Annotated in this window: 30 protein-coding genes, 1 tRNA gene, 2 rRNA genes, 22 pseudogenes and 1 other annotated feature (1 of these 56 running past the window's edge); of the genes and pseudogenes, 13 read left to right on the top strand and 42 right to left on the bottom strand. The window is 55.1% G+C overall.

Annotated features, from left to right (window positions below; translation table 11 throughout):
- A protein-coding gene (gene typA / locus ACTBDU_RS03935; RefSeq protein ID WP_438805626.1) for a translational GTPase TypA crosses the window boundary here: on the bottom strand, positions 1–1358 show its 5' portion. Its footprint begins 454 nt before the window's first position; the window shows 1358 of its 1812 coding nt (coding positions 1–1358); it begins with the start codon at positions 1356–1358; its stop codon lies beyond the left edge, outside the window.
- A 368-nt stretch (positions 1359–1726) separates the two neighbouring features.
- Here typA and glnA point away from each other — a divergent pair, with 368 nt between their 5' ends.
- From glnA to ACTBDU_RS03915, 4 genes and pseudogenes are all read left to right on the top strand, one after another.
- A complete protein-coding gene (gene glnA / locus ACTBDU_RS03930) occupies positions 1727–3145 on the top strand; it encodes a glutamate--ammonia ligase (protein WP_438805625.1) in 1419 nt (472 codons plus the stop codon).
- A 140-nt stretch (positions 3146–3285) separates the two neighbouring features.
- Positions 3286–4327, top strand: a pseudogene (glnL, locus tag ACTBDU_RS03925) (nitrogen regulation protein NR(II)).
- A gap of 134 nt (positions 4328–4461) precedes the next feature.
- A pseudogene (locus ACTBDU_RS03920) lies at positions 4462–5313 on the top strand (sigma 54-interacting transcriptional regulator); the annotation flags it as partial.
- Between the two features lie 110 nt (positions 5314–5423).
- Complete coding sequence (locus tag ACTBDU_RS03915; protein WP_438805624.1) at positions 5424–5546, top strand: YshB family small membrane protein; 123 nt, start codon at positions 5424–5426, stop codon at positions 5544–5546.
- 188 nt (positions 5547–5734) lie between these two features.
- Here the strand turns inward: ACTBDU_RS03915 and ACTBDU_RS03910 are convergent.
- Positions 5735–6097: pseudogene (locus ACTBDU_RS03910) on the bottom strand (oxygen-independent coproporphyrinogen III oxidase); the annotation flags it as partial.
- A gap of 183 nt (positions 6098–6280) precedes the next feature.
- A pseudogene (gene yihI / locus ACTBDU_RS03905) lies at positions 6281–6841 on the bottom strand (Der GTPase-activating protein YihI).
- 169 nt (positions 6842–7010) lie between these two features.
- Between yihI and yihA the strand changes: the two are divergent.
- A complete protein-coding gene (yihA, locus tag ACTBDU_RS03900) occupies positions 7011–7649 on the top strand; it encodes a ribosome biogenesis GTP-binding protein YihA/YsxC (protein WP_438805623.1) in 639 nt (212 codons plus the stop codon).
- Between the two features lie 592 nt (positions 7650–8241).
- Here yihA and polA read toward each other — a convergent pair.
- From polA to ubiD, 12 genes and pseudogenes are all read right to left on the bottom strand, one after another.
- On the bottom strand, positions 8242–11034 hold the full coding sequence (gene polA, locus ACTBDU_RS03895) for a DNA polymerase I (protein ID WP_438805622.1): 2793 nt from the start codon (positions 11032–11034) through the stop codon (positions 8242–8244).
- A gap of 417 nt (positions 11035–11451) precedes the next feature.
- A complete protein-coding gene (gene dsbA / locus ACTBDU_RS03890) occupies positions 11452–12075 on the bottom strand; it encodes a thiol:disulfide interchange protein DsbA (protein WP_438805621.1) in 624 nt (207 codons plus the stop codon).
- Positions 12076–12223: 148 nt separating this feature from the next.
- Positions 12224–13392, bottom strand: a pseudogene (locus ACTBDU_RS03885) (IS3 family transposase).
- A gap of 189 nt (positions 13393–13581) precedes the next feature.
- Positions 13582–13698 (bottom strand): 5S ribosomal RNA (gene rrf, locus ACTBDU_RS03880).
- A 254-nt stretch (positions 13699–13952) separates the two neighbouring features.
- Positions 13953–16861 (bottom strand): 23S ribosomal RNA (locus ACTBDU_RS03875).
- Positions 16862–17239: 378 nt separating this feature from the next.
- Positions 17240–17312 (bottom strand) — tRNA-Glu (locus ACTBDU_RS03870).
- A gap of 97 nt (positions 17313–17409) precedes the next feature.
- Positions 17410–18016 (bottom strand) — a sequence feature (16S ribosomal RNA rRNA prediction is too short).
- Positions 18017–18364: 348 nt separating this feature from the next.
- On the bottom strand, positions 18365–18931 hold the full coding sequence (gene hemG / locus ACTBDU_RS03865) for a menaquinone-dependent protoporphyrinogen IX dehydrogenase (RefSeq protein WP_438805620.1): 567 nt from the start codon (positions 18929–18931) through the stop codon (positions 18365–18367).
- A 12-nt stretch (positions 18932–18943) separates the two neighbouring features.
- Positions 18944–20397, bottom strand: a pseudogene (gene trkH, locus ACTBDU_RS03860) (Trk system potassium transporter TrkH).
- A gap of 43 nt (positions 20398–20440) precedes the next feature.
- Positions 20441–21057 (bottom strand): annotated as a pseudogene (locus ACTBDU_RS03855) (YigZ family protein).
- A 12-nt stretch (positions 21058–21069) separates the two neighbouring features.
- Positions 21070–22384 (bottom strand): annotated as a pseudogene (gene pepQ / locus ACTBDU_RS03850) (Xaa-Pro dipeptidase); the annotation flags it as partial.
- A 109-nt stretch (positions 22385–22493) separates the two neighbouring features.
- A complete protein-coding gene (gene fre / locus ACTBDU_RS03845; protein ID WP_438805619.1) occupies positions 22494–23195 on the bottom strand; it encodes an NAD(P)H-flavin reductase in 702 nt (233 codons plus the stop codon).
- A 50-nt stretch (positions 23196–23245) separates the two neighbouring features.
- On the bottom strand, positions 23246–24730 hold the full coding sequence (ubiD, locus tag ACTBDU_RS03840) for a 4-hydroxy-3-polyprenylbenzoate decarboxylase (protein ID WP_438805618.1): 1485 nt from the start codon (positions 24728–24730) through the stop codon (positions 23246–23248).
- A 181-nt stretch (positions 24731–24911) separates the two neighbouring features.
- Here ubiD and rfaH point away from each other — a divergent pair, with 181 nt between their 5' ends.
- Positions 24912–25403 carry a transcription/translation regulatory transformer protein RfaH gene (rfaH, locus tag ACTBDU_RS03835; protein WP_438805617.1) on the top strand — a complete coding sequence of 164 codons (492 nt, stop codon included), beginning with the start codon at positions 24912–24914 and terminating at the stop codon, positions 25401–25403.
- A 135-nt stretch (positions 25404–25538) separates the two neighbouring features.
- Here rfaH and tatC read toward each other — a convergent pair whose 3' ends face one another.
- From tatC to udp, 9 genes and pseudogenes are all read right to left on the bottom strand, one after another.
- On the bottom strand, positions 25539–26309 hold the full coding sequence (gene tatC, locus ACTBDU_RS03830) for a Sec-independent protein translocase subunit TatC (protein ID WP_438805616.1): 771 nt from the start codon (positions 26307–26309) through the stop codon (positions 25539–25541).
- A gap of 3 nt (positions 26310–26312) precedes the next feature.
- Complete coding sequence (gene tatB, locus ACTBDU_RS03825; RefSeq protein ID WP_438805615.1) at positions 26313–26903, bottom strand: Sec-independent protein translocase protein TatB; 591 nt, start codon at positions 26901–26903, stop codon at positions 26313–26315.
- A gap of 3 nt (positions 26904–26906) precedes the next feature.
- Positions 26907–27173 carry a twin-arginine translocase subunit TatE gene (gene tatE, locus ACTBDU_RS03820; protein ID WP_438805614.1) on the bottom strand — a complete coding sequence of 89 codons (267 nt, stop codon included), beginning with the start codon at positions 27171–27173 and terminating at the stop codon, positions 26907–26909.
- Between the two features lie 50 nt (positions 27174–27223).
- Positions 27224–28858: a ubiquinone biosynthesis regulatory protein kinase UbiB gene (ubiB, locus tag ACTBDU_RS03815; protein ID WP_438805613.1), complete on the bottom strand. Its 1635-nt coding sequence runs from the start codon at positions 28856–28858 to the stop codon at positions 27224–27226.
- Positions 28855–29469, bottom strand: coding sequence for a ubiquinone biosynthesis protein UbiJ (gene ubiJ / locus ACTBDU_RS03810; protein WP_438805612.1), 615 nt, complete (start codon positions 29467–29469; stop codon positions 28855–28857). Before ubiJ ends, ubiB begins: the two co-directional genes overlap by 4 nt.
- 7 nt (positions 29470–29476) lie before the next feature.
- Positions 29477–30235 carry a bifunctional demethylmenaquinone methyltransferase/2-methoxy-6-polyprenyl-1,4-benzoquinol methylase UbiE gene (gene ubiE, locus ACTBDU_RS03805; RefSeq protein ID WP_438805611.1) on the bottom strand — a complete coding sequence of 253 codons (759 nt, stop codon included), beginning with the start codon at positions 30233–30235 and terminating at the stop codon, positions 29477–29479.
- Positions 30236–30305: 70 nt separating this feature from the next.
- The gene (gene rmuC, locus ACTBDU_RS03800) at positions 30306–31901 is read right to left on the bottom strand and encodes a DNA recombination protein RmuC (RefSeq protein ID WP_438805610.1); all 1596 of its coding nucleotides are present in this window, start codon (positions 31899–31901) and stop codon (positions 30306–30308) included.
- Between the two features lie 67 nt (positions 31902–31968).
- A pseudogene (locus tag ACTBDU_RS03795) lies at positions 31969–32484 on the bottom strand (DedA family protein).
- Positions 32485–32629: 145 nt separating this feature from the next.
- Positions 32630–33387 (bottom strand): annotated as a pseudogene (gene udp / locus ACTBDU_RS03790) (uridine phosphorylase).
- A gap of 244 nt (positions 33388–33631) precedes the next feature.
- Here udp and ACTBDU_RS03785 point away from each other — a divergent pair.
- On the top strand, positions 33632–34459 hold the full coding sequence (locus ACTBDU_RS03785) for a dienelactone hydrolase family protein (RefSeq protein ID WP_438805609.1): 828 nt from the start codon (positions 33632–33634) through the stop codon (positions 34457–34459).
- A 408-nt stretch (positions 34460–34867) separates the two neighbouring features.
- On the opposite strand, the pseudogene metE reads toward ACTBDU_RS03785, so the two are convergent.
- Positions 34868–37128, bottom strand: a pseudogene (gene metE / locus ACTBDU_RS03780) (5-methyltetrahydropteroyltriglutamate--homocysteine S-methyltransferase).
- A 102-nt stretch (positions 37129–37230) separates the two neighbouring features.
- On the opposite strand from metE, the pseudogene ACTBDU_RS03775 reads away from it, so the two are divergent.
- Positions 37231–37705, top strand: a pseudogene (locus ACTBDU_RS03775) (LysR family transcriptional regulator); the annotation flags it as partial.
- A gap of 283 nt (positions 37706–37988) precedes the next feature.
- On the opposite strand, the gene ACTBDU_RS03770 reads toward ACTBDU_RS03775, so the two are convergent.
- The 10 genes and pseudogenes from ACTBDU_RS03770 to ACTBDU_RS03725 all read right to left on the bottom strand — a co-directional run.
- Entirely contained in the window at positions 37989–38816 is an 828-nt protein-coding gene (locus ACTBDU_RS03770; RefSeq protein WP_438805608.1) for a pentapeptide repeat-containing protein, read from the bottom strand.
- Between the two features lie 935 nt (positions 38817–39751).
- On the bottom strand, positions 39752–40633 hold the full coding sequence (locus ACTBDU_RS03765) for a carboxylate/amino acid/amine transporter (protein ID WP_438805607.1): 882 nt from the start codon (positions 40631–40633) through the stop codon (positions 39752–39754).
- Positions 40634–40814: 181 nt separating this feature from the next.
- A pseudogene (gene ggt, locus ACTBDU_RS03760) lies at positions 40815–42519 on the bottom strand (gamma-glutamyltransferase).
- A gap of 148 nt (positions 42520–42667) precedes the next feature.
- Positions 42668–42997, bottom strand: coding sequence for a hypothetical protein (locus ACTBDU_RS03755; protein ID WP_438805606.1), 330 nt, complete (start codon positions 42995–42997; stop codon positions 42668–42670).
- 37 nt (positions 42998–43034) lie between these two features.
- A pseudogene (gene ugpQ / locus ACTBDU_RS03750) lies at positions 43035–43660 on the bottom strand (glycerophosphodiester phosphodiesterase); the annotation flags it as partial.
- Between the two features lie 417 nt (positions 43661–44077).
- A pseudogene (ugpC, locus tag ACTBDU_RS03745) lies at positions 44078–44829 on the bottom strand (sn-glycerol-3-phosphate ABC transporter ATP-binding protein UgpC); the annotation flags it as partial.
- A gap of 6 nt (positions 44830–44835) precedes the next feature.
- Positions 44836–45524: pseudogene (gene ugpE, locus ACTBDU_RS03740) on the bottom strand (sn-glycerol-3-phosphate ABC transporter permease UgpE).
- Between the two features lie 2 nt (positions 45525–45526).
- Positions 45527–46680 (bottom strand): annotated as a pseudogene (locus ACTBDU_RS03735) (IS3 family transposase); the annotation flags it as partial.
- 45 nt (positions 46681–46725) lie between these two features.
- A pseudogene (gene ugpA, locus ACTBDU_RS03730) lies at positions 46726–47454 on the bottom strand (sn-glycerol-3-phosphate ABC transporter permease UgpA); the annotation flags it as partial.
- Between the two features lie 3 nt (positions 47455–47457).
- Positions 47458–47928 (bottom strand): annotated as a pseudogene (locus ACTBDU_RS03725) (extracellular solute-binding protein); the annotation flags it as partial.
- A gap of 357 nt (positions 47929–48285) precedes the next feature.
- Between ACTBDU_RS03725 and ACTBDU_RS03720 the strand changes: the two are divergent.
- Positions 48286–48510 (top strand): acetyl-CoA sensor PanZ family protein, encoded by a 225-nt coding sequence (locus ACTBDU_RS03720; protein WP_438805605.1) that lies wholly within the window; start codon positions 48286–48288, stop codon positions 48508–48510.
- Between the two features lie 177 nt (positions 48511–48687).
- On the opposite strand, the gene rpoH is transcribed toward ACTBDU_RS03720, so the two are convergent.
- From rpoH to ftsY, 4 genes and pseudogenes are all read right to left on the bottom strand, one after another.
- On the bottom strand, positions 48688–49545 hold the full coding sequence (gene rpoH / locus ACTBDU_RS03715) for an RNA polymerase sigma factor RpoH (protein WP_438805604.1): 858 nt from the start codon (positions 49543–49545) through the stop codon (positions 48688–48690).
- A 158-nt stretch (positions 49546–49703) separates the two neighbouring features.
- A pseudogene (ftsX, locus tag ACTBDU_RS03710) lies at positions 49704–50727 on the bottom strand (permease-like cell division protein FtsX).
- Positions 50717–51280 (bottom strand): ATP-binding cassette domain-containing protein, encoded by a 564-nt coding sequence (locus ACTBDU_RS03705; RefSeq protein ID WP_438805632.1) that lies wholly within the window; start codon positions 51278–51280, stop codon positions 50717–50719. Before ACTBDU_RS03705 ends, ftsX begins: the two are co-directional and overlap by 11 nt.
- A gap of 92 nt (positions 51281–51372) precedes the next feature.
- Complete coding sequence (gene ftsY, locus ACTBDU_RS03700) at positions 51373–53028, bottom strand: signal recognition particle-docking protein FtsY (protein ID WP_438805603.1); 1656 nt, start codon at positions 53026–53028, stop codon at positions 51373–51375.
- Between the two features lie 228 nt (positions 53029–53256).
- Here ftsY and rsmD point away from each other — a divergent pair, with 228 nt between their 5' ends.
- A complete protein-coding gene (gene rsmD / locus ACTBDU_RS03695; RefSeq protein ID WP_438805602.1) occupies positions 53257–53865 on the top strand; it encodes a 16S rRNA (guanine(966)-N(2))-methyltransferase in 609 nt (202 codons plus the stop codon).
- A pseudogene (locus ACTBDU_RS03690) lies at positions 53852–54186 on the top strand (DUF1145 family protein). The gene rsmD and the pseudogene ACTBDU_RS03690 overlap by 14 nt, the downstream one beginning before the upstream one ends.
- A 26-nt stretch (positions 54187–54212) precedes the next feature.
- On the opposite strand, the gene ACTBDU_RS03685 reads toward ACTBDU_RS03690, so the two are convergent.
- Positions 54213–54515, bottom strand: coding sequence for a DUF1820 family protein (locus tag ACTBDU_RS03685; RefSeq protein WP_438805631.1), 303 nt, complete (start codon positions 54513–54515; stop codon positions 54213–54215).
- A gap of 234 nt (positions 54516–54749) precedes the next feature.
- Here ACTBDU_RS03685 and ACTBDU_RS03680 point away from each other — a divergent pair, with 234 nt between their 5' ends.
- Positions 54750–55376, top strand: coding sequence for a lysoplasmalogenase (locus tag ACTBDU_RS03680; RefSeq protein WP_438805601.1), 627 nt, complete (start codon positions 54750–54752; stop codon positions 55374–55376).
- Positions 55377–55403: 27 nt separating this feature from the next.
- On the opposite strand, the gene tusA is transcribed toward ACTBDU_RS03680, so the two are convergent.
- A complete protein-coding gene (gene tusA / locus ACTBDU_RS03675) occupies positions 55404–55658 on the bottom strand; it encodes a sulfurtransferase TusA (RefSeq protein ID WP_438805600.1) in 255 nt (84 codons plus the stop codon).
- 195 nt (positions 55659–55853) lie between these two features.
- Here tusA and ACTBDU_RS03670 point away from each other — a divergent pair, with 195 nt between their 5' ends.
- Positions 55854–56519: a 7-cyano-7-deazaguanine/7-aminomethyl-7-deazaguanine transporter gene (locus ACTBDU_RS03670; protein ID WP_438805599.1), complete on the top strand. Its 666-nt coding sequence runs from the start codon at positions 55854–55856 to the stop codon at positions 56517–56519.
- Positions 56520–57251: 732 nt separating this feature from the next.
- Here the strand turns inward: ACTBDU_RS03670 and ACTBDU_RS03665 are convergent.
- Positions 57252–57671: pseudogene (locus tag ACTBDU_RS03665) on the bottom strand (DDE-type integrase/transposase/recombinase); the annotation flags it as partial.

Here is a 57671-nt window from a genome sequence, read left to right as displayed (position 1 = left end):
GTGCGGAAACCGATCAAGCCCCGGCGCGGGATCACGTAATCCAGACGGATGCGGCCTTTGCCGTCCGGCAGCATGTCGCGCATCTCGCCTTTACGGATGCCCATCGCTTCCATAACCGGTCCCTGATGCTGCTCTTCAATATCCAGCGTAACGGATTCAAAAGGTTCCTGTTTAGCGCCATCGACGGTACGGAAAATGACTTTCGGGCGGGAAACGGCGATCTCGAACCCTTCACGACGCATGTTCTCGATAAGCACCGAGAGGTGCAGCTCGCCGCGGCCGGAAACGCGGAAGGTATCCGGATCTTCGGTTTCCTCCACCCGCAACGCCACGTTATGTACCAGCTCTTTGTTCAGACGTTCCAGGATCTGGCGCGAGGTGACATATTTCCCTTCTTTACCGCAGAACGGCGAGGTGTTGACGCCGAACGACATGGAGACGGTCGGTTCATCGACCGTCAACGGCGGCAGCGCTTCTACCTGAGCCGGATCGCAAAAGGTATCGGAAATATTCAGCTCGCCCAAGCCGGTAATCGCGATGATATCGCCGGCTTCGGCCAATTTAAATTCAATACGCTGCAGGCCCATATGGCCCAAAACCTGCCCCACTTTACCGTTGCGGCGTTTGCCTTCGCTGTCCACCACGGTCACGTTCTGGTTCGGTTTCACCGAGCCGCGCTTGATACGCCCGACGCCGATAACACCGACATAGCTGTTATAGTCCAGCTGGGAAATCTGCATCTGGAACGGGCCGTCGACGTCAACGTTTGGCGCTTCGACATTTTTCACGATGGATTTAAACAGCGGCGTCATATCGTCGGCCATGTCTTCATGTTCCAGACCGGCAATGCCCATCAGCGCTGATGCGTAGACGATCGGAAAATCAAGCTGCTCGTCGGTGGCGCCGAGATTGACGAACAGATCGAAGACCTGATCCACCACCCAGTCGGGGCGCGCACCGGGGCGGTCAACTTTGTTGATAACCACGATAGGTTTCAGACCATAAGCGAACGCTTTCTGCGTCACAAAACGGGTCTGGGGCATCGGACCATCCATGGCATCGACCAGCAGCAATACCGAGTCAATCATTGACATTACGCGCTCAACTTCGCCGCCGAAGTCGGCGTGTCCGGGGGTGTCGACGATGTTGATGCGGTAATCGTTCCAGTTGATGGCGGTATTTTTAGCGAGAATGGTAATCCCACGCTCTTTCTCCAAATCGTTGGAGTCCATCACGCGTTCGGTTGCATCATTACGGTCACCTAGCGTGCCGGATTGTTGCAACAATTTGTCAACCAAGGTAGTTTTACCATGGTCTACGTGCGCGATGATGGCGATGTTACGCAGATTTTCGATCACAACTTTGCCTCAGGCATTAGAAATAGCGCGTTATCGTACACGGATTAGGCGAGGGACTAAACAAGATCCGTCGTTCTTGGCGATTGTGTCTTTTTGCACGCCGCCGCATCCCCTTCCCGGTGCAAAATTCCCCTCCGCCCGGCCACATGCACCAAAATAGTGCCCACGCCGGTGCCAAATACACTACTATGGTTCAATCCGGCCAATCTGGTGCAGTCCGGCGCACCGCAAAAGTCCGTAGCGATGCGTTTCGTGGCGGTTTGGCAATGTTGGCACCGTTTTAGCTATAGACCTTGTAAGGCAGAAAATTTAATCCATAGGCGTTCGTTCCACGACGACAACAAGCAACATCCGGGAGAATATGAGTTATGTCCGTTGAACAAGTCATGCCGATGCTTAAAGAACATGAAGTAAAATTCATCGACTTACGTTTCACTGATACCAAAGGTAAAGAGCAGCACGTTACGATCCCTGCGCCGATCAGCGAAGAAGACGTAAAAGACTTCTTTGAAGAAGGCAAAATGTTCGACGGCTCCTCCATTGGCGGCTGGAAAGGCATTAACCAGTCCGACATGGTGCTGATGCCCGACGCATCCTCCGCCGTCATGGATCCGTTTTATGAAGAGTCAACGCTTATCATCCGCTGCGACATTCTTGAGCCGGCAACCATGCAGAGCTATGATCGCGATCCGCGCTCCATCGCCAAACGTGCCGAAGACTTCCTAAAGTCCTCCGGCATCGCCGATCAGGTCCTGTTTGGACCCGAGCCCGAATTCTTTTTGTTCGACGACATTCGTTTCGGCACCTCTATCTCCGGTTCGCATGTCGCGATCGAAGATATCGAAGCGGCCTGGAATACCGGTAAAGCTTACGAAGGCGGCAACAAAGGCCACCGTCCGGGCGTGAAGGGCGGCTATTTCCCGGTTCCGCCGGTCGATTCCTCGCAGGATCTGCGTTCTACCATGTGTTTGACTATGGCGGAAATGGGCCTGGTCGTGGAAGCGCATCACCACGAAGTGGCAACCGCCGGCCAGAACGAAGTGGCCACCCGCTTCAATACCCTGACTAAAAAAGCAGACGAAATCCAGATTTACAAATACATCGTCCATAACGTTGCCCATGCGTTCGGCAAAACCGCGACCTTCATGCCGAAACCGATTTTTGGCGATAACGGCTCCGGTATGCACTGCCATATGTCCTTGACCAAAGACGGCAACAACCTGTTCTCCGGCGACAAGTACGGCGGCCTGTCTGAAGCGGCGTTGTTCTACATCGGCGGCGTTATCAAGCATGCAAAAGCCATCAATGCGCTGACCAACCCGACCACCAACTCCTACAAGCGTCTGGTCCCGGGTTATGAAGCACCGGTCATGCTGGCTTACTCCGCCCGTAACCGCTCCGCTTCCATCCGTATTCCGGTGGTCGCCAGCCCGAAAGCACGCCGTATCGAAGTACGCTTCCCGGATCCGGCCGCCAACCCATACCTGGCGTTCTCCGCACTGTTGATGGCCGGCCTGGACGGCATTATCAACAAAATCCATCCCGGCGACGCCATGGATAAAAACCTCTACGATCTGCCGGCGGAAGAAGCCAGCGAAATCCCAACCGTGGCCGGTTCCCTTGAGGAAGCATTGAACGCCCTGGATGCGGATCGCGAGTTCCTGACCCGCGGCGGCGTGTTTACAGACGACACCATCGATGCCTATATCGCGCTGCGCACGGAAGAAAACGACCGCGTACGCATGACGCCGCACCCGGTAGAGTTCGAGCTGTATTACAGTATTTAATCACCCGAGTTTTTTGTTGCCGTGGAAACTTTCAGCCCATCTTCGGATGGGCTTTTTTCTCCACCAAACCTGGCGCGATTGCCATGCGCCATCACCGACCATCAAGCGCTTTGCATTAACAGAGTGCGGGAGACTGCTAAATGGCAACCGGCACACTGCCCGAAGCTGGGCAGATCCTTAATTCGTTAATTACCAGTATTTTGCTGCTGGATAACGATCTAGCGGTGCATTACGCCAACCCGGCGGCGCAACAGCTGCTGGCACAAAGCTCGCGTAAGCTGTTTGGCACCCCGTTGCCGGAATTGCTGGGCTATTTTTTTCCCTCAATGTCGAGCTAATGCGCGAAAGTCTGAACGCAGGACAGGGATTCACCGATAACGAAGTGACGCTGGTGGTGGACGGCAGGGCGCATGTCCTGTCGCTGACCGCGCAGCGGCTATTATTCTGATGGAGCTGGCGCCGATGAATAATCAGCGCTGCCTCAGCCAGGAACAGCTGCAGCATGTACAGCAGGTTGCCGCGCGGGATCTGGTGCGCGGCCTCGCCCATGAGATTAAAAATCCCCTTGGCGGCCTTCGCGGCGCCGCGCAGCTGCTGGTCAAAGCACTGCCGGACCCGGCGTTGACGGAATACACCAAGATAATCATTGAACAGGCCGATCGGTTGCGCAATCTGGTCGACCGGTTATTGGGCCCACAGCAGCCCGGTATGCATGTGACACAAAGTATCCATCAGGTCTGCGAAAGGGTGTTTAAGCTGGTGTCGCTTGAGATGTCAGACAATGTCACGCTGGTGCGGGATTATGATCCCGGCCTGCCGGAGTTGATCCATGATCCGGATCAGATGGAACAAGTCTTGCTGAATATCACCCGCAATTCGCTGCAGGCGCTGGGCGAGGAGGGCGGCACCATTACCCTCAGAACGCGTACCGCCTTCCAGCTGACGCTGCACGAGGTGCGCTACCGGCTGGTGGCGCGCATTGACATCAAGGACGACGGTCCGGGAATTCCGGCGCAATTGCAGGATACGCTGTTTTATCCCATGGTCAGCGGCCGCGAAGGGGAAACCGGCCTGGGACTTTCCATCGCCCGCAGTCTGATCGATCAGAATTCAGGAAAGATTGAATTTAACAGTTGGCCGGGACATACCGAGTTTTTGGTCTACCTGTCTATTCGCCAGTGAGGTTCTGTATGCAACGAGGGATAGTCTAGATCGTCGACGACGATAGCTTTATCCGCTGGTTGCTTGAACGCGCACTCACTGAAGCCGGGTTGACCTGCACCACCTTTGAAGGTGGCAGCCAGGTGCTGGAAGCGCGCGCCAAGGCGCCGTTTATCGCGCTGAATATGGCGGCGATTCCGAAGGATTTGATTGAGTCGGAATTGTTTGGCCATGAAAAAGGGGCGTTTACCGGCGCCAATCAAATCCGTCAGGGCCGTTTCGAGCAGGCCGACGGCGGCACGCTGTTTTTGGACGAAATCGGCGATATGCCGCTGGATGTGCAAACCCGTCTATTGCGCGTGCTGGCGGACGGCCAGTTTTACCGCGTCGGCGGTTATGCCCCGGTGAAGGTGGATGTACGCATTATCGCCGCCACCCACCAGAACCTGGAACTGCGCGTGCAGGAAGGCCGTTTTCGCGAGGATTCATTCCATCGTCTGAACGTTATCCGCGTACATCTGCCGCCGCTGCGCGAGCGCCGGGAAGATATTCCACGGCTGGCGCGGTATTTCCTGCAGGTGGCGGCCAGGGAGCTGGGCGTGGAGCCGAAAAATCTGCACCCGGAGACCGAGACCGCGCTGACCCGCCTGCCCTAGCAGGGAAACGTGCGCCAGTTGGAAAATACCTGCCGCTGGCTGACGGTGATGGCCGCCGGACGAGAGGTATTGATTCAAGATCTGCCGCCGGAGCTGTTTGAAACCACCGCGCCGGACAACGTGGCGAAATCGCTGCCGGACAGCTGGGCCACACTGCTGGCGCAGTGGGCCGATCGCGCGTTGCGTTCTGGTCATCAAAATTTGCCGTCGGAAGCACAGCCAGAAATGGAGCGCACCCTGCTGACCACCGCGCTGCGCCATACCCAGGGCCATAAGCAGGAGGCCGCCCATTTGCTCGGTTGGGGCCGCAACACGCTTACGCACAAATTGAAAGAGCTGGGAATGGAGTAATCCCGATCGCGACGCACAGCGTGCGCCGGTAATGCCACATTGGCGTATAAACTATTTACATTGTGGGCCGGCTCAGTATTATTTCTGTGCAGCACAACGGGAGACAAGCCATGGTGCAGACACTTATCACTTACGTGACGCATGGGTTAGACGCAGTCATCGTTGTGGGGCATGCCCCACAAACAGCGCTGGCGGCGGTGATGTGTGCCGCGCTCATTAATTCATTGAAGTGAGCGGCCGTCCTCATACCCTCATTACAGCCCCTTTCTATCTGATGGCAGAAAGGGGCAGATCATATCACCCGGGAAATCTGCCGTTGGCACCTGCTGGCGCGCAGATAGGCATCGAAACACATACAGATGTTGCGCGCCAGCAGGCGGCCCCGGGCGGTGATTTCCAAGGCGTCCGCGCTTATCGTCACCAGCTGCGCTACCGATAAAAAGGTCGGCGTACCGCCCCCCAGTGCATTGCCTGCGGGCGAACAGCGGCGATCGCGCGCGGATTTTTCGCGCCACCGTGTCGAGATACTCATCGACTTTTTCACTATGCCGCATGACTATCTTATTGCAGCCGCAAAAATAGCACAGCTTGTGACAGAAAGGGCTGTGAACATACAGCGACAGCGGCCCCGTCCGGAATAACGGCTCGCCGCGGCGGCAAACGCGGCATCATCATAGCTTTCCCTGAATTCCAGCGCGGTGGGATAGGAGGTATGGCGCGGTTTGGAGTGGTTATATTTCTGAATGATGGCCGAATCCCATTTGATTGCTGGCAGTGATTTCACGGCTTACTTCTTACTCGGGGGACGTCGACGGCGCCGTCTGACGGGAAGAGCGGGTCGGCGTACCGCGCCGCGCGCCGCCTGCAGCCGCGCCTTGCGTCGCGAGAGGCGACATAGTCTACCCGATAACCACAGAAGATAACAGGTTAACAATAGCGTTAATAGTAGCATCAATGCCTGCAAGGATTAGAACCTGTTTTTGTCGTAGCCGCGTTTGAGGAGCAGCAGCATATCTTCCTGCTGCGTCTGTTTTTCTTCCTTATCGTCAACAAGTTCGATGCCCAGTTCGGTCATCAGCTCATCGATACGATCAAGCACCTGATCCACATAGCGTCTTTCGGCGGTAGAAAGGGTTTCATCCTGCTCAAGGCGCTGTAGTAAGGCATCCCAGATGCTCTTCATTTTCCAGGCGAGCCAGCTCCTGCTCGACCGTTTCCTTCAGCTCTTGCGGCGGCGGTGCGCCAGAGGGCGCTTTGCGTGGCGTGACCGTCCCCCCCTCCGTCAGCGGCACGGGTTTCTTACTGCCGATGCGGCCTACCGATGCGGCTATCCTGCGGCGCACGATTTATTCTGGCGCACAGTGTCGCCGACGCCGCACTGGCTGTGCGAGCCGGCAACCAGCCCGCGGCGTTTTTTCTGCCGCTTACGCTCGCGCCCTTCGAGATTCAATTCTTCGCGACTTTTACGCTGCTTCTTCTTGCGCGCGTCGCCGGGCTTGCCACGGCCGCCCCGTGCTGATGGATTCATAATGTTTGCTCTTGGGTAAGGGTAATCACGTCTACCGTCGCGGCGGAGTCCATCAAAAAGCCGCGCAAGAAAAAAGGTGACTGCGCCCGCGGACGAAGATAAAAAACGCATCCCGGGCCATAATCGGTATAATTGCCGTTAATATGCCATCTCCAGAGAGAGGATACCGTTGACCAAATCCTATAACTATCAGCTGACCCATTTCGTGACCAGCGCGCCGGATATCCGCCATTTGCCGGTCGACAGCGGGATTGAAATCGCTTTCGCAGGGCGCTCCAACGCCGGAAAATCCAGCGCGCTTAATACCCTGACCAATCAAAAAAGCCTGGCCAGGACCAGTAAAACCCCCGGCCGCACCCAGCTTATCAACTTGTTTGAGGTGGAATCCGGCGTTCGACTGGCCGATCTGCCAGGCTATGGCTACGCCAAAGTGCCTGAAGAACTGAAACGCAAATGGCAACGCGCCCTGGGCGAATATCTGCAAATGCGCGACAGCCTCAAGGGGCTGGTGGTATTAATGGATATCCGCCATCCGATGAAAGATCTCGACCAGCAAATGGTGCAATGGGCGGTCGATGTCAATATTCCGGTGCTGGTCCTGCTCACCAAGGCCGATAAGCTGGCTTCGGGCGCCCGCAAGGCGCAGCTGAATCAAGTGCGCGAAACGGCGCTGGCCTTTATGGCCGATGTTCAGGTTGAAACCTTCTCATCGCTAAAAAAACAGGGGGTAGATAAGCTGCGGCAAAAGTTGGACGATTGGTTTGCCGCCTTCCCGCCAGCTCCAGAAGGGTCCCCGGAGACAGAATAACGCGCTAAAATTTCTGCAGCGTCACGGCCTAATAGCGATAACAGCGCTATTTAACGCCCGTACCACAGCGCTGCGGCCTGACGTCCGCGGTTTAAGCGCTGTCTGGGTCGCCGCGGCTCTAATGCCGCGATAGCACTGTTAGCCTCCGTGCCCGCGATATCACAGCCTAACAGGGCGACGGTGCGTTTAGGCACCCGGCACGCTAGTCTAATCAGTACACGGTTCCGCTCGCGCCCTCGCCTCGATAGGATCGAGGCCACCGTTTTGGGAGTGCAACCCACCGCAAGCCCCCAACGGTCGAGACGGCGGCGCTCCTGGCCGAGTTTATCAGCGCCCAATAAAAAACGCCCTAGTTACTAGATAGATTGGGCGGCTAATACTTAGCCAAATTTGACTACGTGAGGTAAAAAGTCTGAAAAATAGAACATTTTATCTCTGTACCCTACGCCGATAACTTTACCTTATTTTTTGATGGGGCAAAAGCACTTTTTGTAGTTTACTTTTACCTTTTTACGTATAAGGAATGCTTCTTGTAGAAATACATCACACTTTAATGTAGCTTAATTACAAAAAGTACTTAGTCATTTGTCACTTAGTGAGCTTGATCCCAGTTTTCTCCAACGCGCACGTCCACCTGCAGCGGCACATCCAGTTTAAAACAGCCTTCCATTAGCGCCTTAATCCGTGCTTTGGCACTTTCAACCGCATCGCGCTGCACTTCAAATACCAGTTCATCGTGCACCTGCATAATCATGCGAACCGGCGGCGCTTCCTGCTGCAGCCAGCCATCGATTGCAATCATCGCCCGCTTAATAATATCAGCGGCGGTGCCTTGCATCGGGGCGTTAATAGCGGCGCGCTCCGCGCTTTTTTTGCGCATACCGTTGCGCGAATGGATATCCGGTAAATACAGCCGGCGGCCGTCCAGGGTTTCAACATAACCCCGATCGCTGGCCTGCCTGCGGGTGCGTTCCATATATTCCAAAACGCCGGGGTACCGCTCGAAATAGAGATTTATATATTTCTGCGCTTCCGATCGCGGCACCGACAACTGACGCGCCAGACCGAAAGCGCTCATGCCATAAATCAAGCCAAAGTTAATTGCCTTGGCGCTGCGGCGCTGATCCTGGGTGACTTTCTCGAGCGACATACAGAGTACTTCGGCGGCGGTGGCGCGGTGAATATCCTTGCCGGCAGCGAAGGCGTTCAGTAAACCGGAGTCGCGCGAGAGATGCGCCATAATGCGCAGCTCAATCTGTGAATAGTCCGCCGCCACGATAAGCGCGTCCGGCGGCGCGATGAACGCCTGCCGGATGCGCCGGCCTTCATCATAGCGCACGGGAATATTTTGCAGGTTCGGGTCGCTCGAGGACAGCCGCCCGGTAGCGGTGACGGCCTGATGATAGGAGGTATGCACCCGCTTCGACAGCGGGTTGATCATCTGTGGCAGCTTATCGGTGTAAGTGGCTTTTAGCTTGGCCAGGCCACGATATTCTAAAATCAGTTTCGGCAGCGGATAGTCCAGCGCCAGCTTGGCCAGCACTTCTTCATTGGTAGAAGGGGCACCGCCGGGGGTTTTCTTTAGCACCGGCAATTTCTGCTTATCGTACAAAATCGCCTGCAACTGTTTGGTGGAAGAGAGGTTAAACGGTTCCTCCGCCAGTTGATGCGCTTCCCCTTCCAGCTCTTCCAGGCGTTTGGCCAGCTCCACCGAATGTGCAGCAAGAATAGATTCGTCGATAAGCACGCCGGTGCGCTCGATACGCGACAGGACCGGCACCAGCGGCATTTCGATTTCCTCAAACACCTTCTTCAGCTCCGGCGCCTGCTCAATACGTGGCCACAGCTTTTGGTGCAGACGCAGCGTCACGTCGGCGTCTTCGGCGGCGTAAGGCGCGGCCTGCTCCATTGCTATCTGATTAAACGTCAGCTGATTGTGGCTTTTACCCGCTATCTCCTCAAAGCTCACGGTGGTGTGCTGTAAAAAACGCTCTGCCAGGCTATCCATATCGTGGCGGCCGGCGACGCTGTCCAACACGTAAGATTCCAGCATGGTATCGAACGCAATGCCGGCCAGCTCGATATCGTACCTTTTCAGAACTCCGCGATCGAATTTGAGATTCTGGCCAATCTTGCCGATGGCGGGATCTTCTAAAACCGGTTTCAGCGCCGCCAATACCGCCGCGCGGTCAAGCTGGTCCGGCGCATCCAGATAGTCGTGCCCCACCGGCAGATAAGCCGCCTCACCGGGTTTCACGGCAAAACACAGCCCTATCAGATTGGCGGTAAGCGTATCCAGCCCGTCGGTTTCGGTATCAAAGGTGAACACGCCGGCGTGCCGAATCGCTCCGATCCACGTCTCCAGGGTCGCCACAGTGTCGATAATCACATAGCCCTCTTTCGACAACGCCTCGGTCGGCTCCTCGGCCGCCGCTGGACGGAGCGCAGTAAACGGCGATGGCGGCGCAACGGCGCTTTTGCGTCCCTGCGACCATTTACCCGCTTCCAAAGCGCTTAACCAGCGTTTGAATTCATAACGCTGGAACAACAGCATCAATGCTTCGGCCTCGGGCTCTTCCACCGTTAACCGGTCATAAGGCAAGTCCAACGGCACATCGGTTTTAATGGTCGCCAGCTGGTAGGAGAGAAAAGCCACCTTACGGTGCTGCTCAAGCTTGGCGGCCATGGTTTTAGCGCCGCGGAAGCTCAGGCCACTAACGCTATCAAGCTGCTGATACAGGCTTTCCAGCCCGCCCAGCCCCTGCAATAGCGCCTGCGCGGTTTTCTCACCCACCCCCGGCACGCCCGGAATATTATCGGAGCTGTCGCCCATCAGCGCCAGATAATCAATGATAAGCTCCGGCGGCACGCCGAACTTCAGCTGCACCTCCTCCGGGCCGAGAATGGTGTTGGACATGGTATTGATCAGGGTAATTTTGGGCGACACCAGCTGCGCCATGTCCTTATCGCCGGTGCTTATCAGGACATCCCGGCTGTCGCGCGCCGCCGCCAGCGCCAGCGCCAGCGTCCCGATAACGTCATCGGCCTCGACGCCGCTGACGGCCAGCAACGGCAGACCCATCGCTTTGACCATATCATGCAGCGGCGCTATCTGACTGCGCAGATCATCCGGCATGGGCGGCCGGTGGGATTTGTAATGCTCGAACAACTCATCGCGGAACGTCTTGCCCTTGGCGTCAAACACCACCGCAACATGGCTTGGTCGGTATTGCACCAGCAGGCTCTTAAGCATATTCAATACGCCGTACATCGCCCCGGTCGGTTCCCCCGCGCTATTGGTCAGCGGCGGAAAGGCGTGATAGGCGCGGTAAAGATAAGAAGAACCATCCACCAGAATAATCGGGTTTTCTGCGATTTGCACCATAGCGTATTTCGTTCTTTTTAGTCAGCAAACATTAGGGGTAGCATGCCACAGCCGGCAGCCGGAGACGATGGTTAGCGTAGCATAAGGGCGATAAAAATACCGCGAATGCAGCCAGATCCGCAGGATCATACTGTGGATAACTTTGTGAGTAAAAAATATAGTTTTTATTGACAGCCGCGATATTTGTGATATCGCTAGACAAAAAACCTTTATTATCAAGTGATTAATATATTAACCCGGCAATAGCAAATATCATCACAAGGGTATTGCTATTGTGGATATAAACCTGCTATGGCCCGTTGCGGGCAATAGCATTATCCTTCGGCAGATTAAAGAGATACTGGCTGTTTGCGGCTTCACCACAAACGACAACGCCGGCATCTGCCGGCGTTGTGCTTCATTCACCCGCAAGCGAGTTTACTTTTGGCTCAGCAAAAATTTCACGACATCGGCGAATTGTTCGGTGTAAGCGTCCATTGACGACATATCCAGCCCATCGTTTTTCATTATATATTTGCCGTTGACAAACATTGCCGGCACGCCGCGCAGCTGCAGATCGGTGGCCGCTTTCTCCTGCTGTACGACCAGAGATTTCACGACAAAGCTGTTCCAGGCGGAATCATACTCTTCCGTGCTGACGCCCGCTTTGACAAACACCGCGCGGATGTCGTCCGGCGTTTGTATGGTTTGCGTTTTTTGCAGACCATCAAACAGCAGCGGACTCACTTTGTCTTCTACCCTCAGCGCCATGGCTACAGCCCAGGCCTGGGTCAGCTGTTTGCCCATCGGCCCCAGGAAATCCACATGATATTTGGTCATTTTGGTGCCGGCAGGCAGCGCTTTTTTCACCGTGCTGGAGATGTGATAGACCTGCTCGAATTGATAACAATGCGGGCAGTAAAACGAGAAAAATTCCAGCACTTGGGGTTCACTGGTCAACGACTTGTCGAGCTGGACATATTGCTGACCTTCAGTAAATTGCGCGGCCGAGGCGCTGAATGCCAACGCGATACTTACTAACGCAAACCATATTTTTTTCATAAATAGTGTCTCTCCAAAATGAATAACGTAGGCGATAAAACAATTAATATACCGGCATCAGCTGTAACGGCGGCTGTTGTAGCAGCGCTGCCTGTTCAATAAATAGCGCCGTTTGTTGCGACCAGAATTCCCCCTCAATCTGTAGTAGTCAACTAAAACTGGCCACCGCGTTAGCGTTTTTCCAGTATCTATTTTCTGATTTGTTTGGTGGCAACCCACCGTTATATTCATGCGGCCTGAGTGCGCTGTAATATCCCACGATATAGTCGATAATTTTATGAGCTGCTTCGCCGAAGCTTATGTAGCCCATTACCGGTATCCACTCGTTTTTCAGACTTCTGAAGAAGCGCCCTATCGGACTGTTATCCCAACAGTTACCACGCGGACTCATGCTTTGTTTGATCCGGTCACGCCACAGCAACTGTCAGAACTGCCTGCTCGTATAGTGGCTACCCTGATCGCTGTGGAACATCACTCCGGCTGGTTTACCACGCGTTTCCCATGCCATTTCCAGTGCTTTGATGGGCAGTCTGCTGTCCGGGGAGAACGACATACCCCAGCCCATCGGTTTCCTCGCGAACAGATCAAAAACAACCACAAGGTGTGCCCAGCGTTTCCCGCTCCAGATATACGTCACATCGCCGCACCATACCTGATTTGGCTCCGTTACAGCGAACTAGCGCTCAAGATAATCCGGGATCGCAACATGCTCTTGACCGCCACGCTTATACCTGTGCGTCAGCTGCTGACAACTGACCAGCCCCAGCTCTTTCATGAGCCTGCCTGCGAGCCAGCGCCCCATCCGGAAGCCTCTCTGGGTTGCCATGGTGGCGATACTTCTCGCGCCAGCTGCACCATGGCTGATATTGTGCAGTTCATGAACCTGATTGCGCAATACCGTTCGCCTGCCGTCTGGCCTGTCAGGACGGCTTTTCCAGTATTTGTAACTGCTGTGATGAACCCTGAACGCGTGGCAGAGTGTGGCCACAGGATAATGCGCTCTGAGTTTCCCGATTAACGAGAACTGTTCAGGGAGTTTGACATCAAGAGCGTTGTAGCCTTTTTTAATATTTCATTTTCTATTTCAATGCGTTATACCTTCTTCTTGAGCTCACGTATTTCGATTTGTTCCGGGGTTATGGGAGAGACTTTTGGCGTTTTCCCCTGTCGCTCATCACGCAGTTGTTTTACCCATTTTGTCACCGTAGGAAGGCCGACGTCCATGGCTTTTGCTGCTTACGCGGCGGTGTAATTTTGGTCGACAACCAGTTGAGCGGATTCGCGTTTGAATGCAGGACTAAAATTTCTTCTTTTCATTGGTGCACCCGTGTTGTTCTGAGGTGAGCATATCACTTCTGTTCAGGTGGCCAAATTCAGTGTGTCATTACAGTTGCCTCGCCGGCAGCGGGTCGCCGTGGTCCGCAAAAACAAAAAGCCCTCTGCGAAGGCAGAGGGCTCGTTGAACCTGCTCGTCACCCCGGGCTTACCCGTTGGGACGTAATGGATGCCTGACAGTTCCCTACTCTCGCATGGGGAGACCCCACACTACCATCGGCGCTGCGGCGTTTCACTTCTGAGTTCGGCATGGGGTTCAGGTGGAACCACCGCGCTCGTGCCGCCAGGCAAATTCTCTTTCCGTGCCGCTTCCGCCGCACAGACTGCTTTTGCCGCCCGACCCTCACTCTCGTGACCGTCAGGCGTTATGCCGGAACATCGCTGATATTGTCTTGTCTTTGGCGCACGCGTTCACGCCCTGCCTCCGCATTACAGAGCTGTATGCTTTCGGCATTGGCTTTCCGCAGCCACGTCGCTGGCGCTTTGCCGTTAACGTTCGTTACGGCTTCGGCTTTTTCCCTCTCAAACAGCTCAGGTGTTGTAAGGTTAAGTCTCACGGGTCATTAGTATCGGTTAGCTCAACGCCTCGCAGCGCTTACACACCCGACCTATCAACGTCATCGTCTTTAACGTCCCTTCAGGAGGCTCAAGGCCTCAGGGAAGACTCATCTCGAGGCAAATTTCCCGCTTAGATGCTTTCAGCGGTTATCTCTTCCGCACGTAGCTACCGGGCAATGCCATTGGCATGACAACCCGGACACCAGTGGTGCGTCCACTCCGGTCCTCTCGTACTAGGAGCAGCCCCTCTCAATCTTCCAGCGCCCACGGCAGATAGGGACCGAACTGTCTCACGACGTTCTAAACCCAGCTCGCGTACCACTTTAAATGGCGAACAGCCATACCCTTGGGACCTACTTCAGCCCCAGGATGTGATGAGCCGACATCGAGGTGCCAAACACCGCCGTCGATATGAACTCTTGGGCGGTATCAGCCTGTTATCCCCGGAGTACCTTTTATCCGTTGAGCGATGGCCCTTCCATGCAGAACCACCGGATCACTAAGACCTGCTTTCGCACCTGCTCGAGCCGTCACTCTCGCAGTTAAGCTAGCTTATGCCTTTGCACTAACCTCACGATGTCCGACCGTGATTAGCTAACCTTTGTGCTCCTCCGTTACACTTTGGGAGGAGACCGCCCCAGTCAAACTACCCACCAGACACTGTCCTCTGCCCGGATGACGGGCCTGAGTGAGAACATCAAACATTAAAGGGTGGTATTTCAAGGTTGGCTCCATGCAGACTGGCGTCCACACTTCAAAGCCTCCCACCTATCCTACACATCTAGGCCCAATGTTCAGTGTCAAGCTATAGTAAAGGTTCACGGGGTCTTTCCGTCTTGCCGCGGGTACACCGCATCTTCACGGCGAGTTCAATTTCACTGAGTCTCGGGTGGAGACAGCCTGGCCATCATTACGCCATTCGTGCAGGTCGGAACTTATCCGACAAGGAATTTCGCTACCTTAGGACCGTTATAGTTACGGCCGCCGTTTACCGGGGCTTCGATCAAGAGCTTTTCCTTATGGATAACCCCATCAATTAACCTTCCGGCACCGGGCAGGCGTCACACCGTATACGTCCACTTTCGTGTTTGCACAGTGCTGTGTTTTTAATAAACAGTTGCAGCCAGCTGGTATCTGCGACTGGCTTCAGCTCGGGGCGCAAGGCCCTCCACCTACATGCCAGCGTGCCTTCTCCCGAAGTTACGGCACCATTTTGCCTAGTTCCTTCACCCGAGTTCCCTCAAGCGCCTGGGTATTCTCTACCTGACCACCTGTGTCGGTTTGGGGTACGATTTGATGTGACCTGGAGCTTAGAGGCTTTTCCTGGAAGCGTAGCATCAATTCCTTCACCACCGTGGTGGCTCGCCATTACGCCTCAGTGTTATGAAAGAGCGGATTTGCCTGCTCTTTCCACCTGCACGCTTGAACCGGGACAACCGTCGCCCGGCGAACCTAGCTTTCTCCGTCCCCCCTTTGCAGTCACATTTAGTACAGGAATATTAACCTGTTTCCCATCAACTACGCCTCTCGGCCTCGCCTTAGGGATCGACTCACCCTGCTCCGATTAACGTTGAACAGGAACCTTCAGTCTTCCGGCGAGCGGGCTTTTCACCCGCTTTATCGTTACTTATGTCAGCATTCGCACTTCTGATACCTCCAGCAGCCCTCACAGGCCACCTTCGCAGGCTTACAGAACGCTCCCCTACCCAACAACACTTACGTGTCGCTGCCGCAGCTTCGGTGCATGGTTTAGCCCCGTTACATCTTCCGCGCAGGCCGACTCGACCAGTGAGCTATTACGCTTTCTTTAAATGATGGCTGCTTCTAAGCCAACATCCTAGCTGTCTGGGCCTTCCCACATCGTTTCCCACTTAACCATGACTTTGGGACCTTAGCTGGCGGTCTGGGTTGTTTCCCTTTTCACGACGAACGTTAGCACCCGCCGTGTGTCTCCCGTGATAACATTCTACGATATTCGCAGTTTGCATCGGGTTGGTAATCCGGGATGGACCCCTAGCCGAAACAGTGCTCTACCCCCGTAGATGACTTCACGAGGCGCTACCTAAATAGCTTTCGGGGAGAACCAGCTATCTCCCGGTTTGATTGGCCTTTCACCCCCAGCCACAAGTCATCCGCTAATTTTTCAACATTAGTCGGTTCGGTCCTCCAGTTAGTGTTACCCAACCTTCAACCTGCCCATGGCTAGATCACCGGGTTTCGGGTCTATACCCTGCAACTAGACGCCCAGTTAAGACTCGGTTTCCCTACGGCTCCCCTATGCGGTTAACCTTGCTACAGAATATAAGTCGCTGACCCATTATACAAAAGGTACGCAGTCACACCCCGAAGGATGCTCCCACTGCTTGTACGTACACGGTTTTAGGTTCTATTTCACTCCCCTTGCCGGGGTTCTTTTCGCCTTTCCCTCACGGTACTGGTTCACTATCGGTCAGTCAGGAGTATTTAGCCTTGGAGGATGGTCCCCCCATCTTCAGACAGGATATCACGTGTCCCGCCCTACTCATCGAGCTCACAACAAGCACACCTTCGGATACGGGGCTATCACCCTCTGTCGCCGGACTTTCCAGACCGTTTTCCTGATACGCAAGCTGATGATGGCTCTGGGCTGTTCCCCGTTCGCTCGCCGCTACTGGGGGAATCTCGGTTGATTTCTTTTCCTCAGGGTACTGAGATGTTTCAGTTCCCCTGGTTCGCCTCGTTAAGCTATGGATTTACTTAACGATGGTGCAACGAATTGCACCGGGTTTCCCCATTCGGATATCGCCGGCTGATAACGCCTCATATCAGCTCACCGGCGCTTTTCGCAGATTAGCACGTCCTTCATCGCCTCTGACTGCCTAGGCATCCACCGTGTACGCTTAGTCACTTAACCTCACAACCCTGAGCTGTTTGTCTGCTTTTCGGCTGGCTACATGTTACCAGGACTGCGTTGCCCGGTACTCGTCATCCTCACGGACGCTAAGTCCACTGCAGTGCCTGCGTGCCGTGCACCTTGCCCTGTCACCGCTTGCTCACTTTTACCTTGGCGTAGTCTATGAAGACCGCGCGGAGACGACAGTGCCTTTCGCAGTACAGTGATAACGCTTGCACGTTATCTCAGGTTTGCTTACTTTGTTTGAGAGACTCTCATACTGAGTTTGCACTTCAACATGTGTTTCAAATTTTCAGCTTTGTTCCGGATTGTTAAAGAGCGGTATTTCGCAGCGCGCCTTGAAAATGCAAACACGCTCTGAAATAACAAGCAAGGTGACGTCCCCTAGGGGGTTCGAACCCCTGTTACCGCCGTGAAAGGGCAGTGTCCTGGGCCACTAGACGAAGGGGACACGAAAAATCGGCATAATAAAGCCGCCGTCGGCCTGCTTTGCTCGTGACAGTTATCAGACAATCTGCGTGGACACGTCACTCGACGTATTGTTTTGGTAAGGAGGCGATCTAACCGCAGGTTCCCCTACGCTTACCTTGTTACGACTTCACCCCAGTACACATCTTCCCTATTACCGCGGCTGCTGGCAAGGAGTTAGCCGGTGCTTTTTCTGCGGGTAACACCAATCGATAGCGCTGTTAACACTATCGCTTTTTTCTCCGCTGGAAATGCTTTACAACCCGGAGGCCTTCTTCACACACACGGTATGGCTGCATCAGGGTTTCCTTTATTATGCGATATTTCCCACTGTTGCCTCCCGTAGGAGTCTGGACCGCGTCTCAGTTTCAGTGTAACTGGTCATCCTCTCAGACCAGCTAGGGATCGTCGCCTAGGTGCCGCCATTACTTCACCTACTAGCTAATCTTATTTGGGTTCATCCGATGGTGCGAGGTTCGAAGGTCCCTCACTTTGGTCTTGTGACGTTATGCAGGATTAACTACCGTTTCCAGTAGTTGCCCCCTCCATCGGGCAGATCCCTAGATATTACTCACTTGTCCGCTGCTCGCCGGCAAAGAAGCAAGCTTCTTCCCGCTGCCGCTCGACTTGCATGTGTTAGGCCTGCCGCTAGCGTTCAATCTGAGCCATGATCAAACTTTTCAATTAAAAGCTTGATGCTCAAAGAATTAAAACTGGTATTTCTATGAATATTTGTTGTTCGCTCTTCAAGACTTGATATTTTGGTATGTCGATATCGTCTTGTGACTGCCCTCACAGGTTGTCTGATAAATTGTTAAAGAACAGTGCCGGGAGACTGTTTTTTCGACCGGCGCGGGTGGTGTATACTACGCTTTTCCGCTGTAGAGTCAAGCTTTTATTTGCCCGTAGTGGGCCGCCAGCCTCTGGCTGAGCCGGTGCGCCCCAGCGACTATTCCCGGTCAGTAGGGGCGCATTATAGGGCCTTCACGGCCGTTGACAAGGATAAATAACTAAAATAGTTCAATCGGTTTTTTTTCAGCAAAACGGTCCGATTAGGGGCGCGGCGGCGCCCTGTTTGGCGGTTAATTGCGCTAAATCGCCGGCAAAGGCAGAAACTTGCTGCCAATCGGTATATTCAACTTCTTTGGTGCGATCGGTTTCACCGCCGGTCATGCGCATTATCATCTGGATCATCACCCGATCAAACCAGCGATAGCGCGGGTAACACAGCGCACCCGCAAATACGGCACAAAGATCGGGACGCCAGGGGGTTTTCGCCAAAAATTTCCGGGTATAGGCATTGGTGGCTGGGGTGCGTTTATCGGGTTTGCGCGCCGTCAAATTGACGGCATAAAACGCGCTGGAAATACTGTGCAGCCAATCAAGCTGCTGCGCGATAAAACGGTCGAGATCCGCGGCAAAGCCGCCATAGCGTATGGCCGCCCCCACCACCACCCGCTGATAACGCTGCAGATCAAGATCCTGTGCGAGGTGCAGATCCACCACATTACATTCGCAGCAATCGGTAAGATGGGCCGCAATTGCGCGCGCAATTTTGTGCGTTTGGCCATCATGGCTCAAATAGAGAATCAACGTTTTCACGGTAAACCTTAATCACTCACGCCAAAAGGTCGGTGCAAACAGGACCAATAAGGTGAATACCTCCAGACGGCCAAACAGCATGGTCAGGATGAGGATCCACTTGGCCTCCGCGTTCATGGAGGTAAAGTTATCGGCCACGACACCCAGGCCGGGCCCGAGGTTGTTTAGCGTTGCCGCCACTGCCGCAAAAGCAGAAAAGTTATCGACGCCGCTGGCGACTACCGCCAGCATACTGAGGATAAACACTAGCGCATAAGCGGAAAAAAAACCCCAAACCGCTTCCAGAATTCGTTCCGGCAGCGCCCGGTTACCCAGTTTGATGGTGTACACCGCGTTTGGATGCACCAAGCGTTTCAGTTCACGCGAGCCTTGCAAATAAAGCAGCAGAATGCGGATCACTTTCAACCCGCCTCCCGTAGAGCCGGCACAGCCGCCGATAACCGCTGAACAAAGGAGCAATATTGGCAGGAATAACGGTTATTGGGCGATGCTGTCAGTGGTAAACCCGGCGGTGGTTGCCATGAAAACCACTTGAAAAAACGCCTGGATTAAGCATTTGCAGGCTGTTAGCCTATACATCGTAACGCCAAAGAATCAACATGCAGACCCACCACCAGCGTCAACTGTACCGAAATAAACATGCGAAATTCGGGATCTCGCCAGTAGACTTTCAGATTGCGGCCGCTGAGGGCGGCGAAATGGAGAGCGGAATTGCAACCGGATATCAGTAGAAATACGGCGACAATCGCGTTGATAAGCGGGCTATGGTAATAACCAATACTCGCATCGTGGGTGGAAAAGCCGCCGATGGCGACAGTGGAAAAACTGTGGCCAATCGCATCGAATGCTGGCATACCCGCGCCCCATAGCGCCAGCGCGCAGGCTATGGTCAGCGCCACATAGATGAGCCATAAGGTCTTGGCGGTTTCGGCGATACGCGGGCGCATTTTATTGTCTTTCAGCGGACCGGGCATTTCCGCGGGGTACAGCTGCATGCCGCCGACGCCGAGGATAGGCAGAATCGACACCGCCAGCACAATAATACCCATGCCGTTAAACCACTGTAGCATCTGCCGGTAAAACAAAATGGCGTGGGGCAAGGTATCCAGCCCTACCAGCGCGGTGGCGCCGGTAGTGGTCAGCCCGGAAAAGGATTCAAAAAACGCATCGCTGACTGACAAATTAGGGTGTTCGGCAAATAAAAACGGCAAAGCACCCACACTACCTAGAACGGTCCAAAACAGCACCACAATAAGGAAGCCTTCGCGAGATTTCAATTCGCTTTTTTGACAATGGTTAGGAAACCACAGCAAAAGTCCAATAGCCTGTGCGCAAAAAAATGTTTGCGCGAAAGCGCTACCGGCACCATCCCGATAGATTAAGGCCACCAGGCCGAAGATTATCATAGTCACCGAGAACAAGATGACGAGCAGACCCACGATGCGGGTTATGGTGCGAAAATGCATGTCTGCACTATCCTTAATGATTACACACTTCGTGCGGAAAACATTATTGTGGAACCAGCGTCAATTGCAATGCGCCGCGGCTAAGATCGCGCAATTTATCATTGGCCACCGTAATGCGATGCAGCGGTATCTCGAGAGTAAGTATAATCGATTCCCGATATCCACCTTCAACGATTAGCCCTTCAGGCTGTCGTATCGCGGCCTCTAGCCAGACCAGCTGCGGGTAATGGCAGCGCAGCACGAAACGCCGGCGCGGAATACGTGCTATCTGCAAAACCCGTTTCAGCGCTTGCTGCACCCCGCCGCCGCAGGCTTTGACCAGTCCGCCAATGCCCAGTTGAATCCCCCATAATAACGCACCACTACCGCACTGATTTCCCCGAGACCGCTTCCATCCAGCTGAGCCAGGATTGGCTTGCCGGCGGTACCCGAGGGGTCTCCATCGTCGGAGAACCCCCGCAGGCGGAAGTCAGAAGGCGGGCCGGCAATATACGCCCAGCTGTGATGCGCGGCCGTCGGATGCTGCCGGTGACATTGCAGGATATAGGCTTTAGCGGCGTCGATCCCCTGGGTGGGGGACAGTAACGTGATAAAACAACTTTTTTTGATTTCCGCCGTCAGCGTGACTTCTGACGCCGGTGCGAACCATGACGTCGTCATGCCAATTTCAGCGCGCGTCATACTTTCAATGTGATTGTCGTGAATAACGACATTGTCCTCAATACGAATACCGCCATAAGGCTTAAAGCTTTCAGTACGCGACCAGTTGAAATGACGGCCAAAGGCGTTGGCGCGCCAGGAAGCCAGCAGCGATTCGATAAAATAAAGACCAGGTTCGATAGTCAACACCATCCGCGGCTGCAGCACGCGCGTGAAGCGCAAATGAGGATAGCGTGACGGCGGCGCCAAAGAAGTGCCGCGTTCGTCTTGCATAAAGCCGGCGTCATCGTGCACTTGCAACCCCAGGGGATGGCCTAGCCCGTGGGGGAGGAACGGCAGGGTCAAACCCTCCGTCACCATTGCATCCTCACTCAAGCCACTGAGGATATCAAACTGCTTTAAAAGCTTAGCGCTTCTACTGTGCATCTGCAGATGATAATCGATGTAGTTGACGCCGGTTTCGATGGTGGCGATAAGTGCCTGCTGCTCGCTATTCATCGCCGCGATAAGCGCAGCGAAGTCACTGTCTTTCTGCGCCACATAGGTACGGGTCAGGTCGGCGGCGTAACCGTTGTATTCGGTGCCGGCATCGATAAGAAAACTTATTACGTGTTCTGGCGTGCGCTGGTCCAGGTGGGTGTAATGCAATACCGCCGCATGTTCATTCAGAATGATAATATTATCATAGGGCACATCGGTATCGCGGTGGCCGCAAGCGCTGAGATAGGCGATATTGATATCGAATTCGCACATGCCGGACAAGAAAGCCTCTTTTGCCGCCCGATGACCATTCACCGCTGATTTTTGCGCTTCGCGCATGCAGGCTAGTTCGTAATCGATTTTGTAGGCCCGGTGATAATGCAGATAATCCAGTACCGGCTGCGGGTTGATAAAGTCACGTTTTATTCTCAGCAGAGATGCCCGCTGCGGCGACGATCCCAAATAGGCGACGTTGTTGCGCGGCGGCAACAGCGCGGCAATTTCGTCCTGATCGGCGAACGGGACGATGTCCACATACTACGGCGTCCAAAAGCTGTCCAGCAACGGTTCCACCAGGTACCAATAATCTATTGGCAGGTAGTACCACAGTTTCGGCTTGTTAACACCGTCGACCCACAGCCAGTAGTGCGGCACGCGGGTAACCGGCAACCAGGCTTTGAACTGTGGATTGACCTTAAACGGGTAGTCATGATCATCAAGAAAGCGGCTTACCGGCTCGCCGGCATGGATTCAGTAATCCTTCCAACTGCTGGCGCTGCAATATCTCCCGGATGCGCTGTTGGAGTGTGGCGATATGATCCCGGTATAACGAAGAAAGCGATTCCATGTTTAGACCTTATGTGGAACGTAATTGACCCATATTACCATAGCGCTCCGCCTGGAACAGCGCCCGGCCGCCGCCGCGCGAGTCGCGGCGTTGGTGCGGAGAGAGCGGTTTAGATAAAAGCGAAAGCGTCACCAAAAATGCGCTCGACCACAGCGCCGCGCTCGGCGCAAAAACGTTCACGGGCGATTTTCGCCATTTCAAAGCGCCCCGCGATATAAATATCGTAGGGTTCCAGAGAGCCATAGTCCTGCATCACCGCCATCAGCACGGTGCCGGAACGGCCCTGCCAGTGCTCGTCAGGCTGTTCCACCACCGGTACCACAAACAATTGTGGATGCTGTAAGGTAAGCGCTTCCAGCTCGCCTAAATCATACAGATGATCCCGTTTGCGTCCCCCCCAGTATACCGCCACTTTTCGCTCGGGCTGGCGCGCCAGCACTGTCAATAAAATAGAACGTACGTAAGAGAATCCGGTGCCACCAGCGATCAGCACGATCAGCCGGTCGGTATTGTCACGTAACCAAGCTTTGCCCTGCGGGACTTCGACGGTGATTTTTCTTTCTTTCAGAATACGGTCCATAACTGCCATCGCATACAGATTGAGTTCAGAAGCGCCGATATGCAGCTCGATAAACGTCGTTTCCATGGGCGTCGACGCCAGGGAAAAAGGCCGTTTATCACGTTCATCCATTACCACCATCAGGTACTGACCGGCGCGGAAGTGGAAAGCCGCTTCCGGTACCAGCCGTACGCGGTAAACGGTATCAGTAATAGCATCCACGGAAGAGACCTTACAGGTCAATGTTGTCATGCAGTCCCTCTGTCGGGTCATTAAGCAAATTGCCACGGGCGCCGCGTATATTACGACTCGTGACCATTGTTCAGGATAGCCAGTTGGTCCCAGATAGCGTCAACGCGCGCGCGTACCGTCCGATCCATTTCAATCGGCGTGCCCCATTCGCGCTGCGTTTCTCCCGGCCATTTATTTGTCGCGTCCATGCCCATTTTCGAGCCTAGTCCGGAAACCGGTGAAGCGAAATCAAGATAATCTATCGGCGTATTTTCCATTAAGACAGTATCGCGTGCCGGATCCATTCGGGTGGTCATCGCCCAAATCACGTCTTTCCAATTACGTGCATCAATATCATCATCGCATACGATAACAAATTTGGTATATATAAATTGACGCAGGAAAGACCAGACGCCCATCATCACCCGCTTGGCATGACCGGCATATTGTTTTTTGATGGTCACCACCGCCAGGCGATAGGAACACCCCTCCGGCGGCAAATAGAAATCCACGATTTCCGGGAACTGCTTTTGCAAAATAGGTACGAAGACTTCATTAAGCGCCTCGCCCATGACCGCCGGTTCATCGGGCGGGCGACCGGTATAGGTTGAGTGGTACAGCGCATCGCGCCGCTGCGTAATATGAGTGATGGTAAAAACCGGGAAGCTATCGGTTTCATTGTAATAGCCGGTATGATCGCCATACGGTCCTTCCGTTGCCGTTTCGCCCGCTTCCAGGTAACCTTCCAGCACGATTTCAGCGCTGGCCGGCACGTCTAAATCGCAGGACACGCACTTGACCACCTCGGTTTTGTTGCCGCGCAGTAGGCCTGCGAAAGCGTATTCGGAGAGCGTATCGGGCACCGGCGTTACCGCGGCCAAGATCGTCGCTGGGTCGGCACCGAGTGCAACCGCGACCGGAAAGCGTTGACCAGGATTTTGCTGCGTCCATTCCTGGAAATCCAGCGCCCCACCGCGGTGCGAGAGCCAGCGCATAATCACCTTATTTTTGCCTAAAACCTGCTGGCGATAAATACCAAGATTTTGCCGTTCCTTGTGCGGCCCGCGGGTGACCGTAAGCCCCCAGGTGATAAGCGGCGCGGCGTCGCCGGGCCAACAGTGCATGACCGGAATACGGCCGAGATCCACATCCCTCCCCTGCCAGATCTGTTCCTGGCAGGGCGCAGAGTTCAGCCGTTTGGTCGGCATATGCAGCACCTGGCGAAATTGGGGAGCCTTGTCCAGCAAATCGCGAAAGCCCTTAGGCGGCTCCGGCTCTTTTAAAAACGCCAGCAATTTGCCCACATCGCGCAAAGCGTTAACGCTTTCCTGACCCATACCAAGCGCCACCCGTTCAGGGGTGCCGAACAGGTTGCACAGCACCGGCATGGTGTACCCTTTCGGGTTTTCAAACAGCAGCGCCGGACCGCCGGCGCGCAGCGTGCGGTCGGCGATTTCCGTCATTTCCAGATAGAGATCGATGGGCAAGCTGATTCGTTTTAATTCCTCTCGCTGCTCCAGCAAGGCGAGGAAGTCGCGCAAGTCACGGTATTTCATGGCTTCATCAGGAACGTTATTTAGCCTGCATTATAAGATTTGTTTATCAGCCTTGCTGGCCTTTTGTCAAAGATCGGTAAAAATAAGTTACCCTGACTGCCCGACAGCAGCGGCGTCCGGTGCTATATATATTATGGCTTTTGCTATGCTGAGACTCCGATGAGATCGGTAAATTGTTACTATGGAAGCTTGGTATTTATTGTATTGTAAACGCGGGCAATTACTGCGTGCTAAAAAACATTTGGAACGGCAGGGCGTCGCCTGTTTGACGCCGATAGTCCCCCTGGAGAAAATCATCCGGGGCAAGCGCACAGAAACCTGCGAGCCACTGTTTCCAAACTATTTGTTTATCGAGTTCGATCCGGAAACGATCCATACCAGCGCCATCAGCGCAACCCGCGGTGTCAGCCACTTTGTCCGCTTCGGCAGCTTACTGGTAATTATCCCTTCCGCAGTCATTAACGATCTGCGCGAGCACAGTTTTGACAGCGTGACTGTTCCTGAGACGCCTTTATCCGGCGATAAGGTATTGATCACCGCCGAGGTATTTGAGGGCCTGCAGGCCATTTATACCGAACCCGACGGCGAGGCGCGCTCTATGCTGTTGCTTAATCTATTGAACAAACAGGTCTATCAAAGCCTGGATAATCGTCTATTTCAGAAAATGCAGTAGCCCGTATTAGCGCGGCCGATGCCGCATCGCCCCCCGCCGTGCTTCGCGGACAACGCCGAAAAATCTGGCCATAGCAGCTACCTACAAGCCCAAGCCTCCCTCGTCCCGACGGACGTCATAGTGGCCATAAAGGTGTTACTCAGGCTCGTTTTCCTCGGGATCATTCTCTTCCTGAGCGCCTTTGCGCCCTTTACCGACATAGAACCGGGCGAAGAAAACGCCGATTTCAAACAGCAGGTACATGGGTATTGCCAATAGCGTCTGGGAAAACACATCCGGCGGCGTCAGCAGCATACCAATGACAAAGGCGCCGACGAGCACATAAAGCCGTTTTTTGCGCAGATCCTCCAGCGTCACCACCCCGCTCCAGCACAGCAGTACGATCGCCACCGGCACTTCAAACGACACCCCAAACGCCATAAACAATGCCATGACGAAATCGAGATAGTTATTGATATCAGTCGCGATTAGCACGCCGCGCGGGGCGGTATGGGCAAAGAAACTGAAGGCCAGCGGGAAGACGGCGAAATAGGCGAAAGCCATACCGGCATAAAACAGCAGCGTGCTGGAGAACAATAGCGGCATCATCAGCCGCCGTTCATGTTTGTACAGCGCGGGAGCAACGAACGCCCATACCTGGTAGAGCAACAGCGGCGCGGAGACAAATACCGAGACGATGATGGTCAATTTGATGGGCGTGAAGAACGGCGACGCGACATCCGTCGCGATCATGCTGGCGCCTACCGGTAGCTGTTTGATAAGCGGGGCGGATATTAGCTGATAAATATCGTTAGCAAAATAAATCAGCGCTAAAAAGACCACCAGCACGCTGAGGATGCAATAAAGTAGCCGTTTGCGCAGTTCGATTAAGTGACTGATCAGGGGTTGGGTATCATCAACGGCCATGGATTAGCGATCATTATTCAGTGGAGAAGTGGACGAAGCCGGCCCCGTGGCGGTTGCCGCTCTGCCGGGTTCTTCTGGTGCCGGCACCGGCGCCTGCGCGGCGGGCGCCGCAGCCTGGGTGGTCGTATTGGCGACGGAATCAGTCGGCGCAGAAGCTTTGACGCTTGGCGCCATTGGCGGCACTTCAGCCTGACAATCGCCCTCCACCGGCGTCACGCCGTCATGCAACGCCTCCGGATCGGGGACCAGCGGGTTATGAATGGTATGCGGTTCAGCCGGGTCCAGTGCTGCGCTATTGATACCCTTGAATTCTTTCTTCATGGACTCCGCCGCCTCGCGTAGCTCCTCCATAGACGCTTTCAGCTCCGGGGACAGATTGTTTTTACTGGCCTCTTCGACTTTTTTCAGGCTGTCCTGCAACTTTTGCAGCTTAAGCTCCTGCGTTAATTCGCTCTGCACCGTCGACGCCATAGATCGTATTGCCCGGATCCACCCTGCCACCGTCCTCACCGCAACCGGCAGCCGTTCCGGACCCAGCACCACCAGTCCGATAACGAATACCAGCGTAAGCTCACCAAATCCAATATCGAACACGGCTTATACCCGCTCTTTATCTTTATTTTTGGCTTCATCCGGACGTGCCGGGTTGGCTTTCGGCGCAATGGGCGGCGCGGTAAAATCGGCATCCTGAGAGGACTTGTCCGACGATGTCGACGTCGTGTTGTCATCCTCGCTCATGGATTTTTTAAAGCCTTTAATCAAGGTGCCTAAATCCGATCCCAGGCCGCGCAGTTTCTTGGTGCCGAACAACAACACCACGATAGCCGCAATGATTAGTAACTGTGTAATGCTAATACTACCCATAACTTTGCCTCACAAAAGGGGTAAAACCCGGGTTAACGTTTCACCGACGGCTACGCAGTGCGTTTCCAGCCGACAATCCAACTGACGATACCGGCGGCCATAAGCCAGGCCGCCAGGGATCCCTCGTTAGCGCCTTGCGCCATTAAAAACGTGCCGCTGAGCAGCAGCGTAGCGCCAATGCCGAACAGAAAACGGGATTGGCTTTGGCGCACGTGATGAACCCGCATTTCCACCGTCAAGCGATCGACGCTTTTCTGCAACAGGCGATGCTGCTTGAAGCCGTCATAAACAAGTTCGGGCAACTCGGGTAACTTTTCCGCCCAATAGGGCGTCTTTTCCTTAAGCGCGCGCAGAATGGCCGGTAAACCTACCTGACCCTTGATCCACTCTTCCAGAAAAGGCTTAGCCGTTTTCCATAAATCCAGCTGAGGATAAAGTTGACGCCCGACGCCTTCAATATACAGTAGCGTTTTTTGCAGTAATACCAGCTGCGGTTGCACTTCCATATTAAACCGCCGTGCGGTGTTAAAGAGATTCAACAGTACGTGGCCAAAAGAAATTTCCGCCAGCGGCTTTTCAAAAATAGGCTCACAGACGGTGCGAATAGAAAACTCGAAATCTTCGACATTGGTGTCCGGTGGCACCCAGCCGGAGTCCACGTGCAGCTCCGCTACTTTGCGGTAATCGCGGTTGAAAAAGGCGATAAAATTTTCCGCCAGATAGCGCTTATCTTCTTTATTCAGCGATCCGACAATACCACAGTCGATACCGATATACTGCGGGTTCTCGGGATGTTCAAAACTGACGAAAATGTTGCCGGGGTGCATATCGCCGTGAAAGAAACTATCACGGAAAACCTGGGTAAAAAAGACCTGTACCCCGCGCTCCGCCAGCAGCTTCATATTGGTGCCCTGCTTCTCCAGCGCGGCGACATCATTGACCGGTACGCCATAGATGCGCTCCATCACCATCATGGTTTCGCTGCAGTAGTCCGGATAGACTTCCGGGATATACAGCATCGGGCTACCGTCAAAATTACGTCGCAACTGGATGGCATTGGCCGCTTCACGCAGCAAATTGAGCTCATCGAGCAGCGTCTTTTCATATTCCAGCACGACCTCGACCGGCCGCAGACGTCGACCGTCCGGCAGCAGATGCGGCACCCAGCTGGCCAGCCGGTACATCAGACGCATATCGGCCTTGATCATCGGCAAAATATCCGGGCGGATCACTTTGATCACCACCTCTTGGCCGTTTTTTAGCCGGGCGGTATGCACCTGCGCAATCGAGGCGGAAGCCAGCGGTTCCTGCTGAAAATCGTCGAACCAGCTTCCCAGCGGCTGCCCCATGGAACGCTCGATATGCGCGCGCGCCAGGGCGCCGTCAAAGGGCTGCACCCGGTCTTGCAGCATCGCCAGCTGATCGGCGATGGCCGGCGGAAACAGATCGCGGCGGGTCGAAAGCATCTGGCCGAACTTGATCCATACCGGACCCAGTTCCTGCAACGCCAGGCGTAAACGTTCGCCCAGCATGCGTTGTGCATGGTTGTTCGGCATCCAGAACAGCAAATTGCGTCCCAGCTGCAGCGGCAAAGTCAACTGCGTTTTCGGGATAAGCTCATCCAGTCCGTAGCTGAGCATGACACGAATAATCAGATAGAGGCGGCGGATCTCTCCGAATATCATCTGCTGGCCTCCCATTTTTCCAGGCGGGCCGCCAGATTCTCGCCGGCCCGGGTGACCTCATTCACTTCGCTGCAAAACCAGGCCCGCTCCAGCGCCGAGGGCGCCAGACGCCATTCATCAGTTATTGCCTGCGTTACCCGCCCCTGGCCAGTGCGCAACAACCGCAGCGTGCTAGTCAGCCGGCGCGCGACCGTTCGACTGACGCTTTCAGCGGCGATATCGCCTATCCAGGGGGCCAGCAGTTCAGCCCCATCGAATTCAGCCATATCCAGCAGCACGGCGAATTGTTGCAGGAACTGGAGATCGCCCTCTACGTCGAGGAAGCCTTGCTTAATCAGCTGCGTCAACTGCTGACGTTCCCGCAACGCCGGCAGGGTGGCAAGACGGGTGCGCACCGTGCAATCCGCCGCGCCATTCCAGGCGTTGAGCACATCCACCTGACGCTCGCCGAATACCAGAATAACCGGCCTCTCCCATTCGGCCAATTCAAAGCGCAAAACTTTACCTTTCTGGCGCTCACGGGCGGCGGACATGGCGCGATCTTGATATAGCAGTCGTTCAAGCACGACTTCCAGCGTTGCGCTTATCAACGGCATCAGCCAACATGTCATATCCCGATCAGAATTTATAACCGCGGTGCAGGGCCACGATGCCGCCGGTCATATTGAAATATTCGGCGCTGTCGAACCCGGCATCCAGCATCATCGATTTGAGTGTTTCCTGATCTGGATGCATGCGGATGGACTCCGCCAGATAGCGATAGCTATCGGCATCCCGGGCCACCATTTTACCGATGCGCGGCAGAACATGGAAGGAGTAGAGATCGTAAGCTTTGTTCAGCGGCTTGAAGCGCGGGGTGGAAAACTCAAGAATCAGCAGTCGCCCGCCGGGTTTCAGCACCCGGTACATTGACTTTAACGCCCGCTCTTTTTCGGTCATGTTGCGCAGACCAAACGAAATGGTAATACAGTCGAAGGTATCATCCGGAAACGGCAGCGCTTCAGCATTGGCCTGAACATAGCTGACATTGCCCAGAATGCCGCGATTACGCAGCTTCTCACGCCCCACCTTCAGCATGGAGTCGTTGATGTCCGCCAACACCACCTCTCCGTCTTCACCCACCAGACGTGAAAATTTGGCGGTCAGATCGCCGGTGCCGCCTGCCAAATCCAGAACTTTTTGCCCGCGGTGCACGCCACTGCACTGGATAGCGAAACGTTTCCAGATGCGATGAATGCCGAAGGACATCAGGTCATTCATCAAATCGTATTTTGCCGCGACTGAGTGAAAGACATCCGCCACCATTAACGCCTTTTGATCCTTCGCTACTGTGCGGTACCCGAAGTGGGTTGTTTCACGCTTGTCGTCATCTACCATGTTCGTCGTCCTGCTTAATCAGTTTCAGAGAAGTGTAACAGATGCGTGCTGAAAGCCCCACCGCGGCACGTTACTCGCGCAGCGGGCATTCCTCACGCGGCTGCCGTGACGGACCAGCCCCATCCCGTGCCCCGTCCGTCGGTGACTCGCGTTCTTCCTCCTGCTGTGGCGCACCCGCTGTCGGCAGGTCTGTCACCGCCGCCGTCGCCTCGCCGGGGCGATCGGCAAACGGAACATGGACACCCGGCGCGGAAGCGATGGGTCGTTTAATTTCTACGCCCAGGGCGCGGAACCCTTCCGCTTGGCCGATAATATTACCACGCCCGTCGGACAATTTATTCTTCGCCAGTCGGTAGCTGGCTTGCGCTTTACCAAGGCTCTGGCCGATAGCATTAATATCATCGACAAACAGCCGCAATTTATCATACAGGCGCGCCGCGCGTTCGGCGATATGCTGGGCATTGCGGCTTTGATGCTCGTAACGCCACAGGTTATTAATAGTGCGTAGCGCAACTAACAGCGTGGTGGGACTGACCAACATAATATTGTGCGCCAGCGCTTCGCTTATCAGCTCCGGCTGCCGGCTAATCGCCAGCATAAAGGCCGGCTCTATCGGCACAAACATCAGCACATAATCCAGCGAGCGTAATCCCGGCAATTGCTGATAATCTTTACGTCCCAGCAATTTCATATGGGCGCGTAGCGAATTGACATGTTCGGCGAGCGCCAACTGGCGTTCAGCATCATTGTCGCTGTTAAAATAACGTTCATAGGCCACCAGCGACATTTTCGCGTCAATGACCACATCTTTACCCTGCGGCAGACGCACCACCACATCGGGCTGAAGACGTCGACCGTCGCCTTGCTGAATGCTGATCTGGGTCTCGAATTCATGACCTTCACGCAGCCCTGACGCTTCCAGCACCCTGCTAAGCACTACTTCGCCCCAATTTCCCTGCGCCTTGTTATCCCCCTTGAGCGCGCGGGTCAGATTGACGGCCTCTTGGGCCATCTGGGCATTGAGCTGCTGTAAATTGCGGATTTCATGGGCCAGCGTGTGGCGTTCACGCGCCTCCTGGCCAAAACTGTCCTGCACCTGGCGGCGAAAGCCCTCCAGTTGTTCGCGCAGCGGCATCAGCAGTCGGTCAAGGCTCTGCCGGTTTTGTTCGTCTACCTTGCGTCCGCTGTGCTCAAAGATGCGGTTGGCCAGATTTTCAAACTGCGCCGACAAGCGTTGCTCGCTGTTCATTAACAGGCGCTGTTTCTCTTCTGCCGCCAGCCGGGTTTCCTCAAGACGGATAGCGACTTCACGCAGTTCCGCCTCCTGGCTGCTGTTAATTTCCCGCTGTGCCCGCAGCTCTTGATTCAGCTGCTTGCACTCCTGGCGAAAATGGGCAAGAGAGGTCAACCGCTCCTCGGCGGCGGCCAATCGGCCGAACAAATCACGCTGCTCGCGTTCGCCCTCGCGCGTCGCAAGTTCGGCCTGCCTGCGAATGTTTTGTTCGTCGGCGAGCGCCTGACGCGCCGCCTGCAGCCCCTGCTCGAGACTGACCCGTTCCGCTTCCTGCGCCAAATGCCGCTGATGCAGCCGGGCGCCGACAATGAGCCAGCCAACCCCCACGCCAATGAGTGCGCCACCGATACCGTAAAACAGGCTGTAATCCATGTTGCCTCCGCCTAACCCATGCTGACAGTCCCGTTAAGAAGGAACTTGTATAGATGTCCAGCGCCTTTTATTGGCTGACAAAGCACGCCAGCCAGCGCAGGCTGAATGCGCCAGGTGCTGACAGACCGAATGCCCAGAACGCAGCAGACACAAAATTGGCTAATTAAACCCTAGCCGGGGCATACCACAAAGCCCTGCCACGAGCGGTACTACCGCACGCAGCGAGCCGAAAAAGCGTCCGAAAAACACGCCGACTATCCCCACAGCGGGCAAAAAAGACGTGGCCGCGCTGGAGCATGGCGGGATGACGGGTGAAAGGCCACAGGTCATAGACCCGTTGCTGATAGTGGGGGCCCACCCAGTAAGAGAGCCAGTCGCCAAAAAAGCCGTCCGCGACCACGGCACAATAAATCGGCCAAAACGGGATGCCGGCTTCGCCTATTAGCGCGCCCAGCTCGAGCAAGATAATCGTCGCCGCCAGCAGTAGCGACAAAAAGGCCAATGACTCGCCGAAGGCCAGCAGAAAGACGATGGGTATGGCCTAAATCTGATGCTGGCGTACAAAATCGGTAATCAGGGAAATTTAGACATCCACTAAAGCTTTATTTCTGACTCATGCCGCGGACGGGACGCATAAACGACGCATCACCCGCCAGCAAAAAAAAGAAAGACGATGCTGCAGGCCGCCCAGATTCGGCGACCGCCGCTCGCGGGCTTATCGACCGTCGTCAGGCGGTAAGCAACAGACGGGCGACCTCGACGACGATAGTCACAGCGTCGCTTTCCGTTTGTTGCAATGCCGCCAGATCAGGCGTTTCCTGCTGCAGATGGTTGACGATAACCCCCGCCACCATACCGGCGCGCAGCACCTGCGTCGCGCACATGGTCAATAAAGTCGCGGATTTCATTTCGTAATTTATCACCCCCACACCCTACCATTCCTGCAGTGATCCTTTAAACTGCCGCACCACCCGGCCAGAATAGGTGTCATAGCGCTCCTGGCCGGGATAGAAGGTATCAGAGGAAGCGGTGACGCCCACGTGCAGCCGGGCGCCGCTCTATTTCGCCTTCGCCGCCTGCACCACCGCGCGGGTGCAGGCAAACCCCGCTACCGCCAGGAATGCCAGCGGCGCAAAGTGCTGGCTGGCGCCGTGCGTCTGGACGGCGGCGGTGGTGATTAGCACATCGCCCACATTGATGGCGTTTTGAATGGCGCCGGTAGTACCCACCCGCAAAAAGGTGCGGATGCCGAGCTGGGACAGTTCTACCACCGCGATAGAGGTAGAAGGTCCGCCAATGCCGGTAGAGCATACGATCACCGCCTTGCCCTCCAGCTCCGCGCGCCAGGTGGTAAATTCACGGTGCGTCGCCAGATGTACCGGATTGGTCATCAACCGGGCGTTTTTTCCACCCGCTGGGGGTCGCCCGGTACGATAACAAGCGTAGCGCCTGCCAGGTCGGAAAATGTCAGACTGCTCCACGGCATATCCCTTTGAAAAAAATGGCTTATATCGCCGATAATATCATTATTCCCCGGTATTTACCGTGATAAATCCCCGTTTTTTCTCGCCGTACCCTACCCCCGCCACGGTTGGCGCGCACGAAAAGTTTGCCTAACTGGAAGCACGACCCACATTCGCAGGATAGCGGCATTGACGGAACCGGCTTCGACGGCCTAAGTTGATAGGTGTAGCTGTTCAACTGGTGATAATGACAAAAGGTTAATGCCAATGAGCCCTAACGATACCCTTACTCCTTCGACGTCGGTTACCGCTTTTGCCCGCGCCGCGGGCGCACCGGCCGCAACCGCCATCGTCACCAACGAGGCAAATCTGACTTGCAGCCCCACCACCGTTCCCAGCCAGGGCGACGCCATGCCCGCATGGATGGCCCGGCCCGCCGGCCAGCATGACGCTTTACCGGTGGTCATCGTGGTGCAGGAAATTTTCGGCATCCATCAACACATCCAGGACCTTTGCCACCGCCTGGCCAAGGAAGGTTATCTGGCTATTGCCACCAAACTGTATTTTCGCCAGGGGGATCCAATGCAATATGACGATGTCGCCACGCTGCTGGCGGAGCTGGTCAGTAAAGTGCCCGACAGTCAGGTCTTGGCAGATCTGGACCATACCGCGCACTTTGCCGCAACCCAGGGCGGGGATCTGCGTCGTCTGGCGATAATCGGTTTTTGCTGGGGAGGGCGAATCAGCTGGCTGTATGCGGCGCACAATCCCCAATTACGAGCAGCGGCCGCCTGGTATGGCAAATTGCCCGGCGACAAAACATTGTCAATGCCCAGGCACCCGGTGGACGTGGCCACCCAGCTTGGTGCGCCGGTGCTCGGTTTGTACGGCGCACAGGACGACAGTATTCCACTGGAAACGATTGATACAATGCGCCAGGCGCTGCGCGCCGCCAACGCGGAAGCGGAGATCGTGGTGTATCCCGATGCCGGCCATGCGTTTAATGCCGACTATCGCCCGAGCCATCATGCCGCCTCGGCGCAGGACGGCTGGCAACGCATGCTGGCCTGGTTTGCCCGCTTCGGCGTGAAATAAAGCGGCAGCCGGCGGGATAATCAATGAACCATGAGGAAAGAAAGCGTCAGATATAACGCTGTGTGCGCAGCGGATAAACGCGCACAGCACAGCGGCGCCCCGGGGATCCCGGCAACCATGCTTATTACGCATGCAGCCAATAAAAAAGGGGCGCAGTCGCGCCCCGGGAGAATACGATGCTACCTTAACCAGATTGATGGTGGCCACCGCGCTTGAATGAACGCCGGTACGCTCTGCCCTGACGGGTATTTCCGTGGTGCGGAACAACCTTTCTTGACTGAGACTTATTATTCCGTTAATTGACTGTCGTCGCAGCGTGCTGGCCGTCTCTTGCCGGACCGTTCCGTCTGGCGTTTTCACGCTGCGTCACGCTTCCCTGCGCGAGCAGCGGCGAACCGGCAGCCTCGTTTACGGCTGCTCCTCACGCAATTTTCTGGCGGCGGTGATTATATTGGCTAGAGATTGACGGGTTTCCGGCCAGGCGCGGGTTTTAAGTCCGCAGTCCGGGTTTACCCACAAATGTCCCGCCGGAATACACGGGGCTGCTTTACGCAGCAATTCAACTATCCACTCCTCGCTCGGGAGACTCGGCGAGTGAATGTCATACACGCCAGGCCCGATTTTATCGGGATAATCGAACTCCTTGAAGGTTTCCAGCAGCTCCATATCCGAACGGGAGGTTTCGATGGTGATGACATCCGCATCAAGCGCCGCGATAGAGTTTATAATATCGTTGAACTCGCAGTAACACATATAAGTGTGAACTTGGGTCTCGTCCTGCGCCACCGCCGCGTTCAACTGGAATGCTTCCACCGCCCACGTTAGATAATTCTGCCAGGCCGAATGTTTCAGCGGCAAACCCTCGCGCAGCGCCGGTTCGTCGATCTGAATAATGCCGATACCGGCCTGTTCCAAATCCGCCACTTCGTCACGCAGCGCCAGCGCGGGCTGATGAGCGATGGTTTTACGGCTCACATCTCCTCGCGGGAATGACCAGCACAGTATAGTCACCGGGCCGGCCAGCATGCCTTTCACGGGTTTAGCGGTCAGCGACTGAGCATAACACGCCCATTCGACGGTAATTGCCTCAGGCCAGCTGATATCGCCGATGATGATTGACGGCTTCCCGCAACGCGAACCGTAGCTTTGTACCCAACCGTTCTGAGCGAAGACAAACCCATCCAGATGCTCGCCGAAATACTCCACCATGTCGTTGCGCTCGGCTTCGCCGTGGACCAGAACATCCAGCCCCAGGCGCTCCTGCTCGACAATGGCCTGCTTGATGTGTTCGCTAATGCTGGTACAGTAGCGGCCGCCGTCCAGACGCCCGCGTTTGAAATCCAGACGCAGGCCGCGGATTTCCGCGGTTTGCGGGAATGAGCCAATAGTGGCGGTCGGCCAGGCGGGTAGTTTAAAGCGCGCACGTTACAGAGCGGCGCGGGCGGCGTAGGGCTGCTGGCGCTGGCTGTCGGCGGCGGTGATCTTTTCCAGATGCGCTTTGACCTTTGGGTTGTGCACCCGGCTGGAGTGACGGCGGGCGCGGATTGGCGCGCTATACTCACCCAAACAGGCCCGATTCGATTCATCCGGCGCATTCAGCGCAGCACGCAGCAGACCCAACTCGGCGCATTTTTACAGCGCGAAAGCAAACCAGCTCTTCACTTCTTCTATCCAGCCGCGTTTCGATGCTCAAATCAATGGGCCTGTGCAGCAGGGAACAAGACGATCCCAGCCAAAGCTCGCGTTTGCCCAGCAGAGGACGCAGTTGTAAACCAGCTTTGCAGATCGGCGCGCCAGACGTTACGCTCGTTGATGACGCCGGCAGATAACACCCACTCCGCCGGCAGTTGCCGGTGCAATGCTGTCAGGTCGTCGTCGCCCGCCACCAAATCCACATGCAGCCCCTGCACCGGCAGCGTGGTGATAATATCCAGTTGATGCCGGATGCTATCAAAATAGGTCGTCAGCAGCAGTTTTGTCTGGCCTTGCAGCGCTTGGTAAGCCTCGCGATAGGCTTCGCACCACGCCTGCGGTAATTCCAGTACCAATGCCGGTTCATCGATTTGAACCCAATCGACGCCGCGTTTCGCCAGCTCAGCCAAAACCTGTTTGTACCCCGGCAGCAGGGACAGGCGATCAAGCGCCTCGCCTTTGACTTTACCCAGCCACAGATAACTGACCGGTCTAAGCAGCACCGGCTTCACGCGATGGCCGAGCGCCAGCGCTTCGTCCACTTCCTTCAGCAACTGGGTCCAGCCCAGGCGGAACTGCTGTTCCAGGGTAAACTCGGGTACCATGTAGTGATAGTTGGTGTTAAACCATTTGGTCATCTCGGCGGCGGCCGGCTCACCGGCCGGCGCGCGGCCGCGGCCGATACGAAATAGCGTGTCGATATCGCTTTCGTTCGCGCCGCTGCGGTGGCGGGCCGGGACGTTATCCAGCATCAGGCTGGTGGTAAGGACATGATCATACCAAGCAAAATCACCCACCGACAGAAGGTCGACGCCCGCGTCTTTCTGCTGTTGCCAATGACGCACCCGTAGTTCGCGGCCGGTTTCAAGCAACTGTTGCTGGCTGATGTTACCGGCCCAATAACTTTCCTGCGCTTTTTTCAGTCCCCCCTGCAGACCAACGCGGGGAAAACCCAGTGTGTGACTCAGAATTGCCATTGCCCTCTCCAATTTAGACGTCCAAATGTCTACACATTTATAATCACAATGTAGTGTACTGTTCACAAGCGCAATTTATTCACTTCCAGGTGGAACACTCTTATGATCGAACTCAAAAATCTGCGAACGCTGCAGGCGTTGCGTAACAGCGGTTCGCTGGCGGCGGCCGCATCGCAGCTACACCAGACCCAATCGGTGCTGTCGCATCAGTTCAGCGATCTGGAACAGCGGCTCGGCTTTTGCCTGTTCGTGCGCAAAAACCAGCCGCTGCGTTTTACACCGCAGGATCTTGACTAGGAAACATTGCTTATATCCGGTACAGCGCAACCGCCTGGACATTGGGCGCCATTTCCTACAGCCGGCGGGCATCAATCCCATGTTGAAAACCGTGGATAACACCCTGCTGCTGATACAAATGGTATCGGCGCGCATGGGTATCGCCGCGTTGCCGCATTGGGTCGTGAAGAGCTTTGAACGTCAGGGGCTTATCGCCGCCCGAACGCTTGGGGAAGGGTTGTGGAGCCGGCTTTACGCTGCCGTACGCGACGGCGAACAACGCCAGCCGGCGACCGAGGCAAACCTCTAACTTTCTCTGGCAACTCAGCAACCGGCGACGGCGACACCGCCACGGGCGACGAACATTCCCGCAGGCAGGCGGCGGCGCCCCAAGACTCAGCTGCGTGAACCGGCTCAGCGCTTTGCCAAAAATGAGCCTTGCGTTTTACGCCAGCCAACGGTCCGTCGCCCTGGCTTGCTGAGATTGACGTTTTTCACTCACGCTGCGTGGGAACAAGCACACGTTTATTCGCGCCAGCATGATCTACAACTCGGTGACGGGGACATAGCCACCCATTGAACCACTATGGGTTCCCCCTGAGCGTGATATTATTGAAAGACGCCCCGTCGACAAAGGTCCCCTCGAACCTAGCGTTCGCCAGTTGAGCACCCTGGAGGGTGGTGTTCCTCAGGCAAGCGTTGCTGAATTTCGCGTGACTTAGGTCAGCGCAGGTAAGATCGGCATCGGCGAGATCGGCGCGGGTAAAATCGGCATGACTGAGGTTGGCACCGATGAGGTGAGCTCGCCACAGTTTGGTTTTGTAATAACCCGCGCCCGTCAGCGTCGCCTCTTCTAAACCGGCATCGGCCAGCCAGACAAACGTCCAGTTGGCCTGCGCCAGAGAAGCTCGTGTAAGAATAACATGGCGCATATCCGCCTCCTCCAGGTTTGCGCCACGCAAATCCGCCGACGACAGATGGGCATATTTAACGTCAACGCCGGCCAAATTCGCCTCGCGCAAATCGATGTGGCGTAGTGTGTAACCATTCAAATCGGCGGCGCGCAGGTCTATTTTCCCCTCTCCCGTTAGTGAATACTGGTATGCCGAGTGATGAGTTCGCTTTTGTAACAGCAACAGCGTCAGGGTACGGGTGAAAAGCGCTTTGTCTACGGTAGCAATAGTGGTGTGATTATCAGGTTCCGTGATTTTTACCTCCACCTTAACTTCACCGTTATACCAATGAGAAGGGGTATGAGAATAAGATACCTTATTAGCATCAATTGTGAATTCGAGGGTTTCTGGAATTGCGTAATCGTTGGGATCGGCTATTTTCTTCTCCAATGCGTCGGTGAACGCTTGAATAAAGTTATCGTATTGCGATGAATATGCCTTTTGTACGCTGCTTGACATGAATAAATTGAAAAAATATTCTAGTCATCCTTGCGGCGAAATATCGGATTGCCTATTTATTTCGCTGCAGTCTTCCACTGCGTGTTGGGCAAATAAAGCACAGCGCGCTGCGCTAGGATTACAAAAAGTCATTTTTTCTTTTATTATCATCAGGTGAGATTATTATTTGAGTACTTTATTCACATATTCATTCCGGCGCCGTTCAACTCAACTTGCGTCCTAGTTAGGCAGGTTTTACTAAACGGAGTAAAAGCCGGAGCGATATGACAACGCACCCTTCATTGCACGCTTTCCCACGCGCAATGTAAGATCTTTATTGGTCGCTATGATCACCAGCGATTTATATTGTTCGCTAAAGCACCCAGACCAAAGTCCCTGAGAGGGTCTTGCGCCTTACTGACTTTGCTCTCTTGCCAAATGCATATTTCCCCCAGAGATTTAACGCAGGTTTATTTCGCCAGGGTAACACCGCAACACGGGTAAAGAGAAAGTAAAATGCAGTCTTCTCCGCCCGCATGTTAATGGGGATGCCCAGGGGTGCCATTCCCCCCATTATCAGTGATGGATGAATTGTCTCTGCCACAGGATGACGACATTGACGGGTAAAAATACCAGGAGGAAACATCAACACGTCTCGCGGGGTATTTAAGGCGGCATAGCTTTACTGTTCAATGCGACATAATAGCGTCTCAGGAGGGTGATTAATGTATAACGGCATTATCGTCATCAGCATAAAGATTAAATACGCACCATAATATAATTAAATATAGTTTACGTTTTATCCGTTAAATACCTGAGTTGCCCCCTGAGATAAGCGCCTCGTCGGTAGGTAAGGCACTATAGCGCAGCTCGACCCGCGCCACCCGAGGGGGCGCCGCAGGGTAAAATGGTGAGGCATCTCGCTAAGTAGATGCGCTTGCACTACCGTTGTAGGTTCACGTTTCGCGCGTTCCCCCCCGACGCACTCCCGTCGACACGACCCAACGCCGATGTACCCAGAGTGAGGCCATAATGACCGTCCCGCCAACGATAAAGCTCGGCCAGTGCGGTTGCTCCTGCCAGATAGCCAGATTAACCAACAAACCCGCCGGCACATGGACATTATTCATGATGCCCAGCGTACCGGCGTCTACCTGGGTAGCGCCATAGTTCCACATGAAATAGCCCAGGGCAGATGCGCCAATCCCCAGCCAAATGAGCACGCCCCATTGCAGCGACGTGGTGGGCAATTTCTGCGCATTACCGAATAACCCCCAGGCGATCGCAGCCACCAAAAACGCCCCCAGGTAAAACCAGGAGAACGCTGAATGCTGCGGCATAGGCCAAACTTCCATCAAACGCTTATAGCCCACCATGCCTATAGCAAAACAGATATTTGCCGCCTGCACCAATAGCAATCCCCACAAGAAGTGCTGACTTAGGTGGTCATGACGAATAATCGCCGCGCCGGCCACCGCCAGCAGTGCGCTGCCCAAATAGCCCCAGCGCAAACGCTGACCGCGCAACACATCGTAGATGAGCGTGACATACAGCGGCGTTAGCACCGTAAACAGCAAAAATTCCTGTACGGTCAGATAAAGATAGCCCTGGTAACTGAACAAATACATGATGCCGAGCTGACAGGCACCGGTCACCATATAGGCCAACAACTGTTGTGGGGAATAGCCGCGCCAGCGGATAAACGGCAAAAAGACCAGTGCCGCCAGCCCCAGGCGCATCAACACCGAAAAGGTACTGTCGACTTGGCCTGCGAGATATTCGCCAATCAAACTAAAGGAAAAAGCCCACAGAATGGTGGTGATAATCAACAACAACACGTGGCGTCATCTCGGATAAAAGGAAAACGCCAGTGTAACCGAAAGCGGTGAGGAAGAACATGGCAATCAGGTTGACAAGTGTTTATCTATTAACCATCCGCTCCCTCTGGCCGCGGAGGAAATGCACTCAGTGGTTTTTCCCCATGTAGCCGCTTGCGCTTGCTCCCTTCCCGGGTGAAGTTCAATAGCTGGCCGTCAAATCATCTTGTGTACGTGGATCCGAAGCGCCGGCCAGCGTGCCGTCCGGCAGGGGCATAATACTCTGGGTGCTGCCCATTACCGGTTTTATCATCACGTGCTGCCCTTTTCCCCGCAGTAGGCGCAGCGTATCGGGGCTGAAACCCTTTTTTAGGCGTAGCTCGTCGGGTGTCCACTGTTGATGAAAACGCAGCGCTGCCATCGCTTCGGCGATGTTCATACCGAAATCGATCGTGTTCAGCAGGATTATAGCACCGTAGTGATGATATGAGTGCCGTCAGGACTCTCTGTCACCAGCCAGATGTTACCGTCTTTGACGACCAGAGTCGGCGACATGGATGAAAGGGGACGTTTGCGCGGCGCAATGGCGTTAGCATCCCCGCCGACCAGGTCAAAGATATTGGGTGTGCCGAGTTTGGCGGAAAAATCATCCATTTCATTGTTGAGCAAGATACCGCTGTCGCCGGCCATAATACCGCTACCAAAGTAGGTGTTAAGCATATAGGTCACCGCTACCGCGAAACCGTTCTTATCGACGACCGAGTAGTGGGTAGTTTGATCGCTTTCATAGGGCTGTAACTGCCCCGGTCGTATGGAGGAGGACGGGCGGGCGGGCGTGATTCACGTCGATACGCTGCGCTAGCGATTTGGCATAAGCTTTGCTAGTCAGGGCCTCCACGGGGACCGAGACAAAATCCGGATCGCCCAGATAGCGCGACCGGTCAGCATAAGCATACTTCATCGCTTCTGACATGACCTGTAACGCGTTGGCGCTATCGGCTCCCATATTTTGCCAAATCAAAGTTCTCCAAAATATTTAGGATCTGGATGATGGAAATGCCGCCAGCGGACGGCGGCGGCATGGAATAAATCTGGTATCCATGATAGCTGCCGACCACCGGCCGGCGCTCCACTGCCCAATAATCGGCCAGATCCTGGCGGTTAATCAGACCGCTGCGCCTGCGCATTTTTGCGCTAATCCCGCCGGCGATTTCGCCGTGATAAAATGCGCGCGGCCCCTGTCGGGCGATAAACGCCAGACTATAAGCCAGCTGCGGCTGCCGCAGCGTTTCTCCCACCGCATAAGACTGCCCGTTGGCTTTAAAAAAAACGGCGCGACTGTTGGCATAATGAATGACATTTCCCCGACCATAGCGGGCCAGATCCCCCGTCAACGCCTGATTGACAATGAAACCCTTTTCCGTCAGGCAAATCGCCGGCCGCATGACATACGCCAAATCCATTGAACCGTAGCGGGCCTGACGCTGGCCCTCAGCCGTTACGGTGCCGGGCGTACCGGACACCAGCGGGCTGGTGAGGAAAAGCCGGCTATCGGCATTGCCGTCGGCGCCGATAGTCATGTTGCGCGAGGCATTTTGCGGCGCCATCTCGCGGAAATCAATCGCCGTCGTGTGGCCGGCGGGCGTGCGCAGCAACATGAAGCCGCCGCCCAGGTTACCTGCCTAAGGATAAGTGACCGCCACCGCGAACCCCACCGCCACCGGCGCATCCACTGCATTCCCGCCCTGGCGCAGTATAGCCACCCCCACCTCAGTCGCCGTTTTATCCACGCTCGCGACCATGCCATGGGGCGCAGTTACCGGGTGAAAAATACTGTTTTCAACGCCATAGGAAAGCGGTGCCGCACTCTGCGCCCCAACGGCTGGCGTGACCGCCACCCACAACATGAGCAATACGACCTGGACGTTAACGCGCAGCGAAGAAAGTAACCTCATAATGACTCATATATATAAATGATTAGACAATCATTAGTAAGTTACCAATATTGCCTCTCTTTTCCATCAATAATTAGCCGAACACCGGCATATTGCGTGTTTAAGGTGTAAAATAAGCCAATGAATCCTGGCAGGAGAGCATGATGAAAACATACCCCGTGATGCTGGGCTGGCTGCTTTCGCTTATGTTGTTGGCCGCGCCGCTGGCGCTGGCCGCGACCGCCGGTGGCTCCACCAAATCGGGCGGAGCAACAATTGCAAAATCATATGGACAATCACGCTCAACAGCGGAAATCTCAGTTTCAACAGCAACAGCAGCAACAAACCCAACAGCAGCGTCAGCAATTGCAGAAGCAGTTAGAGGCCAATCAGCAACGCACCCAACAAAACCAGCCTTAACAGCCGGGGGAGGTTTGCCGTGTGCACACACGGCGCAGAGCAACTGTGTGCGCAACGCAACGAGGGGCGAAATCAGCGTCAATCAGGTCAATGCGGTCGGTACAGAAAGCGTCGACCCCCCAGCCTAACAGTGTGCGGGCGCGATCGGGGCTGCTAACGGTCCAAGCCAAAATATGCAGTCTGCGGGCTTTAATAGCCTCAACCCGATCTTCGGTTAACGCCTCATGCTGCAGGTGTAAAGCCTGACATGACAACTGACTTGCCAGTATCTCCCAGTCGCCGTGCCACTCTTCCAGCAACAATCTGCGCGGGAGTTCCGGCGCCGCCTAAAGCGCGGCGGCCAGCGCCGTCAGGGAAAATGAGGACAATAGCGGCAGCGGCGTCATCCCCAGCCACAGCTGACGCACGGCCCGCGGCACGGCCGGTCGGATCTTCGACACCCGTGGTGGGTTTGATTTCGATGTTGATCGCAAGCCCATGTTGCCGGCAACGTTCCGCCACCGACGACAATAGCGGCAGCCACTCACCGCGAAAGGTTTCATCGAACCACTACGCCGGCCTCAACCTGCGCCAGGAGGGTAGGCCAATCTAATTGGCCGGCAATGCCGCTGCTTTGGCTGGTGCGTTCCAGCGTATCATCGTGCAACAGAAAAATTTGATTATCGGCGGACAGCTTGGCATCCACTTCAATCATCTGCTAGCCATAGCGGGCACCAGTATCGATAGCGGCAAGCATATTTTCCGGCACCAGCGAACCCCCGCCACGGTGGGCAACGATGGTCGGATAAAGCCATTCTCTGGTCATATTTTTACTCGGGTTCCATTTTGCGAGTCGCAATAACGCCATGCGTCGGCCAGACAATGCAAATACAGCGTCGCGCCGGGCGCCGGGAGATCGTCATAAGCCAGACGCACTACCATGGCACAGCCTTCCCAGTGGCCATGGGCCAGATTATCGGCACCCAGCCGCTCAAGCGTGGCCACTTCCAGGCGGCAAAGTTCTCCTGCGCGGCGTCCGGGCGCCAAAAGCGCCTGGCCATTAACGCTGCCCGCCGCCGGCGTTCGCACGTCGTCGCGCGCGCGCAGAATCTGTTCCGGGCGAATGCCGGCGGGCAGCGCCCATCGTCGCTAACACGTCCAGGCAGTAAATTCATGGCCGGCAAGCCCATAAAGCCGGCGACAAAGAGCGTTGCCGGCCGGCGGTAAATTTCCGTCGGCGTGCCGATTTGTTCTACCCGGCTCCGATTAAGCACCACCACCCGCTCGGCCAGCGTCATGGCCTCGACCTGATCGTGAGTGACATAAAGACTGGTGGTCTTTAACCGGCGGCGCAATTGCTGCAATTCCAGGCCCATTTGCGTGCGCAGCTTCGCATCCAGATTGGAGAGCAGCTCATCGAACAAAAACACGTCTGGTTCACGTACCAAGGCACGCCCCATCGTAACACGCTGCCGCTGGCCGCCGGAGAGTTCTCGCGGCTTGCGGTACAAAAGCGGCGCCAGCTCCAATATATCAGCCACCTGCTCCACCGCATATCGGATTTGCTGTTTCCCGAGACCGCGAATTTTGAGTCCATAAGCCATGTTGTCGAACACGCTCATGTGCGGATACAACGCATAATTTTGGAATACCATGGTGATCCCGCGGCCCGCAACCGGTGATGCGCTTGTCGCCGATATAAATATTGCCGGCGGTCACGCTCTCCAGCCCGGCCACTAGACGTAACAGGGTAGACTTGCCGCAGCCGGAAGGCCCGACCAGCACGATGAATTCTCCGTCCGCCACCGTCAGATCCAGCGCCGCGATAATGGTGGTTTTGCCGTTGTAGTTTTTAACAACATGTTGTAATCCTACACTTACCATAGTGCGCTATTTCTCGCTATCAACCAGGCCGCGCACAAACGCACGCTGCATAACTAAAACAATCGTCACCGGCGCAATAAGGGTCAACAGCATCGCCGCCATGACCTGATTCCACTGCGTGGTGCCGTCGCCACTGGCAATCATGCTTTGTATGCCCGCAACCGCCGTGCCCAACGAAGCGTCGTTAATAATCAGCAGCGGCCAGAGATATTGATTCCAGCCGTAAATAAAGGTAATCACAAACAGCGCCGCCAGATTGGTTTTGGACAGCGACAGCTGGATATCCCATAAAAAGCGCAGCGGGCCGGCGCCATCGATGCGCGCCGCCTCAAGCAGCTCATGAGGAACGGTCATAAAGAATTGACGGAATAAAAACGTCGCGATGGCGTCCGCCATCAGCGGCCGCGTCAAGCCGGTATAGCTGTCCAGCATATGTAAATGAGTAATCACATCGACCGTGGGAAAAATCCGCACCTTTACCGGCAGCATCAGCGTCATGAAAATCAGCCAAAACGCCAAATTACGCAGCGGAAAACGAAAATAAACGATAGCGAAGGCGCGGACAGCAGCGATACAGTAATTTTACCGACAGTGATACCCAGCGCCATAATCAGCATGTTTAACAACATGCGGCTAAAAGGTACACTCTGGCCGCTGACACCCTGCGATCATACTTGATGCGGGTTTTCCCGCAGGTGGCCACCGCGTTAGCGTTTTTCCAGTATCTATTTTCTGATTCGTTTGGTGGCAACCCACCGTTATATTTATGCGGCCTGAGTGCGCTGTAATATCCCACGATATAGTCGGTAATTTCATGATCTGCTTCGCTGAAGCTGTTGTAACCCTTTGTCGGCAACCATTCTGTCTTCAGGCTGCGGAAGAACCACTCCATCAGACTGTTATCTTAACAGTTACCCCGCCGACTCATGCCTTGTTTGATCCGGTCACGCCACAGCAACTGTCGGAACTGCCTGCTCGTATAGTGGCTACCCTGATCGCTGTGGAACATCACTCCGGCTGGTTTATCACGCGTTTCCCATGCCATTTCCAGTGCTTTGATGGTCAGTCTGCTGTCCGGGGAGAGCGACATAGCCCAGCCCACCGGTTTCCTCGCGAACAGATCAAGAACAACCGCAAGGTATGTTCAGCGTTTCCCGGTCCAGATATACGGCACATTGCCGCACCATACCTGGTTTGGCTCCGTTACAGCGAACTGGCGCTCAAGATAATTCGGGATCGCAACTGCTCCTGACCGCCACGCTTATACCTGTGCGTCAGCTGCTGACACTGACCAACCCCAGCTCTTTCATGAGCCTGCCTGCGAGCCAGTGCCCCATCCGGAAGCCTTTCTGGGTTGCCATGGTAGCGATACTTCTCGCGCCAGCGGCACCATGGCTGATACTGTGCAGTTCATGAACCTGACTGCGCAATACCGTTCGCCTGCCGTCTGGCCTGTCAGGACGACTTTTCCAGTATTTGTAACTGCTGCGATGAACACTGAACACGTGGCAGAGTGTGGCCACAGGATAATGCGCTCTGAGTTTCCTGATTAACGAGAACTGTTCAGGGAGTCTAACATCAAGAGCGCTGTAGCTTTTTTAATATTTCGTTTTCTATTTCAATGCGTTGCATCTTCTTCTTGAGCTCACGTATTTCGATTTATTCCGGGGTTATGGGAGAGGCTTTTGGTGTTTTCCCCTGTCGCTCATCACGCAGTTGTTTTAGCCATTTCCTCATCGTAGGAAGGCCGACGTCCATGGCTTTTGCTGCTTGCGCGGCGGTATAATTTTGGTCGACAACCAGTTGAGCGGATTCGCGTTTGAATTCAGGACTAAAATTTCTTCTTTTCATTGGTGCACCCATGTTGTTCTGAGGTGAGCATATCACCTCTGTTCAGGTGGCCAAATTTAGTGTGCCACTACATTCGCGGTAGATTTTGTAAATCAACGTGGTCGTGGCCTGAACCGGCCCGCCGGCGGTAGCGGCGTCAATGACCGGAAACGTATTGAAAAAGGCATAGACCAGATTCACCACCAGCAAAAAGAAGCTCACCAGCGATATCAGCGGCAACACCAGCTGGAAGAAACGCCGGCCCAGGCCGGCGCCGTCTATGGCCGCCGCCTCAACCAGAGAACGCGGGATGGATTGCAGCGCGACCAGGAAAAATAAGAAATTATAGTTAATTTGCTTCCACACCGCTATCATCACCACCAACAGCATCGCCTGATTCGCGTTGCGGCCATGATTCCATTCATAGCCGAGACCGTGAAGCCAATAGCTGATAAGTCCAAAGCCGGGACTGAACAGAAACAGCCACAGTATCGCCGCCACGGCCGGTGCGACCGCATAAGGCAAGAGCAACAGCGTTTGGTAAAACCGCTTCGCGCGCAGCACATGATTGACCAGAGCGACAAACAGCGACGCTAATAGCAGTCCACACGTCGTCACCAGTCCGCTAAACACCAGCGTGGTGCCGAAGGAGGCCAGATAACCGGGATCGGCAACTAAGTGGCGGAAATTGTCCAGACCGGCAAAGCCCCCTCAGGCCGAACGGATCAACGTCCTGTAGCGAATACCACAGCGCCTTACCGGCCGCCAAAGAAAAAAAACGCCGGTCACCGCCAGCTACTGCCAGGTTTGCGGCGACTGTTCGGGATCCCAGCCCCGCCCGTTTAAAGGCGTCCTTATTGTAATACAGCACCAGCGTAAAACTGTTGAACGGCTGGGAGATCAGATGGCCGGTTTTACTGTCGCTGTAATAGGCCCAGTACCGCCGGCACAAAGGCGGATTCATCATTATCAACGCCGGCGTCGCTAAGCACCTGATACACCGGTTTAATAGTGTGGCTGGCTATCATGGTGGCGGTACCCACCTCGTACACGCAGGATAGCCGGCGCATTGCCGGTGCGCCAGGCGGCAATGCCGGCCGCCAGTTCCTGCGGGTAACCCCCCTTGTACACCGACACGATGCAGTAATCCGGATGTGTCTGGTTAAAACAGGTGGCCAGGCTTTCCACCTCTTTTCCCAGTTCACCTTCCATGCCGTGCCAGAAAGGAATCTCTGTTACCGCCCAGGCGCTTTGACTCACGACCGACATCAGCGCGGCGCAAAGCGACGCGGTACGGACAAAGGGGATAGTCATGCCGTTCTCCTAAAACCTAATATCATTAACGGCCTGTAACATGACACGCGAAGATGACAGAAAAATAACATTGGTGCGACGGCCGCGTGCCGCCCCCTCAAGCGGCAATTTCATAACGGTGCTTATTTCAACGTCCGGATATCGCGCGGTATATGCCGGCAATTGCGTTATACTGTCGCCGACGATTTTCACCTGTCTATGGGGATAGGAATAAAGGTAATGTCATGTAAGGAACACATGAAACTGACGATTGAACGGCTGAAGGTACTAAGGCCCCAGAATAAACTTGATCTGGTAAAGATTTAGCCTGCCGTGGATATCGACGCGTTGCAACAACAACTTATCGGCTTCTTCGCGCTGTTCGCCGCGCGTTTTAACGATCGGCCGCAGGCGGCGGCGCAGGTGGAGTTAGACGCCCCCTGGGAAGAAGGGGGGCTAACGGGTCTATGCTTGCGGCCTGAGACTCGGCGGCGGGGCGTGGGCCTGTATTTAGCCAATGAAACCCGCCGCCAAATACCCGATATCGTCTCTTGTTGACTCAGCAATCAACAACCGCTGGAGGACGCGGCTCTGATGGGGAAATTTATGTCCGCCTGCGGCTTCTTATGAAGAGCCTAACGGCTGGCATCTGCGCTAGCGGCTCGCGCCTCGGTCACGCCTGCCGCTCAGGGCAACAGACGCGATGGGCTGCAGCGGCAGATTGCCGCAATGCCATCAGGCCTCGATCGCCAGACGCATTTTTTTCATGGCGTTCTTTTCAAGCTGGCGCACGCGCTCCGCGGAGACGCCGTACCGGTCGGCCAGCTCCTGCAGCGTACTTTTGTTGTCATCATCCAGCCAGCGCGCACGGATAATATCCTGGCTCCGCTCATCGAGACCTTCCAGCGCCGCACTCAGCTTGTCGGCGGCGTGATCGTCCCAGTTATCCTCTTCAATACCGTTGGTAAAGTCGGACAATTTATCCTGCAGATAGAGCATTGGCGCCATCGGCTGCCCTTCGCGGGCGACGTCTTCCGGCGTCGGATCAAACGTCATATCCTGCGCAGCCATGCGGGACTCCATTTCACGGACGTCCTTGCTGGTCACACCCAGCTCTTTGGCCACCATTTCCACTTCGTCCTGGTTAAACCAGCCCAGGCGCTGCTTGGTTTTGCGCAGATTGAAGAACAGCTTGCGCTGCGCCTTGGTGGTCGCCACTTTCACGATACGCCAGTTACTCAGCACGTATTCGTGGATTTCCGCCTTGATCCAGTGAACCGCAAACGACACCAGCCGCACACCTACTTCCGGGTTGAAACGGCGGACGGCTTTCATCAGGCCGATGTTGCCTTCTTGAATCAGGTCAGCCTGCGGCAGGCCGTAGCCGGAATAATTACGCGCAATATGAACAACAAAGCGCAGGTGAGACAGGATCAGCTGCTTGGCCGCCTCCAGATCGCCCTGATAATGCAGCCGTTCAGCCAGCGCCCGCTCTTCCTCCGCCGTAAGCATCGGATAGGCATTGGCGGCCCTGACATAGGCTTCCAGACTGCCCTGGGGAACATAGGCTAAAACTTGCATATCTTTGATCATTCATGACCTCTTGCTAGAAACTAGGGCGCCGTTCAAGAGAATGGCCTGCACCAGGACGCGGCCTCCTGCCATTGAACGGCCGATAATAAGACTGCGATCCCTTCGGTGAGTTCAGCAACCGCGGTACTTTATCCCAATCTCATTGTACCAAAAAAGTGTTAGTCAGGTGTAACCCGGCGTAAATGTTGTACCGTCGCCAGCCAGGCCGCAAGCCAGCCAATTATGGCCGAAATCAGCAGCAGGATGGCTTCATCCCAGCTGAGTCCGTGCAACACGTACGTGGTGCCAGACACCGCCGCTACATTCGCCACCACCGATTCGAGCTGCCAGTCCAGCGTGCCGGACAAGATGAGCAACAGCACCACGCCGGTCAGGCCCAACAACGCCCCACCGTTGAGAAACGGCTGCAGGATAAACCCACCGGCGGCGCCGATCAATTTCATGACGTTGATGGTGTCGCGCCGGCTGAAGATGCTCAGACGTATACTGTTGCCGATGACCAGAAATACCGCGATAACCATCAGAATGCCTATCATAGCGGATACCTTGCCGATTAGACCGGTCAGCTTCGCCAGGCGCGCGAACCAGCTATCGTTCATTCGCACCTCATTTACGTTCTGCGTTGCGGCAACCCGGTTGCAACAGCGTCTTAAGCGTGTTGGCGCTCTGGAAATTGTCTTTTGGCGCGATAATAGCCACCGCCGGCAGTTGGATTTTCCTCCAGCATATCCATGTCGCCGCCAAAGCCAGACTAATTGCGGAACCCGTCGCCCATCACTTTCTCGCGCGAAAGTAAAGATAGTTGGCCTTGGCGACGCCGCCCTCTTGTTTGAGCACGCCTATCATTTTCAGGGCCGCATCGTCATCCAGCCCTTTATCCAGATACACCGTAAGCTGCGGCGCCGGATACCACTGCTCCGCCGCCTGGCTGACGCTTCTCCATACCAGATAGCATAAACTGGGCAACGTCAATGAAATGGCAATCACCATAACGGTCAACAGCGTTGCCAGCGGCTGGCGCCACATATCCGCCAGCGTATCCAGGCAGGCATAGCGCCACTGCTGATTCCAGCCCCCGCGCAGCGCCCTGGATTTTGCCGCTTTCGCCTCCCCCGCCGTTTGCGTGCTCGGCGGTTTTGCCGGCTTGTTCGCGCGATGGGGCCGGTTAAATTTATTCGCCATGGACGCCCCCGGTCATTCTTCCCTGATTGAGCGTTAAGATACGGTAATTCCTGCGCGCTATCAGTCCGGTGTCATGCGTCGCCATCAGCACCGTCACGCCGACGCGGTTAAATTCATCAAACAGACGCAATATGCCCTCGGACAGCGCATCGTCCAGATTACCCGTCGGTTCGTCGGCCACCAGCACCGCCGGTTTATTGACCACGGCGCGGGCGATACCAATACGCTGTTGCTCCCCGCCCGATAACTGTACCAGGAAATTGCGCGCTTTATTTAGCGCCGCGGATACCCGGCGACGGATGTCTTCCAGACTGGCGCCGGCGATCACCAGCGGCATCGCGACGTTGTCATAAACGGTACGGTCCATGAGCAGATGATGATCCTGAAAGATCATCCCGATTTGACGGTGCAGAAAGGGGATTTCGCTGCTTTCAGCCGGCTGATATCGTGACCACCAAATAAAATATGCCCCGCACTTAGGCGCTCGGATGCCGCATATCAATTTCAGCAGAGTACTTTTCCCCGCCCCGGAATGGCCGGTCAGAAACGCCATCTTGGCCGGACGGAGGTGAAAATCCACCCCCGCAATGCATTTCGCCCGCCAAGATAGGCTTTGCTGACTTGTTCAAAGCGAATCATCCTTTATTAATCCTCTCGGGCAAAAAGTGCCTCTATAAAATCGTCGGCTTTAAAGGGCCGTAAATCCTCAATAGCCTCCCCGACGCCAATAAAGCGAATCGGGATGCCGAAGCGATCTGCCACGGCAAAAATCACCCCGCCCTTGGCGGTGCCGTCCAATTTGGTCAGCGCAATGCCGGTCAGTCCCACCGCATCGTTAAATAAGTTGACCTGGCTAACGGCATTCTGCCCGGTGCTGGCATCCAGGGTCAACATAACCTCATGGGGGGCCTCAACGTCCGGCTTTTTCATCACCCGGACAATTTTCTTCAATTCGTCCATCAGGTGCGCTTTATTCTGCAATCGCCCCGCGGTATCCGCGATCAGCACGTCAATACCGCGCGCTTTAGCCGCCTGGATAGCGTCGAAAATGACCGAGGCGGAATCGGCGCCAGTCTGTTGCGCTATCACCGGAATATGGTTGCGCTCGCCCCACACCTGCAATTGTTCCACCGCCGCCGCGCGGAACGTATCTCCCGCCGCCAGCATAACGCTTTTCCCTTCAGCCTGATAAAGACGCGCCAGTTTACCTATGGTAGTGGTTTTCCCCACGCCGTTAACGCCGACCATCAGGATAACGAAGGGCGCCTTGCCCGTCACCTCCAGTGGCCGCTCTACATTGGCGAGGATGGCCGCCATTTCCGCGCGCAATTGGCTATACAGCGCTTCAGCGTCCTTCAGATGGCGGCGATCTGCGTGGTCAATCAAACCATCAATTATTTTGCGGGTGGTCTCAACGCCTACGTCGGCCACCAGCAGTTGCTCTTCCAATTCCTCGAACAGATCATCATCGATTTTCTTGCCGCGGAACAATCCGATAAATCCGGATCCCAGATTCTGCCGGGTCTTGACCAGACTGTTTTTCAACCAGGCAAAGAATCCCGCGCGCTCGGGGGCCGGCGGTTCGCCGTCTGGTGTCGGGAGCGGGACGATGTCTTCCTCCGGGGCGACTTCCTCGACCAGGGTTAATTCCGCACTGGCGTCCTGACGGTTTTCCGCCGCCGCATCGACGCTATCGTCAGGGATTGCGGCGGCGTCGATTCCGGGCGCCGCGGTGACGGTGTTTTTCGCAGACGGCGCGCCGGCGTCGTGCCCGGGCGGGACCGTAGCAGAAGCGTTGCCGGTCACCGACTTGCGTTCGCTGGCGGCGACGTTGTCCTGCCGCGCCGCGACCTGCTCGGTAAGAGAAACGATTTCCGCCGCCATACGCTGCGCATCGTGCCCCCGGGCGGGCGCGGCCGGCACTGGCTCGTCAGCCGGCGGAATCCTGTTATCGGCGGGGATTTTCGCGTCCACAGGCGATGGTGACATCGATTCTGCGGGGGGAATTTCCACTTGGGCAGGGGGCGTTAACATCGGATCAGCGGCGGAAGTCTGCCCTTGCGCAGGGGGCGCCGGGGGGCGATCCACGTCCGGTCTCTCCACCTGCGCCTGGGGTATGGCTGGCTCGACAGCCTCCGCCGCCTCATCATGCGCTGCGGTGGTGGCAACTGGCGTATCGGTTTCGCCTCCGGCGTTGGAGGCGTCGGTCTCCCGTTCGGCTTGCGGCTCGCTGCCTGCGTCATCGTCCTGACGGTTAAAGCCTAACCAGGAAAAGAAACCGCGTTTTTTCTCTTTTGCCATTTGCTACTACACTCCTCACCCAACAAGGTGGCGAATAAATAACCTGTCTGATAATACTCAGAGTTTACCATTTTACCCCGGCGGGCAACATGCGTTGTGACGGGGTTTTGTTCCACAGGACAAATCAAATGCGAAATACCATTTCCCACGCCCCTCCGCCTCGCTAGAATAGACTATCGTTGACATTCGTTGTGGTCTTTGCGCGTTTTGACTCGTAACAAGATATCTATGGCAAAAAACAATACAGCCCGTTCCGCCGGCCAAATCCGTATCATCGGCGGCCGCTGGCGCGGCCGCAAGCTGCCGGTGCCAGACAGTTCGGGGGGCTTGCGGCCGACGACCGACCGCGTGCGGGAAACGCTGTTTAATTGGCTGACGCCGGTCATTCAGGGCGCGCGCTGCCTGGATTGTTTCGCCGGCAGCGGCGCTTTAGGTCTTGAGGCACTGTCGCGCGCCGCCGCCAGCGTCACGCTGTTGGAGCAGGATCGCGCGGTCAGCGCGCAGCTTGCCCGCAATCTACTGGTGTTGCAGGCGCACCAGGCGGAGGTTATCACTACCGACAGCCTGCGTTGGCTTGCGCAGCCGGGCGCCGTTTTCGATGTCGTCTTCATCGATCCCCCCTTTCGTCACGGGATGATAACCGCTACGGTGACCGCGCTGGAGCAGCACAGGTGTTTGGCAGACGACGCCTGGATTTACATTGAAACCGAAACAGAAGGCCCCGCCCCCGAGGTGCCTGCCCATTGGCAGCTACATCGGGAAAAAATTGCCGGTCAAGTCTCCTACCGGCTCTATCTCCGTCACGCCACGCCGGAGAAGCAACATGCTACTGATTAATCTGGGCCGCCTATTGATGCTGGTTGTGTGGGGCTTTTTATTATTTAACCTGATACAGCCATTTCCGAAGCCGCTGAAATATTTTCTCGATATTGGCCTGTTCTTTATGCTGGTGATGCATGCATTGCAGCTAACGCTGCTGAAAGCCACCCTGACCAAAGACGAGGTCAAGCCTGGCGCCGCTTTCAAACGCGGGTTTTCCTTTTCGGCGTATTTGAAATGGTCGCCTGGCAGAAAAAACAGCGGGCGCCTCGCCGATCGCGGCCGTTAATCGCCCGGGGAAATCCCGCCTGCGTAGTAACGGCCCGGCGGCCGGAATGAGGGTGTCAGGGCGCGCAACCGGCTTATCAGGGTTTCTTACCGGGCAGATAAGGAAACATTATAACGTTATCGCCTAAATCGGAAATGCGGGCGCTGCCCTTTTCAGTTACGACATCAATGCGAATGACGGCCTGCAGCGGGATGTAGCTGCGGTTGACGCCGCTGAACTCCGTCTTTAGCTTTTCCTCAGAGGGATCAACCACCAAATTGCTGTGATTGCTGAATACAAAATCGCCGATTTCGATAAATCCAAATAGGGCGCTTTGACTCAGCTCACGTACAAATAGCTGATAATTTTTGCCATTATTAATAAACTGAATGCGATAAATGGGCTGCTCGCTGCTCGCTGCTCATAAACCTGCTGTCTTTCGCAATAATGTGTACGCATGAATTGCGCAGGAAAAAAGTGGCGCTAACATAGCATAAAGACCGGCAACGCGCATCTGCCTCGGCCGGGATGTCAACGCCAGGGCACGCAAACGTCGTCAGCGTCCGCCTGGGACTGCCATCATCGCGGGCGTCATCGCCGATATCAACTCACCACGCATCAAAAAGGAACGCCAATGCTTTGGTCTTTTATGGCACTAGTCTTCTCGGGATGGCTTTACGTTGACGCCTCTTACCGTGGACCGGTCTGGCAGCGCTGGCTGTTTCAGCCTATAACGCTGTTGTTGCTGCTGGCGCTTGCCTGGCAGGCGCCGGACCTTACCGCCACCGGCTATTTAATCATTCTTGGCCTGCTGGCGACGCTCGCCGGCAGCGCGCTGCTGATGCTATCAAGCGAACGACTGCTTTACGCCGTCGGCGCTTTCTTTCTCTGCCATGTACTTTATACCATCGGCTTTGCCAGCCGTATGACGCTGGCGATATTCTGGCCGTTGCCGTTGACGCTTTTGGTTCTCGGCGCGGCGTTGATTATGTTGCTCTGGTCCCGACTTGATGAATTGTGCTGGCCCGTGTGCACCTATATTGGCGTTACGCTTCTGATGGTATGGGTCGCGGGCGAACAATACTTTCTGCTCGGCAACGACTATACCTTCTCGCTGTTGGCGGGAACCGCTTTGCTGCTGGTCGCGGCCGCCGTTTGGTTAATCAGTCATTACCGCTATCCGTTCAATACCGCCCGCGCGGTATTCGCCGCCTGTTACTTCGCCGGCCATTTTCTGATAGTGCGCTCGCTATATCTTTGAGCTGTTTGCCCTCGCGGGCGGTCACGATCAGGCTGCCGCCCGCCCCTTGCGCAACAGGTAACGGTAAGGCAGCTGTTCCGTGGCCTGCGCCAGTAAGGTATGCTCCATGAACCGGCAGAAGCCGGGAATATCGCGGGTAGTGGCCGGATCGTCGGCGATAATCAGTAATGTCTGACCGTCGGCCATATGGCGCACGGCTTTACGCACCATCATGACGGGTGCGGGGCAGCGCAGGCCGCGAGCGTCCAGGGTTTGATCCGTGGCGGCAAAAGCATCAGGCATACAAAATGTCCACGTTAATCGTTTAAATTGTCGAGCCGCTAGTTTACGCCGGCAAATGATAGCTGCAAGCGGGGCAGCGGTTAAATGATTCTCCCGTTGCATTGACGGCACCAAAAGTATTATACGCGCCGCGCGCAATAAAAAGGCGTCAGGCATTCTGGGTTCCCTTACCCCATGGTAAAAAAAGGTTAGATCATGTTCAGATTTTCTCCACAACAGCGGTTACAGGGCTTGATAGGGCTGGCGCTGTTTCATTTACTCATTATCACATCAAGTAATTACCTGGTGCAGCTGCCGGTATCGATTTTCGGCTTTACTACCACCTGGGGCGCATTCAGCTTTCCTTTTATTTTCCTCGCCACCGACTTGACGGTACGGATTTTCGGCGCCCCGCTGGCGCGCAGGATTATCCTCACCGTCATGGTGCCGGCGCTGCTGATATCTTATTGCGTCTCGTCGCTGTTTTATCAGGGCGAATGGCGGGGATTTGCCGCGCTGGGGACGTTCAACCTGTTCGTAGCCCGTATCGCCTGCGCCAGTTTTATGGCCTATGCCCTCGGTCAGATTCTAGATGTGCACGTTTTTAACCGCTTGCGCCAGCGCGGCCGGTGGTGGATCGCGCCGATCGTTTCCACGCTGTTTGGCAACGCCTCCGACACGGCGGCCTTTTTCTTTATCGCCTTCTATCAAAGCTCGGATCCGTTTATGGCAGCGCACTGGGTCGAGATAGCCACGGTGGATTACAGCTTCAAACTACTGATCAGCATGATTTTCTTTCTGCCGATGTATGGCGTGCTGCTCAACATGCTGCTTAAACGTTTAGCGCGCCAATCCAATCCCGGATTACTCCGGCTGAGCTAATCCCGCCTTTACGCTACACTCTGGCAATGTTCGATCGCTTGCAGATCCGTCACCGCTTCCCCGTCCCGTCCGCCGCCCGGGGCGGGGGCGTACCCGGTGGCGCGACGCCTCACAAGCTTCGCTTAAAAAAACGCAGCCGGCGGCAGGGAATGCTATGTTTTTAGTGTTAATCCCGCCGGTCAGTGCATATCAAGGCGCAGGAATAACGGGTAGACGGCGCCCCCTCGCTGCCGCCTGTGGCAGCGTTATTTGCTGATTGTGGGGTGGCAATTATTTCTGGACTCTTAAGTTAAACGATGGGTTAGCTAGAAGCCCTCCTTTAATGTAATGGCACGGCTTACAGAGATTTTACAGATTCTGGACTCGTCGCAAAAAAATGGGCAGAAAATGATTTTTTTGCACTAAATTCTGGATTCGAGTGACTGTGATTTAAGCAGATTTAAAGGTAGTTAAAACGCCTTTTGGGCATTTATTAAATATATGTGAATTAGGTTAAAAAATATTAGTAAATCATAAAAATAATGAAATGAGATAGATAATGGCCTAATCTTTATTTAGGCCGCTCCACTTTTCTTACAGTTTAAGCCTGCCACCATCTTCTACTGCACACTCTTCAGATACCGCCCCTTTTTAGCTTCGTGTAGGGCTATCAGACGTTCTTTTTCTTTTTTTGGATTGGAGTAACAGGCTATCTAAGTCCCCTTTACGTCCCGATAACGCCAATTGTAGTGGTCAATTAAAACTGGCCACCGCATTAGCGTCTTTCCAGTATCTATTTTTTGATTCGTTTGGTGGCAACCCGCCGTTATATTCATGCGGCCTGAGTGCGCTGTAATATCCCACGATATAGTCGGTAATTCCATGAACTGCTTCGCTGAAGCAGTTGTAACCCTTTGTCGGCACCCATTCTGTCTTCAGGCTGCGGAAGAAGCGCTCCATCGGACTGTTATCCCAACAGTTACCCCGCCGACTCATGCTTTGTTTGATCCGGTAACGCCACAGCAACTGTCGGAACTGCCTGCTCGTAGTGGCTACCCTGATCGCTGTGGAACATCACTCCGGCTGGTTTACCACGCGTTTCCCATGCCATTTCCAGTGCTTTGATGGTCAGTCTGCTGTCCGGGGAGAACGACATAGCCCACCCCACCGGTT

It is taken from the genome of Sodalis sp. (in: enterobacteria) (genome assembly GCF_051710625.1).
Classification (GTDB): Bacteria; Pseudomonadota; Gammaproteobacteria; order Enterobacterales; family Enterobacteriaceae; genus JBPESN01.
The sequence above is the reverse complement of the archived record's forward strand: the minus strand, read 5'-3'. Positions and strand labels throughout refer to the sequence as shown.

Coding starts and splice junctions, on each gene's coding strand:
- ACTBDU_RS03705 (WP_438805632.1), bottom strand. CDS start 51,280: ATGGCGTTTCTGACCGGCCATTCCGGGGCGGGGAAAAGTACTCTGCTG.
- ACTBDU_RS03680 (WP_438805601.1), top strand. CDS start 54,750: ATGCTTTGGTCTTTTATGGCACTAGTCTTCTCGGGATGGCTTTACGTT.
- ACTBDU_RS03670 (WP_438805599.1), top strand. CDS start 55,854: ATGTTCAGATTTTCTCCACAACAGCGGTTACAGGGCTTGATAGGGCTG.
- ftsY (WP_438805603.1), bottom strand. CDS start 53,028: ATGGCAAAAGAGAAAAAACGCGGTTTCTTTTCCTGGTTAGGCTTTAAC.
- dsbA (WP_438805621.1), bottom strand. CDS start 12,075: ATGAAAAAAATATGGTTTGCGTTAGTAAGTATCGCGTTGGCATTCAGC.
- ubiE (WP_438805611.1), bottom strand. CDS start 30,235: ATGGTAGATGACGACAAGCGTGAAACAACCCACTTCGGGTACCGCACA.
- rfaH (WP_438805617.1), top strand. CDS start 24,912: ATGGAAGCTTGGTATTTATTGTATTGTAAACGCGGGCAATTACTGCGT.
- ACTBDU_RS03785 (WP_438805609.1), top strand. CDS start 33,632: ATGAGCCCTAACGATACCCTTACTCCTTCGACGTCGGTTACCGCTTTT.
- polA (WP_438805622.1), bottom strand. CDS start 11,034: ATGGTGCAAATCGCAGAAAACCCGATTATTCTGGTGGATGGTTCTTCT.
- tatE (WP_438805614.1), bottom strand. CDS start 27,173: ATGGGTAGTATTAGCATTACACAGTTACTAATCATTGCGGCTATCGTG.
- rmuC (WP_438805610.1), bottom strand. CDS start 31,901: ATGGATTACAGCCTGTTTTACGGTATCGGTGGCGCACTCATTGGCGTG.
- ubiB (WP_438805613.1), bottom strand. CDS start 28,858: ATGATATTCGGAGAGATCCGCCGCCTCTATCTGATTATTCGTGTCATG.
- ACTBDU_RS03915 (WP_438805624.1), top strand. CDS start 5,424: ATGGTGCAGACACTTATCACTTACGTGACGCATGGGTTAGACGCAGTC.
- rpoH (WP_438805604.1), bottom strand. CDS start 49,545: ATGATCAAAGATATGCAAGTTTTAGCCTATGTTCCCCAGGGCAGTCTG.
- fre (WP_438805619.1), bottom strand. CDS start 23,195: ATGACAACATTGACCTGTAAGGTCTCTTCCGTGGATGCTATTACTGAT.
- rsmD (WP_438805602.1), top strand. CDS start 53,257: ATGGCAAAAAACAATACAGCCCGTTCCGCCGGCCAAATCCGTATCATC.
- glnA (WP_438805625.1), top strand. CDS start 1,727: ATGTCCGTTGAACAAGTCATGCCGATGCTTAAAGAACATGAAGTAAAA.
- tatC (WP_438805616.1), bottom strand. CDS start 26,309: ATGGCCGTTGATGATACCCAACCCCTGATCAGTCACTTAATCGAACTG.
- ubiD (WP_438805618.1), bottom strand. CDS start 24,730: ATGAAATACCGTGACTTGCGCGACTTCCTCGCCTTGCTGGAGCAGCGA.
- tusA (WP_438805600.1), bottom strand. CDS start 55,658: ATGCCTGATGCTTTTGCCGCCACGGATCAAACCCTGGACGCTCGCGGC.
- ACTBDU_RS03770 (WP_438805608.1), bottom strand. CDS start 38,816: ATGTCAAGCAGCGTACAAAAGGCATATTCATCGCAATACGATAACTTT.
- ubiJ (WP_438805612.1), bottom strand. CDS start 29,469: ATGACATGTTGGCTGATGCCGTTGATAAGCGCAACGCTGGAAGTCGTG.